The sequence below is a fragment of the Salinicola sp. MH3R3-1 genome (assembly GCF_001937155.1).
Lineage (GTDB): Bacteria > Pseudomonadota > Gammaproteobacteria > Pseudomonadales > Halomonadaceae > Salinicola > Salinicola halophyticus.
The window spans coordinates 1-47797 of the sequence record NZ_MSDP01000026.1; the positions used below are offsets into that span (position 1 = coordinate 1).

57 protein-coding genes, 1 other RNA gene and 2 pseudogenes are annotated in these 47797 nt (G+C 62.4%); 48 read left to right on the forward strand and 12 right to left on the reverse strand.

Features of this window, described 5'->3' with window-relative positions; translation table 11 throughout:
- Both BTW08_RS15120 and BTW08_RS15125 read left to right on the forward strand, forming a co-directional pair.
- Positions 1–446 (forward strand): annotated as a pseudogene (locus BTW08_RS15120) (acetate/propionate family kinase); the annotation flags it as partial.
- Positions 447–595: 149 nt separating this feature from the next.
- The gene (locus tag BTW08_RS15125) at positions 596–3031 is read left to right on the forward strand and encodes a phosphoketolase family protein (RefSeq protein ID WP_075563367.1); all 2436 of its coding nucleotides are present in this window, start codon (positions 596–598) and stop codon (positions 3029–3031) included.
- A 16-nt stretch (positions 3032–3047) separates the two neighbouring features.
- Here the strand turns inward: BTW08_RS15125 and BTW08_RS15130 are convergent, their stop codons facing one another.
- The 3 genes from BTW08_RS15130 to BTW08_RS19245 form a co-directional block, all read right to left on the reverse strand.
- Complete coding sequence (locus BTW08_RS15130; RefSeq protein WP_075563368.1) at positions 3048–3797, reverse strand: cytochrome c oxidase assembly protein; 750 nt, start codon at positions 3795–3797, stop codon at positions 3048–3050.
- Positions 3794–4273: a DUF2243 domain-containing protein gene (locus BTW08_RS15135; RefSeq protein WP_075563369.1), complete on the reverse strand. Its 480-nt coding sequence runs from the start codon at positions 4271–4273 to the stop codon at positions 3794–3796. The genes BTW08_RS15130 and BTW08_RS15135 overlap by 4 nt, the downstream gene beginning before the upstream one ends.
- A gap of 348 nt (positions 4274–4621) precedes the next feature.
- Entirely contained in the window at positions 4622–4963 is a 342-nt protein-coding gene (locus BTW08_RS19245) for a hypothetical protein (RefSeq protein ID WP_075563370.1), read from the reverse strand.
- Between the two features lie 990 nt (positions 4964–5953).
- On the opposite strand from BTW08_RS19245, the gene BTW08_RS15145 reads away from it, so the two are divergent.
- The 3 genes from BTW08_RS15145 (at position 5954) to BTW08_RS15155 (ending at position 8219) form a co-directional block, all read left to right on the forward strand.
- Positions 5954–6790, forward strand: a complete 837-nt coding sequence (locus BTW08_RS15145; protein ID WP_168170672.1) for a Crp/Fnr family transcriptional regulator — start codon at positions 5954–5956, stop codon at positions 6788–6790.
- Between the two features lie 145 nt (positions 6791–6935).
- Entirely contained in the window at positions 6936–7259 is a 324-nt protein-coding gene (locus tag BTW08_RS15150) for a hypothetical protein (protein WP_075563372.1), read from the forward strand.
- A gap of 141 nt (positions 7260–7400) precedes the next feature.
- On the forward strand, positions 7401–8219 hold the full coding sequence (locus BTW08_RS15155; protein WP_075563373.1) for an MBL fold metallo-hydrolase: 819 nt from the start codon (positions 7401–7403) through the stop codon (positions 8217–8219).
- Positions 8220–8228: 9 nt separating this feature from the next.
- Here BTW08_RS15155 and BTW08_RS15160 read toward each other — a convergent pair whose 3' ends face one another.
- From BTW08_RS15160 to BTW08_RS15190, 7 genes and pseudogenes are all read right to left on the reverse strand, one after another.
- Positions 8229–9539, reverse strand: coding sequence for an arsenic transporter (locus BTW08_RS15160; RefSeq protein WP_075563374.1), 1311 nt, complete (start codon positions 9537–9539; stop codon positions 8229–8231).
- Positions 9540–9620: 81 nt separating this feature from the next.
- The gene (gene arsH / locus BTW08_RS15165; protein WP_246837767.1) at positions 9621–10373 is read right to left on the reverse strand and encodes an arsenical resistance protein ArsH; all 753 of its coding nucleotides are present in this window, start codon (positions 10371–10373) and stop codon (positions 9621–9623) included.
- A gap of 7 nt (positions 10374–10380) precedes the next feature.
- Positions 10381–10797, reverse strand: a complete 417-nt coding sequence (arsC, locus tag BTW08_RS19250) for an arsenate reductase (glutaredoxin) (protein WP_075563417.1) — start codon at positions 10795–10797, stop codon at positions 10381–10383.
- A gap of 171 nt (positions 10798–10968) precedes the next feature.
- Positions 10969–11235 (reverse strand): annotated as a pseudogene (locus tag BTW08_RS19400) (helix-turn-helix domain-containing protein); the annotation flags it as partial.
- A gap of 207 nt (positions 11236–11442) precedes the next feature.
- Positions 11443–13398 (reverse strand): tripartite tricarboxylate transporter permease, encoded by a 1956-nt coding sequence (locus BTW08_RS15180; RefSeq protein WP_075563376.1) that lies wholly within the window; start codon positions 13396–13398, stop codon positions 11443–11445.
- A gap of 39 nt (positions 13399–13437) precedes the next feature.
- Positions 13438–14547 carry a tripartite tricarboxylate transporter substrate-binding protein gene (locus tag BTW08_RS15185; RefSeq protein WP_246837768.1) on the reverse strand — a complete coding sequence of 370 codons (1110 nt, stop codon included), beginning with the start codon at positions 14545–14547 and terminating at the stop codon, positions 13438–13440.
- A gap of 48 nt (positions 14548–14595) precedes the next feature.
- Positions 14596–15675: a 4-oxalomesaconate tautomerase gene (locus tag BTW08_RS15190; RefSeq protein WP_075563377.1), complete on the reverse strand. Its 1080-nt coding sequence runs from the start codon at positions 15673–15675 to the stop codon at positions 14596–14598.
- A 231-nt stretch (positions 15676–15906) separates the two neighbouring features.
- Between BTW08_RS15190 and BTW08_RS15195 the strand changes: the two genes are divergently transcribed.
- Positions 15907–16833, forward strand: coding sequence for a LysR family transcriptional regulator (locus BTW08_RS15195; protein ID WP_075563378.1), 927 nt, complete (start codon positions 15907–15909; stop codon positions 16831–16833).
- 270 nt (positions 16834–17103) lie between these two features.
- On the opposite strand, the gene BTW08_RS15200 is transcribed toward BTW08_RS15195, so the two are convergent.
- Together BTW08_RS15200 and BTW08_RS15205 are read right to left on the reverse strand one after the other, a co-directional pair.
- Positions 17104–17346, reverse strand: a complete 243-nt coding sequence (locus tag BTW08_RS15200) for a hypothetical protein (RefSeq protein WP_075563379.1) — start codon at positions 17344–17346, stop codon at positions 17104–17106.
- 12 nt (positions 17347–17358) lie between these two features.
- Entirely contained in the window at positions 17359–18048 is a 690-nt protein-coding gene (locus tag BTW08_RS15205; protein WP_210403260.1) for a helix-turn-helix transcriptional regulator, read from the reverse strand.
- A gap of 524 nt (positions 18049–18572) precedes the next feature.
- On the opposite strand from BTW08_RS15205, the gene BTW08_RS15215 reads away from it, so the two are divergent.
- From BTW08_RS15215 to BTW08_RS15415, 42 genes are all read left to right on the forward strand, one after another.
- Positions 18573–19010, forward strand: coding sequence for a hypothetical protein (locus BTW08_RS15215; protein ID WP_075563382.1), 438 nt, complete (start codon positions 18573–18575; stop codon positions 19008–19010).
- A gap of 56 nt (positions 19011–19066) precedes the next feature.
- Positions 19067–21094: a DNA-binding protein gene (locus BTW08_RS15220; RefSeq protein WP_075563383.1), complete on the forward strand. Its 2028-nt coding sequence runs from the start codon at positions 19067–19069 to the stop codon at positions 21092–21094.
- Between the two features lie 40 nt (positions 21095–21134).
- A complete protein-coding gene (locus BTW08_RS15225; RefSeq protein ID WP_075563384.1) occupies positions 21135–21854 on the forward strand; it encodes an ATP-binding protein in 720 nt (239 codons plus the stop codon).
- Between the two features lie 2 nt (positions 21855–21856).
- The gene (locus BTW08_RS15230) at positions 21857–22477 is read left to right on the forward strand and encodes a hypothetical protein (RefSeq protein WP_075563385.1); all 621 of its coding nucleotides are present in this window, start codon (positions 21857–21859) and stop codon (positions 22475–22477) included.
- Positions 22474–22857 (forward strand): LysR family transcriptional regulator, encoded by a 384-nt coding sequence (locus BTW08_RS15235; RefSeq protein ID WP_075563386.1) that lies wholly within the window; start codon positions 22474–22476, stop codon positions 22855–22857. Before BTW08_RS15230 ends, BTW08_RS15235 begins: the two co-directional genes overlap by 4 nt.
- Positions 22854–23348, forward strand: coding sequence for a hypothetical protein (locus tag BTW08_RS15240; protein ID WP_075563387.1), 495 nt, complete (start codon positions 22854–22856; stop codon positions 23346–23348). The genes BTW08_RS15235 and BTW08_RS15240 overlap by 4 nt, the downstream gene beginning before the upstream one ends.
- Position 23349: 1 nt before the next feature.
- Positions 23350–23607: a hypothetical protein gene (locus BTW08_RS15245; RefSeq protein WP_075563388.1), complete on the forward strand. Its 258-nt coding sequence runs from the start codon at positions 23350–23352 to the stop codon at positions 23605–23607.
- Positions 23604–24239, forward strand: a complete 636-nt coding sequence (locus BTW08_RS15250; protein WP_075563389.1) for a DUF3164 family protein — start codon at positions 23604–23606, stop codon at positions 24237–24239. Before BTW08_RS15245 ends, BTW08_RS15250 begins: the two co-directional genes overlap by 4 nt.
- 2 nt (positions 24240–24241) lie before the next feature.
- The gene (locus tag BTW08_RS15255) at positions 24242–24466 is read left to right on the forward strand and encodes a hypothetical protein (RefSeq protein WP_139313679.1); all 225 of its coding nucleotides are present in this window, start codon (positions 24242–24244) and stop codon (positions 24464–24466) included.
- A complete protein-coding gene (locus BTW08_RS15260; protein ID WP_075563391.1) occupies positions 24463–24690 on the forward strand; it encodes a hypothetical protein in 228 nt (75 codons plus the stop codon). Before BTW08_RS15255 ends, BTW08_RS15260 begins: the two co-directional genes overlap by 4 nt.
- An RNA gene (locus BTW08_RS15265) (hammerhead ribozyme type II) lies at positions 24689–24759 on the forward strand. Before BTW08_RS15260 ends, BTW08_RS15265 begins: the two co-directional genes overlap by 2 nt.
- A gap of 9 nt (positions 24760–24768) precedes the next feature.
- The gene (locus BTW08_RS15270; protein ID WP_075563392.1) at positions 24769–25467 is read left to right on the forward strand and encodes a DUF2786 domain-containing protein; all 699 of its coding nucleotides are present in this window, start codon (positions 24769–24771) and stop codon (positions 25465–25467) included.
- The gene (locus tag BTW08_RS15275) at positions 25464–25868 is read left to right on the forward strand and encodes a regulatory protein GemA (RefSeq protein ID WP_075563393.1); all 405 of its coding nucleotides are present in this window, start codon (positions 25464–25466) and stop codon (positions 25866–25868) included. Before BTW08_RS15270 ends, BTW08_RS15275 begins: the two co-directional genes overlap by 4 nt.
- The gene (locus BTW08_RS15280; protein WP_075563394.1) at positions 25865–26317 is read left to right on the forward strand and encodes a hypothetical protein; all 453 of its coding nucleotides are present in this window, start codon (positions 25865–25867) and stop codon (positions 26315–26317) included. Before BTW08_RS15275 ends, BTW08_RS15280 begins: the two co-directional genes overlap by 4 nt.
- The gene (locus BTW08_RS15285) at positions 26314–26709 is read left to right on the forward strand and encodes a hypothetical protein (protein ID WP_075563395.1); all 396 of its coding nucleotides are present in this window, start codon (positions 26314–26316) and stop codon (positions 26707–26709) included. The genes BTW08_RS15280 and BTW08_RS15285 overlap by 4 nt, the downstream gene beginning before the upstream one ends.
- Positions 26699–27100 carry a Mor transcription activator family protein gene (locus tag BTW08_RS15290; RefSeq protein ID WP_075563396.1) on the forward strand — a complete coding sequence of 134 codons (402 nt, stop codon included), beginning with the start codon at positions 26699–26701 and terminating at the stop codon, positions 27098–27100. Before BTW08_RS15285 ends, BTW08_RS15290 begins: the two co-directional genes overlap by 11 nt.
- 25 nt (positions 27101–27125) lie before the next feature.
- Positions 27126–27467, forward strand: coding sequence for a hypothetical protein (locus tag BTW08_RS15295; RefSeq protein WP_075563397.1), 342 nt, complete (start codon positions 27126–27128; stop codon positions 27465–27467).
- Positions 27468–27674: 207 nt separating this feature from the next.
- Positions 27675–27998 carry a putative holin gene (locus tag BTW08_RS15300; protein ID WP_210403261.1) on the forward strand — a complete coding sequence of 108 codons (324 nt, stop codon included), beginning with the start codon at positions 27675–27677 and terminating at the stop codon, positions 27996–27998.
- Positions 27998–28561 (forward strand): hypothetical protein, encoded by a 564-nt coding sequence (locus tag BTW08_RS15305; protein ID WP_139313680.1) that lies wholly within the window; start codon positions 27998–28000, stop codon positions 28559–28561. The genes BTW08_RS15300 and BTW08_RS15305 overlap by 1 nt, the downstream gene beginning before the upstream one ends.
- Positions 28558–29178 carry a transglycosylase SLT domain-containing protein gene (locus tag BTW08_RS15310; protein ID WP_075563399.1) on the forward strand — a complete coding sequence of 207 codons (621 nt, stop codon included), beginning with the start codon at positions 28558–28560 and terminating at the stop codon, positions 29176–29178. Before BTW08_RS15305 ends, BTW08_RS15310 begins: the two co-directional genes overlap by 4 nt.
- Positions 29163–29564: a hypothetical protein gene (locus tag BTW08_RS15315; protein ID WP_075563400.1), complete on the forward strand. Its 402-nt coding sequence runs from the start codon at positions 29163–29165 to the stop codon at positions 29562–29564. Before BTW08_RS15310 ends, BTW08_RS15315 begins: the two co-directional genes overlap by 16 nt.
- Positions 29561–29941 (forward strand): hypothetical protein, encoded by a 381-nt coding sequence (locus BTW08_RS15320; RefSeq protein ID WP_075563401.1) that lies wholly within the window; start codon positions 29561–29563, stop codon positions 29939–29941. The genes BTW08_RS15315 and BTW08_RS15320 overlap by 4 nt, the downstream gene beginning before the upstream one ends.
- A 20-nt stretch (positions 29942–29961) precedes the next feature.
- Positions 29962–30303, forward strand: a complete 342-nt coding sequence (locus tag BTW08_RS15325) for a DUF2730 family protein (protein ID WP_075563402.1) — start codon at positions 29962–29964, stop codon at positions 30301–30303.
- Complete coding sequence (locus tag BTW08_RS15330; RefSeq protein WP_075563403.1) at positions 30300–30599, forward strand: hypothetical protein; 300 nt, start codon at positions 30300–30302, stop codon at positions 30597–30599. The genes BTW08_RS15325 and BTW08_RS15330 overlap by 4 nt, the downstream gene beginning before the upstream one ends.
- 4 nt (positions 30600–30603) lie before the next feature.
- The gene (locus BTW08_RS15335) at positions 30604–31152 is read left to right on the forward strand and encodes a DUF3486 family protein (RefSeq protein WP_075563404.1); all 549 of its coding nucleotides are present in this window, start codon (positions 30604–30606) and stop codon (positions 31150–31152) included.
- Entirely contained in the window at positions 31152–32675 is a 1524-nt protein-coding gene (locus tag BTW08_RS15340; protein WP_075563405.1) for a hypothetical protein, read from the forward strand. Before BTW08_RS15335 ends, BTW08_RS15340 begins: the two co-directional genes overlap by 1 nt.
- Positions 32672–34339: a DUF935 domain-containing protein gene (locus BTW08_RS15345; protein ID WP_168170674.1), complete on the forward strand. Its 1668-nt coding sequence runs from the start codon at positions 32672–32674 to the stop codon at positions 34337–34339. The genes BTW08_RS15340 and BTW08_RS15345 overlap by 4 nt, the downstream gene beginning before the upstream one ends.
- A complete protein-coding gene (locus BTW08_RS15350; RefSeq protein WP_168170675.1) occupies positions 34326–35495 on the forward strand; it encodes a phage minor head protein in 1170 nt (389 codons plus the stop codon). Before BTW08_RS15345 ends, BTW08_RS15350 begins: the two co-directional genes overlap by 14 nt.
- A 145-nt stretch (positions 35496–35640) precedes the next feature.
- Positions 35641–36084: a phage virion morphogenesis protein gene (locus BTW08_RS15355; RefSeq protein WP_075563407.1), complete on the forward strand. Its 444-nt coding sequence runs from the start codon at positions 35641–35643 to the stop codon at positions 36082–36084.
- Between the two features lie 220 nt (positions 36085–36304).
- Positions 36305–36532 (forward strand): hypothetical protein, encoded by a 228-nt coding sequence (locus BTW08_RS15360; protein WP_075563408.1) that lies wholly within the window; start codon positions 36305–36307, stop codon positions 36530–36532.
- 30 nt (positions 36533–36562) lie between these two features.
- Positions 36563–37144 (forward strand): hypothetical protein, encoded by a 582-nt coding sequence (locus BTW08_RS19035; protein WP_139313681.1) that lies wholly within the window; start codon positions 36563–36565, stop codon positions 37142–37144.
- 56 nt (positions 37145–37200) lie between these two features.
- On the forward strand, positions 37201–38325 hold the full coding sequence (locus BTW08_RS15365; RefSeq protein ID WP_083627919.1) for a phage protease: 1125 nt from the start codon (positions 37201–37203) through the stop codon (positions 38323–38325).
- A gap of 46 nt (positions 38326–38371) precedes the next feature.
- Complete coding sequence (locus tag BTW08_RS15370; RefSeq protein ID WP_075563409.1) at positions 38372–38794, forward strand: hypothetical protein; 423 nt, start codon at positions 38372–38374, stop codon at positions 38792–38794.
- Between the two features lie 61 nt (positions 38795–38855).
- A complete protein-coding gene (locus tag BTW08_RS15375; RefSeq protein ID WP_075563410.1) occupies positions 38856–39761 on the forward strand; it encodes a Mu-like prophage major head subunit gpT family protein in 906 nt (301 codons plus the stop codon).
- 39 nt (positions 39762–39800) lie between these two features.
- Positions 39801–40373 (forward strand): hypothetical protein, encoded by a 573-nt coding sequence (locus BTW08_RS19260; RefSeq protein WP_210403262.1) that lies wholly within the window; start codon positions 39801–39803, stop codon positions 40371–40373.
- A gap of 2 nt (positions 40374–40375) precedes the next feature.
- Positions 40376–40783: a DUF1320 domain-containing protein gene (locus BTW08_RS15385; protein WP_075563411.1), complete on the forward strand. Its 408-nt coding sequence runs from the start codon at positions 40376–40378 to the stop codon at positions 40781–40783.
- Between the two features lie 12 nt (positions 40784–40795).
- The gene (locus BTW08_RS15390) at positions 40796–41080 is read left to right on the forward strand and encodes a hypothetical protein (protein ID WP_075563412.1); all 285 of its coding nucleotides are present in this window, start codon (positions 40796–40798) and stop codon (positions 41078–41080) included.
- Positions 41080–41514: a hypothetical protein gene (locus tag BTW08_RS15395; RefSeq protein ID WP_075563413.1), complete on the forward strand. Its 435-nt coding sequence runs from the start codon at positions 41080–41082 to the stop codon at positions 41512–41514. Before BTW08_RS15390 ends, BTW08_RS15395 begins: the two co-directional genes overlap by 1 nt.
- The gene (locus BTW08_RS15400; RefSeq protein ID WP_075563414.1) at positions 41511–42452 is read left to right on the forward strand and encodes a phage tail tube protein; all 942 of its coding nucleotides are present in this window, start codon (positions 41511–41513) and stop codon (positions 42450–42452) included. Before BTW08_RS15395 ends, BTW08_RS15400 begins: the two co-directional genes overlap by 4 nt.
- A 104-nt stretch (positions 42453–42556) precedes the next feature.
- A complete protein-coding gene (locus tag BTW08_RS15405; RefSeq protein ID WP_139313682.1) occupies positions 42557–42880 on the forward strand; it encodes a hypothetical protein in 324 nt (107 codons plus the stop codon).
- A 113-nt stretch (positions 42881–42993) separates the two neighbouring features.
- Positions 42994–43233 (forward strand): DUF1799 domain-containing protein, encoded by a 240-nt coding sequence (locus BTW08_RS15410; RefSeq protein WP_075563416.1) that lies wholly within the window; start codon positions 42994–42996, stop codon positions 43231–43233.
- Positions 43234–47797: tape measure protein (locus tag BTW08_RS15415; RefSeq protein WP_139313683.1), on the forward strand; the 4564-nt coding region annotated here is incomplete at its 3' end.

Here is a 47797-nt window from a genome sequence, read left to right on the forward strand (position 1 = left end):
AGCAGCTGCAGTCGCTGCTCTATCATGATTCGGGATTGCTCGGCCTTTCCGGCCTCGACAGCGACATGCAGACGCTGCTGGAGAGCGATTCCCCCCGCGCGCGGCTGGCGGTGGACTTCTTCGTCTACCGCGTCGCCCAGGAAATGGGGCGCATGGCGGTCAGCCTGGGCGGCGTCGACGGCATCGTCTTCACCGCCGGTATCGGCGAGCATGCCGCGCCAGTCCGTCAAGCGATCATCGAGCGCCTGGCACCGCTGTGGTCGGTGGCGCTGGAGGACGCCGCGAACCGCTCCGCGGAGCCGGGGTGCATCTCGACCCGGGACAGTACGGTCGCCGTTCACGTCATCCCCACCGACGAGGAGGTCATGATCGTCCGTCACACCTGGCAGCTTTCTCGGTCGAACGCCGGTGGCGGCGCCCATGTCCCGGACTCTGCCTCTGACTAGAACTGAAGCTCGAACGCGGACCCGGGGCGGTGAGCGTACCGCGCCGTTTAGGGCACTCAAGACACTCGTGGCGTCGAAACAGGAGACGCCGCCAGCCTCGGCTTGTTACGAAAGCCATTCACGCCACCCCTTTCCCAGGAGTCTGCTCCATGCCTCCCACCGTGAGCCAATCCACGACCCTGCCCCACCTGCCGGTCGACAAGGACGAGGAGCTTCTGAGGCGAATCGATCACTGGTGGCGGGCAGCCAACTACCTCGCCGTCGGCCAGATCTATCTCACCGATAACGCGCTGCTCGAGACGCCTCTGACGCTCGAACACATCAAGCCGCGCCTGCTCGGACACTGGGGCACGGTACCAGGACTCAATCTGATCTACGCCCACCTCAACGCCCAGATCCAGCGCCGCGATATCGACGTAATCTATCTGGCCGGTCCCGGACACGGCGGTCCGGCACTGCTCGCCAATCTGTGGCTGGAGAACAGTTACAGCGAGCACTTCAGCCACGTAACGCGCGACGCCCAAGGGATGCAGCGCCTGTTCCGCCAGTTCTCGACGCCCGGCGGCGTGCCCAGCCATGTCAGCGTGCCGACGCCGGGCTCGATCCACGAAGGCGGCGAGCTGGGTTACGTGTTGACTCACGCCTTCGGTGCCGTGTTCGACAACCCCGATCTGATCGCGGCCGCGGTCGTGGGAGATGGCGAAGCGGAAACCGGCCCGCTGGAAGGGTCGTGGAAAGGCGTCAACTATCTCAATCCGACCCGGGATGGTGCGGTTCTGCCGATCCTGCACCTCAACGGCTACAAGATCGGCTCGGCAACGGTGCTGGCGCGCAAGAGCGATCATGAGCTGGATCACTATTTCCGCGGCCACGGCTATGCCCCGGTGTTCGTCGCTGGCGACCACCCGGATGCCGTTCACCGCGACTTCGCGGCGGCGCTCTCCAGGGTGCTCGATCAGATTCGCGAGATTCAGCGGCGGGCGCGCCACGAAGGCATCGAAACTCGTCCGGTGTGGCCGATGATCGTGCTGCGCACGCCCAAGGGCTGGACCGGGCCGAAGTTCGTCGACGGCGTGGCCGTGGAAGGCACGTTTCGTGCGCATCAGGTGCCGATGAGTGGCTTGAAGGCGCATCCCGAGCGTCTGCAACAGCTGCAACACTGGATGCAGTCCTATCAGCCACAGGAGCTCTTCGACGAGCAGGGCACGCCACGAGAATCCATCCTCGCCCTCTGCCCCGTCGGTGAACGGCGCATGGGGTCCAACCCGCATGCCAACGGCGGCAAGCTACGCCAGCCGCTCCAATATCGGCCACTCGAGACCTACGCCGTCGAGTTCGACGAGGCACAGCGGGGTCGCGAGCTTCACGGCTCCACCGAACGCCTTGGCCAGTTCATGCGTGATATCTACGTCGACAATCCGCACAACTTCCGGCTGTTCTGCCCCGACGAGGTCAACTCCAATCGACTCGGTGCAGTGCTGGAAGTCACCGATCGCTGCTTCATGGGGCCATTCGACGACAACGACGAGAAGCTGTCCATGGATGGCCGCATGCTCGAGGTGCTGAGCGAGCATAACTGCAACGGCTGGCTCGAGGGCTACGTGCTGACCGGCCGTCATGGTCTGTTCGCCAGCTACGAAGCCTTCGTATCGATCATCGATTCCATGGCGATTCAGCATGCCAAGTGGCTGGAGCACGCCCGCGAGGTCTCCTGGCGCGTCTCGATACCCTCGATGAACTACCTGTTGACGTCCACCTGCTGGCGCAACGATCACAACGGCTTCAGCCATCAGGGGCCGGGCTTCATCGACACCTTGCTGAGCAAACAGCCGCAGGTGGTACGGATCTACCTGCCGCCGGATGCCAACACGCTGCTGGCGACCGCCCAGCACTGCTTCGACAGCGTCGATCACCTCAATGCGATCGTGATCGACAAGCACCCTCAGCTGCAGTATCTGACGATGGATGAAGCCCGCGAACACTGTCGCGGAGGTCTCGGCATCTGGGAGTGGGCCAGCAATAGCGGCAAAGCGGAGCCGGATATCGTGATGGCGTGCGCCGGCGATACCGCCACCCAGGAAACCCTGGCAGCGGTGGACATCCTGCGCACCTATCTGCCGTCGCTGAAAGTCCGCGTGGTCAATGTGGTCGATATCATGACGCTCCGCTTGGACCATCCGCACGGGATCAGCCAGGAACATTTCGTCGAGCTGTTCACGGCCGAGCGCCCGGTGGTCTTCGCCTTCCACGGCTTCCGTGGCGTGGTCCATCAACTGATTCACAATCGCCCCGATACCGAACGTTTCCACGTCCGCGGCTATCAGGAAGAGGGAACCACCACCACGCCGTTCGACATGACGGTCCTCAATCACATGAGCCGCATGCATCTGGCGCTGGATGCCCTGCGCTATCTGCCGGAGCAGTGGGAGAACGCCGTTGAACTCATCGAGGATCTGCAGGCGTTACTGCAGAAACATCACCGCTATATTCGTGAGCATCTCGACGATATCCCGGAGATTACCCAGTGGGTCTGGTCGGGCGGCAAGATCGAACTTCCACTGGATCAGAGCGATCGGGAGCGATGACGCCCTATTGGGCATTTCAGGAAGTTATCGATGCCGGTGTTTCCCGATAGCGGGAACGCAGCCATTGACGTGCCAGCAGATAGACGAGCAGCGCTTCCGGCAGCTCGCCGGCATAGAACATCAGTTCGGCGCCCTGGCGCACCTGCTCCAAAGGAACCGAGGCCGGAAAGTGGAATTGGAACATCCACTTGGAGAGCATGGCGTGGGCCGCCATCGACACAACCAGCACCGCGAAGCGCCATTCGAGGGCCGGCCGCTGCGGCGCCGGGTCCGGCCCCGCGATCGCCCAGCTGAACAGGCATCCCGCGATGATGAAATGCCAGTGAAGCCACAGGGCGAACCCGGGCGAGTGGAGCATGACGGCGTACAGATCCGTGAGGTAGAGCGCCATCATGCCACCCACGTTCAATACCGCGGCCGTGACCGGCTGACTCAATATCCGGATGGGCAGTGACGACACGAACCCGACCCAGCGTCTTCCCCAGCGGGCAGGCACGTTCTTCAACGCCAGCGTTACCGGCGCCGCCATCACCAGCCCCAGCGGGGCGATCATCCCGGCAACAAGATGCACCACCATATGGCCGCGAAAATCCCCGTGCGCCCAGTGCATCAGCGGCGGCGACAGCACGATGCCGATCGCGAGCGCGCTGCCGCAGAAGAGCACCAGGCGCCAGCGTGGCCAGGCGCGGCCACGCGTCTTCAGCCGCCACCAGCCCCAGCCGTAGAGCCCGGCCAGCAGCCCGAAGACCAGCGTGAACCCGTTCACCGCTGACTCATCGCCTCGCCGTGTCGGGCGCGACGCAGCAGCCAGTAGCCGATGGCCAACAGCAACAGGCCGGCGGCGTTCCAGCCGATATCGTAGATCAGCAGGTTATCGACGTAGCGCACCTGATGGAGCCCCAGGATCTTGTGATCGACGATGCCGTCGAACAGCTGAAACCCGCCCATGCCCAGCAGGAAGCCGGCCCCGCGGTAGCCGGCAGCATGCTGACCGGTCTCATGCAGGCGCAGCATCAGCGCCACGCCGGAGACCAGCAGTACCAGCTCCAGCGTGTGCAGCAGCCCGTCCGAAGCGAGCGCCAAGGCCGAGCTGTCGGTCTCGACGAAATGGTGCCAGGCCAACAGTTGGTGAAAGATGATCTCGTCCAGCGCCGCCATCACGCCAATCCCCAGGAGAATCGCCGCCAGCAGCGTCGCCCCGACACGAGTCCGAACCCGATTCTTTCCATTACTGCCGTTCATGCCGACCTCCCTTTTCCTGCGCCATCGGTTCCATGCACCGTCGGTAAACCCGTCGTTCCCCGCTTCGGGCAAGCGGAAGCGCCCGCCACTAGCCACGGTTTACCAGAATCACATTATCCTTCGAACCCGACGAAAAGGACCCGATGAAAAGGGCCCGATGAAAAGAACCCGACGAAAAAAACCCGACCTGTGGGCCGGGTTTAGATCGTTGCGTTTCCTTGCATACTCTTCATGGCTTCCTGCCATGCATCCCTGTGAATATCGCTTCCCGCGATTTCCTTCCTTGGCACTACGTCTTCCTGACGCTGTACAAGCACTCTACGCCTCAAAGCCGCTGATAAAGCTTATCTAAGTTAAGTATCTCCAACAGATATGTATCGAGATGTAAGTAGCGATATCGCGTTTCGCCCTGAGCCCCGTGCGGTCACTGAATTGACCCGCATCTGTCATCGAATTGCGACCCACTGCCGATAGAGCTGTACGCAGTCCTGCGCCATGCGCCTGGACGTGAAGCATTCCAGAAACGCTCCATGGACCCGGCGGCGCTCCAATTCCCGCGCGCTTCACGGCTTCGACGGACTCTGCGTGGGGGTCGACGACGAATCCGCTGACGCCCCAGATCTTGTCGGGCAGCGCGACGATGCCGATTTCCCGCTCGAATCCGTCGAACAGCGAAGGATTGGCCGTCATGACACTGACCGGCGGGAGAAAACTCCCGGATGATGGCCATGGTGCGACGCGCATGGCCATTGCCCTGATGATGCACGAAAAAGCTGATGGGTCTTTTCATGACACGTGCCTTGTGCTGAATTTCCGCCGGCGATGTTCCGGGTTACTACTCCACCGAGCCTTTGGCGACTTCCGATCACCTGCCCACTCTCTACGAGTCTTCCACGATGGGTTTCCGTAGCCATGTCTCATCAAGGCTCGGGCGGCCGAGCCGAATCACTCTACGCCCGGCTTTGACTCCCAGCACTTCAAGCAGGTTAAGAAGCAGGTGGTTTCGCACGCTCCATCACGGCCTGAAGCCGCTAAGCCGTAAATAAATATGTAAATTTATGCAATATCAACACAGATCAATTTTAGCCGAAAAGCCCTCTAGAAATCAGAGCGCTTGAAGCCCAAAGGATCTTTTCAATCATTTGCCAATATCCTGGGTTAGTTTTGCTAAAAACGCGATACTTTTTAAGAAAATCAATAATAACAGCAGCTTGAAATTAAGTATGATGAGGCTGTCGGAAGCTCAAAATAGGGCCGCAATTTACGGCTAGTTTCGACAACGTTTGGTAACACCAATCGCTAGACATTTCCCCACGAGCAACTAGCTTTAAAACAAATGGATCGCTTATCCCGTCGATCAGGAGAGTCCAAAAGTGTCATCAAAGTGAAAATTCATGTCAGCATCACACCGGATTTTCCGGCATAAACCCTTCACCCTATTTCACTCTGGCGCTACGAAATTCAGTTGATTTCAATGCCGATCCTCGACTTTTTCCTTCACTCAGCCTCTTGATTGGAGGACCGTTAAGATAAGTACACCAGAGGGAATCTGGCTAGTTATATTCAATATTTTTAATGAGATGCCTAACACTTTATCGTCTGGAAAAGATCTGGCGTCAATCAGTCGGTGCGAGCTTGCGCAAGAAATGCTCTGCCGTTTTCTCCCAAGGAAGCGAAAACATGTCTTCGTATTCAATGAGCATGGATATCAACCTGCAGAAAGGCCACTGCTTGCAGGATAAGAACCGCGTTTCACTGAACGGGCAGTCCTGGTTTGGTTACTCGATCTATTTCGACATTCTGTCACGACATGCTCCCTTAACGCGGTCGGAAAGAGAGGCGCTCCGTGGGGTGCAGCAGACTCCCACAAGAGTCAAGCGAGGCGGCGTCATCAAGGGCGAGAATTGCCATCAAGGTTCGCTTCTTGCGATACAGGATGGTTGGGCATACTCGTCTCGTTTGACGCGGGAAGGCGATCGAAAAATCATCGATCTCTATCTGCCCGGTGACATCATCGGCATGAGAGATTATTACCAGGGTGGCGGCGTCGAACAGATCGTCATGTTGACCGAAGGTTTGATCATTCCCGCCGCTAAAACCAAGATCGACGAGGCCATGGAGGGCAGTTCGAATCTGGCTCGTGCTTTTCTGTCACTCGCCATGTACCAGAGCCATCTCATGGCGGATCGTCTCAACAATCTTATCAACCACGATGCCACGACGCGGATCGCCTATTTTATTCTCGAGTTGCACACCAGGCTGAATAGGACAGATCAGGACGCACGCGAAGTCTTTCTCCCTCTCTCTCAGCAGGTCATCGGCGATCTACTGGGCATGACCAATGTTCACGTCTGCCGCTGCCTGAATCAGCTGGAGCTTATGGGTCTGCTCAGTCGACACAGGGAGAGCCGAATTCTCGAGATATTGGACTACGAAAAATTGGTCGATATCGCGCGTTTCAACACGGCCTATACGCATCACCTGCCGAGACTCTCCCAAGTCGCGGCGCCTCATTGAGCGTTAGTGGCCAGCTTCATCGATGAACGTGCGCATGACAGGCGCATGACGATATGCATGCCAAGTCTGACGATGTATGACACGTAAACTAACTTCCGTATTTGACGCATTTCAATCTCAATTCAGTCCCAGCTCGAGAGACGACATGATGAGTGATATTTCAAAAAGCGCCAGGAAGCCGAACCAGGAGAGTGACAAGGCCAGACAGGCCATGCAGAAAGACACGCCCTCCAGCGGAGCCGGTAGTCAGCCAAACCCCGGTCAATCAAGCCACGAAGAGCCGAAGCCTTATCGTCCCGACGAAAACGTGGACAACCAGAAATCAAAGCATTCGCGGAAAGAGCCTGGCCACAACAACGCCATGGACAAGACGCCCGTTCCCGGGGCGCAGCTGACCAGAGAGAAAAAGGCTCACAAGGATAATATCGATAAGGAATCCGACAATTCGAACCCCAAGGCCAGCGGCTGACTCGCCGAGAACTGTCGGTATAAACGGCTATTCACTGGACGATGTTGACGCTGTCGTGTGCGACGTCCTCGCGAATCACCTTGGCAGCCCCGCCCTGGCAAATCAGTCTTTGCTCACCAGTCCGACGGCACAGGAGAAATCATGAGAGAGGAAACGCGGCAGTCTCTGGCTTCGGGACTGACATCGGTCAGACACAATCAAACCCTGCCGGTAGCGCCTGATGTCACCCAGCTGACGCTGAAGTTCGTCAACGTCTGCTTCATCGCCGAACCCAGCCGGCAACGCTGGGTGCTGATCGATACCGCCCTTCCCCGGCAGGAAAGCCAGATCGTTGCCTGGGCCGAGAGGATCTTCGGCAACCTGCCCCCGGCGGCCATCATCCTGACCCATGGCCACTTCGATCACGTCGGCTCGGCAATGGCATTGAGCCGGCATTGGCAGGTGCCGTTGTACGCCCACACGCTGGAATTCCCTTATCTGACGGGCGCGAAGCCGTACCCGCCCGCCGATGCGTCAGCCGGAGGCGGTGCCATTTCGCAACTCTCCCCGATATTTCCGCGCGGCCCGTTTCATCTCGAAGATGTATTGTCACCGCTCCCCGAGGATGGGTCGGTACCCGGACTGGATTCGTGGCGCTGGATATCTACGCCGGGCCACACGCCCGGCCATGTTTCGCTATTCAGGGAAGAGGACCGAACGTTGGTCGCAGGAGATGCCTTCGTGACCGTCCAGCAGGAATCGCTTCACCAGGTCGTCCTTCAGCGCGCCAGACTCAGCGGCCCGCCGCGATACTTCACCCAGGACTGGGAGCAGGCTTTCGAATCGATCCGTCGTCTCGCTGCGCTGAAGCCCTCGGTAGTAACGGCAGGCCACGGCCCACCGATCGGTGGCGCTCTGCTGACCAATGGATTGGCGCATATGATCGATCACTTCCACGTTGACCACATGCCCAAGCGCTAATCGTGGCAATTAAGATCGTGGCAGCACCGGCAGCCACAGCGCCAGCGCAACCAGGGTCGCCAGCAGTACCGGCGGGGTGATCAAAAGGCCGATCTTCATGTACTGCCCCCAGCCGATCTTGTAGCCCTTGCCAGCCAGCACGTGCAGCCACAGAAGCGTCGCCAGGCTGCCAATGGGGGTAAACTTCGGCCCCAGGTCGTTGCCGATCACGTTGGCGTAGACCATCAGCTCCTGGGTCACCGCCGGCACTTGGGCCCGGTCGATCGCCAGTGCCCCCACCAGCGTCGACGGCAAGTTATTCATGATCGAGGCGACGATGGCGGAGAGAAACCCGGTGCCGATGGTGGCGACGAAGTCGCCCTGCCCGGCCAGCCACTGCAGTGCCCGGGCGCCGTAATCGGTCAGGCCGGCGTTGCCCAGCCCGTAGACCACCAGATACATGCCGATGGAGAACAGTACGATCTGCCAAGGCGCGCCCTTGAGCGCCGCGGTGACCGACACAGCGGCGCCCTTGCCGCCCCGCCACCAGCGACCGGCGATCGCCATCAGTACGATCGCCGCGGCACCGGTGACGAAGGCGATGGGAATGCCCAGCGGCGCAGTGACGAAATAGGCGACGAGCAGCACGCTCAGCAGCGGAAAGGCGGCGCGGAAAATCAGCGAATCCTTGATCGCCGAGCGGGGGGCATCGAGCTCCGCCACCGAATAGCGCTTGGGAATCCGCCGGCCGAAGGCGATCCAGAGCACGATCAGCGTCGCCGCCAGCGACACCAGATTGACCGGCACCATGACCGCCGCATAGCGGTCGAAGGCGATATCGAAGTAGTTGGCGCTGACGATGTTGACCAGGTTGGAGATGATCAGCGGCAGGCTGGTGGTATCGGCGACGAAGCCGGTGGCGATAATGAACGCCAGCGCCGCCGGCGGCGAGAAGTCCAGCCGCAGCAGGATCGCGATCACGATCGGCGTCAGCAGCAGCGCCGCACCGTCATTGGCGAAGAACGCCGCGATCACCGCGCCCAGCACCACCACCAGAGGGAACAGCAGATGCCCGCGGCCATTGCCCCAGCGGGCGACATGCAGCGCCGCCCAGGCGAAGAACCCGGCCTCGTCGAGAATCAGCGAGATGACGATCAGGGCGACGAAGGTGAACGTCGCATCCCACACGATATCCCACACCACGCCGACATCGGACAGCCGCACCACGCCCGCCAGCAGTGCCACCAGTGCCCCGCCGAGAGCGCTCCAACCGATTCCCAGCCCCTTGGGCTGCCAGATCACCAGGACCAGGGTGGCGACGAAAATAGCCAGTGCCAGCATCGTATGACCGTGCCTCAGTGAGTGCTTTTAATGAGTGCTTTGTTAGCGCGTGCTTCTCGCACGTACTTCTAATGAGTGCTTCTAGTGAGTGCCTTGATTGACGCGACGCGAAAGTTCTTCCGCGCTCTCGACCCGTTCGGAGTAACGATCGGTGAGATAGGCCGAGCGCCCCCGGGTCAGCCAGGTGAACTTAACGAGCTCCTCGCAGACATCGACGATGCGCATGTAGAGCGGCGAAGGTTTCATGCGTCCGGCGTCGTCGAACTCGTTGAACGCCTTGGGCACGGAGGACTGGTTGGGGATCGTGATCATCCGCATCCAGCGCCCCAGAATTCGGAGCTGGTTGACGGCATTGAAGCTCTGGCTGCCGCCGGAGACTTCCATCACTGCCAGCGTCTTGCCCTGAGTGGGGCGAACGCCGCCCAGCGACAGCGGGATCCAGTCGATCTGCGCCTTCATGACGCCGGTCATGGCGCCATGGCGCTCCGGGCTGACCCACAGCATGCCGTCGGACCATTCGGCCAAGTCGCGCAGCTCCTGCACCTTGGTATGCTCGGCCTCGGCGTCGTCCGGCAGTGGCAGTCCCGACGGGTTGAAGGTGCGAACCTCGCAGCCGTACCAGCGCAGCAGTCGGCCCGCTTCCTCGGAGGCCAGCCGCGAAAAGGAGCGCTCCCGCAGGGAACCGTAGAGCACCAGGATTTTCGGCGGATGGCGCGGTTCATCGGCACCGATCAGCGCCTCGACATCGATCGGCTGCAGCTTGTCGAGATCGATATTGGGCAGATCGCCGGCATCGACCGAACTCTTCGTTTCACGCGTGCTCATGTCACTCATGTCCCTTTCACTCACGCCCCGACACCTCGGCATGTACGACTTCACCGTCTTCCTTGGTGAAGGTCGCCACCGGGTTGGCCAGCAGCGCCAGCACGCGCTCCGAAGGTCGGCACAGCCGGGCCCCCTTGTCGGTGACCACGATCGGCCGATTGATCAGGATCGGATGCGCCAGCATCGCGTCGATCAACTGCTCATCGCTCAGGGCCGGGTCGTCGAGGCCGAGCTCGTCGAACGGCGTGCCCTTGCGGCGCAGCAGTTCGCGCGGGGTGAGACCGATCATCGAGATCAATTCGAGCAGACGCTCGCGAGTGGGCGGTGTCTCGAGATACTCGATCACCTCCGGCGTCTCGCCGGAGGCCTCGATCATCGCCAGCGTATTGCGCGACGTGCCGCATGCGGGATTGTGATAGATCAGGGGATTCATGGTGCCCTCACGGTTTGTTTCGATAGCGGAACATTCACCCAGCGCCGTCAAAAACGGCTCGCAGACTTCGGGATGGCCGGCGCAGCAGTCGCGTACCAGAAACTGGATCGTCTCTTTCATGTGCGAGAGATCCGCGCGATAGATGATCGACCGACTCTGCCGACGCGACACCACCCAACCGGCCCGTGCCAGCACCGAAAGATGCGCCGACATCGTGTTGTGGGGCACGGATAGCTGACGCGCGATTTCGCCCGCCGGAAGCCCCTCGGGCTCGTGACGCACCAGCAGCCGATAGGCCTCGAGACGAGTCTCCTGAGACAACGCGGCAAAGCTCTGGGTAACGGTAGATATGTCCATGTGTCCGACATTATAGACATATCGTTGGCAATGGAAGACCTCGCGAACTAATTCACGTCCGTGTGCCGTGAATTCACGCATCCCGGAACGATCACGGTCGGGGCCGCCAGCCAGACTCGGACCAATACGCTATCGCTGTTACACCGCTTGCCGAGGCCATCGTGGCTTCAGGAACGTGAGGGCGTAGGCCTTTATTAACCCGTAACTCATCATCAACTAAAAACGGCACCTGCCCCGAGGCAGATGCCGAATCCATTCTTCCAATCCGTTTACCAAGCACGCGAGAAGCTAGAACAACATCGCGTCCAGCCAACCCGTGGGATAGTGCAGGTTCAACAGCGCCTGCATACCCAGCAGGAAGGCCGCGATACCGATGGCTATCAGCGCCGCCGTCGACCAGCGTGCCTTGGCGACAAACCGGATGAAACCCAGCGTCATGAGGAACGCGGTGCTGATGAACCCGAGTAGCGATGCCACAACGACCAGGGCCAGCAGTCCGCCGAGCCAGATCAGCGGCTGGCCGATAGGCTGGCTGACCCAGGTCGCCTGCCCCTTCCACGCCTGGGCGCCAGCCAGCAATGCGCCGACGGCCATGATCGCGATGGCCAGCATCGGGAAGATACCGCCGATCATCGACATGCCGCTGACGTCGTACCAGGCACCAGCCGCCAGCGCGAGCATGCCCACGACCAGTACCAGATCGATCTTGCCGAAGGTCGGCGCCGGCGTGTCGGCTGCCTGGCGGTTGACGTCGGCACCCACCGCCAGCGGCCGCCGCCGTCGCTGAAACAACCGCTTGATCAGCGGAAAGGCAAACGCCAGCGCGATCAATGCCAGGATGATGATGACACCGGGGCGAAGAAAAGCCGACATGCCATGGAACTGCACGCTCTGATAGAAGTAGGTCTCTGCACCCGGCGCGAGCACGAAGCCAATCAGGAAAGCGGGACGGGACCAGCCGGCCTGCTTGAACAGTAGCCCGATCGCGCCGACGGCGACCAGCGTGTACCAGTCTCCCAGCGAACGAGTGGCCTGAAAGGCGGCGAACAGAATCAGCGTGGTGATCACCGGCGCCAGTAGCACGAACGGAATGCGCGTGATCTGGGAGACCGGACGCGCCAGCATCAGGCACAGCGCGGCACCGAGGATATTGGCCAGCGCCAGCGACCAGATGATGGTGTAAGTCAGATCCAGATGAGTGGTGATCATGCTCACCCCGGGCTCGAGTCCCAGCAGCAGCAGCCCGCCCAGAAAAATCGCCGCCGTGCCTGAACCCGGCACGCCGAACAGCAGCGTCGGCACCATGGCCCCGCAGGCACAGGCGTTGTTGGCCGACTCCGGGGCGATGACGCCGCGAATGTCGCCCTGACCGAAATGTTTCTCGCCCTTGGTCGTCTTCGATGCGAACGCATAGGTGAGCCAGTCGACGACCGAGCCGGCGAGCCCGGGGATGGTGCCGATAAGGCTCCCCATGCCGGCACACTTGACGACCAGGCCGCGATTGTCGACGACGTCGCGAATGCCCTGACGCCATCCGTGCCCCAGCGAAGTTTGCTCCCGGGCAATGCTGCCGCGTCGGATGAGCAGATCGACGATCTCCGGCAACGCGAAGATCGCCAGGCCTACGACGATCAGCGGGATACCGTCGAACAGATACTCGACACCCAGGTTCAGACGAAACTCGCCGGTCGCCGGCGCCGTACCGATCGCCCCGGCCAGCAACCCCAGACCGCAGGCGGCCATGCCCTTGAACAGGCTATCGCCGGAGAGCACAGCGACCATGGCGAGACCCAACAGAGTCAGCACGAACAGCTCCGCCGACGAGAACGCCAGCACCAACGGCCGCGCGACCAGAATGAATCCGGTCAGCACGATGGCGCCGATGACGCCGCCACACAGCGATGACAGGAAGGCGCTGGCCAGCGCCCGCGCCGCCTGACCTTTCTTGGCCAGCGGGAAGCCATCCATCACAGTGGCCTGGGAGGCGCTCGAACCTGGAATCCCCATGAGTACCGACGTGAACGTGTCCCCCGTGGGGATTACCGCGACCATGCCCATCAGCATGCCCAGCGCCAACCCCGGCTCCATGCCGTAGAGAAACGGCAACAGCAGCGCCATGCCGGCAATTCCGCCCAATCCGGGAATGATGCCGACCAGCAAGCCGATCATCACCCCCAGACCCATGTACATCAGATGCGAGGCACTGAAGACCCCGCCCAGACTTGCGACCAAGGCATCTATCATTGTGTTCTCTCCTCTACCGTCTCGGCGACGACGATCCAGTTAACGCGTCACGACCCGCACGCCGTAACGATCCTTGAGCCAATCGACGACCCATTGACGGCGGGCATCGCTGAGTTCCATCGCGGACGCCAGCTGCTTGGCGGCGACCTCTCCCACGACCGGTTCATACGGCCCGACCTGCTGACGCGCTGCGGCAAGAAAGTCCTCGTTCGTCGTAAGGGCCTTGGCACTGGCGCGATAGCGCGCCAGCAGCTCGGCATCGACCTGCTTGGGAACCAGCAGCAACTTTTGCAGGGCGTAGCCGGAGGCGAAGAACTTGTGGAAGACCTCGTAGGCCACGTCGTCTCGGCTGGCGCCGGGCCGTGCCAGATAGAGTTCCGAGAACGTGGGCAGATCGGGGAAGGCGGGGTCACGCACGATCACGCCCTCTTCGTTCATCACGCCCAGCGAAAAAAGCGGTACGGCTTGTCCGGCTTCGACCAAAGGGGTGACGCTGCTGAAGTAGGCCGAGGTAGTCTGGAAATCGACCCCGGCCTCTCCGCGCTCGAACGCCAGGCGCCCCTCACCACGACTGCGCATGCCGAAGACCGGCTCGACCGCCAGGCCCAACATGTCGAATGCCAGCATCACCGGCATCTCGAGCCCGGTCGGCGTCTGCATCGCGAACTTCGTCGGCTCCTCGCGCAGATTGTCGAGGATCTCGCCGGTCTCCTTGCCGAAACGCGGCTGGACGTAGACCACGCCGCCGGTGGGGGCGGCAATGATCGGCGTCCACTTGGCGTAATCGAAGCGGACTCGCGGATCCTGCAGCATGGCCGGGAACTGCGTGGAGGCCGAAGTGACCAGCATCTCCTCGCCACTGGGCTGAGCGCGGGTATAGAAAAGATTGGTACCGGTGATCGAACCGCCCCCGGGAACGTTGTCGATGACGATGGCAGGATGCTGGGGCAGAGACTGCGCCATCCAGTGCGACATGAAGCGTGCCCAGACATCGGTGCCCCCGCCAACGCCGAACGGCACGGTCCAGGTCAGCGTGTCGGGCATGGGCTGGCTATCGTCGGCTTCGGCAAATAACGGTAACAGCGCCAGCGCACAGGCGATCCACCAGCGCCGGCAAGGCATTCGCGAGAGTTTCGGCTTGGCGTGCATATCCTCTCCTTCTCTTGGTTTTATGTTGGATGGGCGTTTTTGACGCCTTCAGCCGGCGGCGTCCAGCTCGAGCGTTTCCGGGACGAACACCGAACCGCTGAACAGTCGACGCGCGGTGCGCACCAACGAGCAGCGCGGCCATTGCTGCCCAGCGGGCCAATGGCTGACGACGCCCAACCGGCCGCTCGGATGCTCGAGCTCCAGCAGCCCGCTGTCGTCCGACACGCCAGCGAGACCGTCGGTAATCCCGCGAGCGTCGGCGCATGCCACGGCGAGACCCACGGCGCCGGTGATGGCGAGCGCGCGATGACCACGATGCGGCATGAAATAGCGCACCTGCAGATTCCCCCCTGCTTGCGGTGCACTGATCAGGACAGGTTTGGGAATCACCTTGTCGGCGACATCGCCCAGACCCATGGCGGCCCCGGCCTGTCGCCGGATCGACTCCAGCCTGGCCATCAGCTCGCGATCTCCATCGAGTTCGGCCGGCGACTCATCCCCCCGTTTGCCGAGATCCGTCGCCCGCATCAGAACCATGGGCATGGCGGCGTCGATACAGGTCACCTCGACGCCGTCGATGACGTCTCGTGGATGGCCGGTGGGATAGAGTTCGCCGGTCTTCGCTCCCACGGCGTTGCGAAATTCCAGCAACACCGGCGCAGCCGTGCCGGGGACGCCGTCAATACGCGTCTCGCCGACGTAAGTGACCCGCCCGTCCGGCGTCTGGATATCGGCGTCGATGATGCTCTGGGTGTTGACGTTATGGATCGTGACCCGCGTGACGTTACCCTGCGCCGCCACCAGCCCCTGCTCGATGGCGAAGGGGCCGACAGCGCTCAGCATGTTGCCGCAATTAGGAGAGGTATCCACGCGCCGCTCTTCGACCATGACCTGGACGAACAGATAATCCACGTCGATACCGGGTTCGGACGAGGGCGATACGATGGCGACCTTGCTGGTCTGCGGATAACCGCCGCCAATGCCGTCCACCTCCAGCTCATTGCCCGATCCCATCAGCGCCAGCAACATCTCGTCGCGCTGCGCCGGATCCCGGGGCAGGTCGCTACCCAGAAATACCGGACCCTTCGAAGTACCGCCGCGCATCAATACACAGGGGATGGCTTGCATAGATCGTTCCTTCCACGTTTCGGCCAACCCGCGGCCACTGGTGGAGGGCAAACTCGCATGCTTGTATCGAGCGATCCAATGCAATTATCGTGACGATTAATGCACCAAACACATCAATAGGCTAAGAGAAGTTAAACCATTGATAGTAATGAAAAAACGGAGTCTACCGATGAGCTTTCCCGAGGCGCGCATCAAGGTGGCATTAGACCAATGAACTATAAGTTTTGAGCCATGAACTATGAGCTGCAGCAGATTCAGGCGTTCCTCAAGGTAGCGGAACTGGAGAGTTTTCAGGCGGCAGCGCAGTCGCTCAATCTCTCCCAGCCGGCCCTGAGTCGCCGCATCAAGAAGCTGGAATCCATTCTGGGAACGCCGCTGCTGGCACGCACGACCCGCAGCGTTTCGCTCACCACCGTCGGACGCGACTTCTTCCCTCAGGCCAAACGCCTGGTGGATGAATTCGACCACGCGCTTTTCAACATCCGCGCGCTGGCCGAAAACAGGATTGGCCAAATTACGCTAGCCTGTATCCCCACCGCCGCGTTCTATTTCCTGCCGGCTGTCATCCGGGAGTACAACGCCCGCTATCCCAATATTCGCATTCGCCTTCTCGACCTGAGCGCGAACGACGGGCTCGGTGCCGTGCTCAGTGGCGAGGCCGAATTCGGCATCAACATGCTCAGCGGGCACCATCCCGATATCATCTTCACGCCGTTGGTGGTGGAACCCTTTGTGCTGGTGTGCCGGCACGACCATCCCCTGGCGGCGCATGACAGCGTCACCTGGAGCGAGCTGAGCACGCATAAGCTGATCGGGGTGGGAAAGATGAGCGGCAACCGGATGCTGCTGGACCATGAACTCTCGTCGCTGACCCAGCGACCGACCTGGTTCTACGAGGTTCAGCATCTGTCGACCTCGCTGGGGATGGTCGAAGCCGGACTGGGCGTTGCGGCGGTCCCCAGATTATCGATGCCCGATCAGGAACACCCGCTGCTGGTACAGCGCCCCCTAGTCGAGCCGCTGGTAAAACGAACTCTGGGCATGGTGAGACGCCGCGATAGCGCCCTCTCACCGGCCGCGGAACGCTTCGTCGAAACGCTGCTGAAACATTGGGACAAGAGCGGCGCTGAAGGCGGCGCCGGGCCAATCAATTTGTAGCGATCCAGGCATCGGCACGACTTGGTCCGCTTGGAAGCGGTGACCGCCGCCAAGCGATAATATGGCGACGGCGTCTATCTGTGAGTTAGCAGGAGATATGGCACAGCAGGAGTAAAGTGGGATTTGGTGGGCGCAAGTGGGATGAAGTGGGACGTGGTGCGGCTGTCAGCGAGGCGCGATGTCTAAAAGAGTGCCAAAGATGCACAAAGGCGAAAAAGGGCCGATCCCTCCAGGATCAGCCCTTTTTGCTTTCTACTTGGCACCAGTCTGTCACGGTTTGTCGTACCCCAGATAGCTGTTAGCTCTCTCAAGGGCATTTTGGAGCTCCATGGCTTGCTCTTGGGTCAAAATCACCTCAGAGACATTGCCATTGTTATCCGTGGCCTTGAGATACAGCTCGTGCTTACCAGAATAGTTGCTGACGAAAAGGTCCAAGGCCAGCTCCCCCTTGCTGGGTTCGTCGACTTCATCAGATTCGCTTAGAACACCTTCAAAATAAGAATTCGTTGCCATGTTAATACTCCTCTATAGCCAACCTGCCGACCAAACGGCCCTACCAACAATTTCCAGTTCGTCCATACGGTCTCGCGGGACGAAGATCTTCTCGTATTCCTTGTTCGCGCTGATGATGGCGATGCCATCGAATTGTCGCTGCAGCCGCTTAGCGTAAAGATGCCCGTCCAGGCGAAGCACGTAGATACCCTCGCCCTCAACACTCGTGCGTGTGTGATCGATCAGCACGGTATCGCCGCTGTGTAGGATCGGCTCCATCGACTCCCCATCCACGCGGATCGCCGAGAGGTGGTCAGGCGTTAGCCCTTGCTTGCGCAGGCTGTAGCGCGTGAACGAGATGTGCGTGAGGACTCGGCAGCCTTCGTTCCATGCACCGCCGCCCGCGCTGCACTGTGCGTCGTAGAGCGGAACCAGCGCGTAGTCGTCCATTTGCGGCGCGGGCGTGAGCTCCTCCTTCCCGAACGCCAACCACTGCGCATCGGAGCCAAGTGCTTGGGCCAGATGAACCAACCGATCCAGCCCAGGGAATGTATCCCCACTCAGGTAACTGCGCACGGCACCCTCTGAAACCCCTGCGCGCTTAGCAAAAGCGCGCGGTTTTTCGCTTCCCATCGCCTGTAAGAGCCGATCTCGGAAGCATTCGATTCCCGATGCGGGAAAAGAATGCTCGCCCGGAGACTTCCTGTCTTCATTCTTTTCCATGTAACCCATTGATATTAAAGGAGCGGTTCAATATTCCGCACCACCTCGCGCTGAATAATGAAAAGAACGCTCGGAATATCGCTTGAAGGGTGCGGAATTCCGAGATATGTTTACTCACAACGCAGGGTTAGACACCCAGAAAAAACGCCACGGAGTGACGCTGTGAAACTGGACATCCCCACCAATCCTTCAGCCCGCTGGGAGTGGATCAAGTATCAGATCCGATCTCGCGGTCTGTCCTTCGCCGAGCTCTCTCGCCGTCTGGGCGTGGAGCTGGGCACGCTAACTTCGGTCAAGCGCTCACCTTATCCCCGTATGGAGCGAGCGCTCGCGAGTGCCATCGGCCTCTCGCCCGCGACGATCTGGCCAGAGCGTTGGAACGCAGACGGCACTCCCCATCGCCAACGGCCCAATCGCTCGGAGACGCGGATTAGTGAGCAAAACCGCGTTTCTACCAACTATTGCGCGGATTCTAACGCACCGTCTAGCGGCGCGCACCGGCAAGTTGTTACGGAGGCGTGAACGTGAGACGTGTCAGAGATCCCCACACTTTAGACATCTTCGCCGTGCCGATGCCGGTGATCCCCACCCCAGGTAGCGGCAACTACGCCGCCCAAGTGAGCGAGTTAGTCGGCGCCGTGCTCAAGGACTGCCCGATCGATCGTTGGGAGGTCGCCTCGCAGATGAGTCGACTCTCTGGAGATGATGTTTCCAAGAACATGCTGGATGCCTGGTCGAGCCCGGCCCGTGCCGACCACAACATTCCTTTCTATCGCGTACCGCTGATCGAAGAAGTGTGCTCGAGCCACTCCTTTACCGATTGGCTAGTTCATCAACGCGGCGGTCGCGTCGCCTATGGTCGCGAAGCACTGCACGCTGAGTACGGTCGCCGCCAGCAGATGATGGATCAGCTCAAGGCCGACATGCGCAAGCTGAAACAGCTGATGGGGGAAGAGGAATGAACTGCCTAGCCTCTCCACTGACTCGCGGTTGGTTCACAGCTAACGAGCTGGCAGGCATGCCGGGGCTTCCAGGTACGCCGCAAAACGTTCGCGAGTTTGCCAAGCGTCACGCCTGGGAAGGCCAGCGTCGGCTCGGCACCAAAGCGCTCGAATATGCCTTCGGCGTGTTGCCCACGGAGACCCAGAACGCACTGCTACTACAGACCGTGGGTGATCCCGAGCCGGAGATCGCCGAGCCAGCCATTGAGGCGCTCGACGAAGAGCGCCCCGAGCAGCGCAAGCTGACCGAGGCCCAACGTCGGGTGATGTCGGCCCGCGTGGCATTCGTCCGAGACATCGAGCGGATGACGCAGAACGTCAGCCAGCAGCGCGCTATCGACACGCTGGTGGCGACGGCCCAGGCCGGCGAGCTTTCACCGTACCTGGCCGATCGCGTCGTGCTGGCCAACGATCGCAAAACCGACACCCGCACCCTTTCCGAGCGCACCCTCAAACGCTGGCTGGCTGACTATCGCAAGCATGGCGAGCGCGGCCTGGCGCCTAAGCGCCGCAAGGTCGACATGAGCATGCCGTATTGGGCCGGCGATTTCCTCAAGCGCTACCAGCGTCCGCAGAAGCCGAGCGTCGAGGCTGCCTATCAGTTGCTGGTCGAGCAGACCCAACCGCCATACCCGAGCATCCACCAGGTGCGCCGATGGTTGGCGAAACTGTCGCCAGAAGCGCGCGAGCGCGGCCGCCTGGGCGCGCATGAGCTCAAGACGCTGCAGCCATTCAAGCGGCGTAAGGCTGACACGCTGTGGCCGAATGATGTGTGGGTTGCGGATGGCCACACGTTCGACGCCGAAGTGATCAATCCGCTGACCGGCCAGGCATTCCGCCCCGAAATCACCATGGTCATCGACTGGGCGACACGCCGTATCACCGGCTTCGCGCTCAACCTGGCCGAGTCGACACTGGCCACGCTAGACGCGCTGCGCGATGCAGTCAGCCGCACCGGTATGTTCAACGTCTTCTATGTCGATAACGGCTCCGGCTTTGACAACGCCACTGTCTATGAAGTCGTCGACCGTCTGGGCGGCACCATCACCCATTCGCTGCCGTACAACTCGCAGGCTCGCGGCGTCATCGAACGTGCTCACCGATCGATCCTGGTCAATCTCGCCAAGACCATGCCGAGCTACATCGGTGCGGATATGGATAAAGAGGCCGGCACCCGCGCGCACCGGCTGTCACGCCGTGACATCGCCAACGGCCTGAAGCCGGCCCAGATCCCGAGCTTCCAGGAGTTCTACGACCAGCTCTGCCAGGCAATCGACGTCTACAACCATCGCCCCCATCGCGGCCTGCCGAAGATCCGCGACCTGGACACCGGCAACCTGCGCCATCGCTCACCGATGGAAGCGTGGAAGTCAGCGGAAGCCGAAGGCTTCGAGGCGCTGACTGCGCCGGCCGATGTCATCGCTTCCCTGATGCGCCCGCAGGAGATCCGCAAGACGCATCGCGGCGAAGTGAAGATCAATTCCGGCATCTACTTCCTGGATGCGCTGCGCGACTTCCACGGCGAAGAGATCCGCGTTGCCTGGGATTACCGCGACGTGGGGGCCGTCGGCATCTACACGCTCGAGGGCGAGTGGATCGGCGAAGCGATTTTGGACGGCAACGCCACCCCGGCCATGCCGCAATCAATGATGGAGCGCGCCGGCGAGAAGCGCGAAAAGGGCCAGATTGCCCGGATCGTGAAGAAGGCCAAGACGCTAACCGGTGGCGAGTTCGAATTGCGCCGGGTCGAGTCCGAGCGGTCCTCCGTGCGTAACGATCGCCAAGTCGAAGAAGCCCGCGCGCATGCCAAACAGCTCGCGAATGAAGCGCCGAAGTTCGAGATACCCCAAGGAAAGGTCGAGCGCTATCGCTTTTGGAACCAGCTCGATTCGCAGTTACAGGCTGGGGATGAATTGTCCGATGCGGCCCTGCGCTGGCACGACCATTACCGAAATAACAGCGACTTCAAAGCCATCGCCAAGGTGATGGATACCGAGATGGATGCGAGTGGGCAGCAACCCACCCGCACCCGGCGGGCCGTGTAAGCGCACGGCCCATGACACCCGCAGCAATTGAGGAACTGATATGAGCGTCAACACCATTGTACCACTCACCAACGTCGCCCTTCTCGCCGCCGCGATCGAGCGTGCCGCGAGCCGACCGACGGGCCTGCCGGGCCTCGTGGTGATGTACGGCCCCAGCGGTTACGGCAAGTCATTGGCTGCGTCCTACTCAGCGAATCAGCACCGCGCTTATTACGTCGAGTGCCGCGAGAGCTGGACCAAAAAGGCCTTCCTGCTCGCGATCCTGCGTGAGATCGGCGTCATTCCGGCGAAGACGATTTCCGAGATGGTCGACCAGATCGCCGAGCAGCTCTCTCGCTCCGGGCGGCCGCTGATCGTCGATGACGTCCAGTACGTCATCGACAAGGCCGCTGCCAACGTGCTGACCGACCTCTACAACGCCTCTGAGGGCACCATCATTTTGATCGGCGAGGAGCGCGTGCCGGCGTCAATGGGTCGACTCGAGCGCCTGCATAACCGCGTACTGGAATGGGTACCGGCGGAAGCCGCCAGCCTGGATGACGTGCGAGCGCTCGCCAAGCGCAGCTACTCGGATGTCAAGATCGAAGACGACCTGTTGACCGTCGTCAACGACCGAGTGCGCGGCTGCCTGCGGCGGGTCGCGGTCAATCTCTACCAGATCCACCAAGAGGCACTGGCCAACGGCTGGGAACGCGTCGACGCCGCTACCTGGGGCGACCGTGAAATCCACACCGGTCAGCCGCCGGCACGGAGGGCGTGAGGATGACCAAGCGCAAGCCAACAACGCTAGCCGGCGACGTGCCCAGCCGGCAGCAGATCTGGGAAGCGATTCGAACGCTTCACGCGAACCAGCGCACCATCACCATGGCGCGGCTCGACCTGCTGCTGCCAAAGATGCCGGCATCAAGAATCACCGATTACCTGCGCGGGCTAACGGCCGCCGGCTACGTCGAGCGCGCTGATCCGCAAAAGAGGTCCGGAAAAGTAACGGAATACCGGTTGGCGCGTGATATCGGCTTCGAAGCGCCCCGCGTCCGCCGCGATGGCACCGAGCCGCCGGTCCCGGGCCGCGAGCAACTGTGGCGCACCATGAAGATCATCGGTGAATTCACCGCCGCCGACCTTGCCAGCGCCGCCGCCACGCCCACGTGCACCATTGCCGAAGCCACAGCCCACGAGTACTGCAAGTTTCTGGCTCGGGCCGGCTATCTCGCTATCACTCGGGAATCCGGCCCAGCGCTACCGACCCGTTATCGCCTCGCCGCGGGTCGCTGGACCGGCCCGATGGCGCCGCAGATCCGCCGAACCAAAGAGCTCTACGACCCGAACACGCGAGCAGTCGTCTATGCCCGCGTGACTCGGGTCGAGGGAGGTGAGCCATGAGCGCCGTTCGCAAGCCGCGCCCGGTCGATCTCTCCGCCTGGGGCGAAGAGCCGCCGCGCTGGATCGTGCTGCTCGCCGCCGAAGTCGAAGCGTCGAACATGACCCGCGCCGGAGAGCGCATCGGCATGTCGCGCTCGGCGGTCTCTTTGGCACTCGCCAACCGCTACCCGAGCCCCAACACAACCGGCGTCGAACAGCGCGTGATCGAGGCGTTGGACGGCATGAACTGCCCGGCGCAGGAAGCGGTGATCTCCACCGACCAGTGTCGCGCTTATCGCGAGCGTCCGGCCCCGACGCACAACCCGATGACGATGCGCTCCTGGCGCGCCTGCCAGAACTGCCCGCACAACCCCTATAACACGCAGGGAGACGAGTCATGATCCGCATCTCCGACGAGCAGCTCGATCATTACGCCGACCGCTTCCAGTTGCTGGGCATCGCCCGCGCCGGTATTGCGCTGGATCGTTACATCGCCAACCCCGAACGCTGCGAGCTGATGGCGCGCTTCGTCCGGCTTCGTCTCGATCGGCTCCGTGTCAGTTTCGCGCAGTTCTGCAGCGACCCGGAGCTGTATGAAGAACGCGCCGCTGTCGAGTGCGAGCCGCCGCTGGCCAGTCAGCAAGCCGCGATTCTTCGCTGCTGGCAGCAACAGGACACCGGCGTCATGCCAAGGCAACACGCCGATCCGACGCACGGCCCGTGGCTTGCCGAAGACGACCTGACCGACATCGCCGAGCTGCTCGCCGGCTGGCGCGACGAGTGCGAGGCGCTGCCACACCGCAACGGCACCGCGATCGAACCGATGCGGCATCACCGCAAGCACCGTAGCCACCGCAACGCCAGCGCCAACTTCAAGATACGAGGAGCCTGAGATGACGACCCGCAACCCCATTCTGCGCCTGATCGATACCGACGAGATCGGCGAAGCGAGCGTCAGCCAGTTGCTGCGCGACATGGGCGCCGAGCAGTCACCCAACGTCGCGGTGGCAATCACTCGTCGCCACCAGTTCCAGCCATTCGCCGCGCTGGTCTGCCTGTATGGGCCGCATACCGCTCGTTATATGGCCGCTATCGAAGCGGTTAGCCAAGACATCCAACACGAACAGCAAGCCGAAAGGAGCCAGTCATGAACGCCCCGAACCTGAAACAAGAGCAACAGATCCCCGCCGGATTCCGCAAAGACGCCAAGGGCCGGCTGATCCCGGAATCTCAGATCAAACCCATCGATCAGATACGCGACGAGCTGGTGCTCTCAATGGTCGATCGCGCCAATCAGCTCCGAGACGAGCTACGCGACTACAAGGGCGACGCCTTCAGCGAGATTGAGCAGTTCGTCGAAACCTCGGCTTCGGAATACGACGTCCAGATCGGCGGCAAGAAAGGCAACGTCTCGCTCGTGTCGTTCGATGGCCGCTACAAGGTGGTTCGCGCCATTCAGGAGCGGATCTCATTCGACGAGCGCCTACAGGCTGCTAAGGGATTGATCGATGAATGCCTACGCGAGTGGACCCAGGATGCTCGCCCGGAAATCGCGACGATCGTGCAGGACGCCTTCCGCGTCGACCAGGCCGGCAACATCCGCACCGGCCAGGTGCTGGGCTTGCGCCGCCTGGACATCAACGACAAGCGTTGGCTCAAGGCGATGGACGCCATCTCCGATGCCGTTCAGGTGACTGGCTCGAAGAGCTACATCCGCCTCTACGAGCGTGTCGGCGACAGCGAGCAGTACGCCCCCATCTCACTCGATATCGCGGGGGTGTGAGCATGGAGACAGCCACCATCCGTGTTCGGCCAGCCATGGGCGGCTTCGTTGCCACGCTGCGCGGCCAACGTTGCACCGCCGCCGACCACCGCAATGCGGCACTGGATCTCGCGCGCCGCGTTTACGGCGAGCGGGTCAACGTTCGCGCCGATTACCTACGTCCCAGTGATGTCACCGCTGGCGTCCGCCACCGCTACCACGTTACGCATCAAGGGAGTCGAGCATGAGTCAGCAACGCAAAGACAGCCCCGGCAAGCCATGCACGATCAGTCTCTTCGAGAACGAGCATGGCGGCGTCTCGGTCGATGCCGGATTCGAAGTCGGCGACCCGCGCAATCTGACCACCATTCAGGCACTCACCCTGGTCGGCGTTACCGCCATCCACGAAGCCATGATCGAGTACAGCGAAAAGGCCATGGAGGGGAGGCGAAAGAACGAAACGACCCACTAAGCGAAACGCCTCGGCTCGATCCGAGGCGTCTGCCGGGCGTGGTGGCCCAGCACTGATGAGCAGCCGCAGGAGACTCCAATGGATCCGAAGATCCTCGACAAGATCAAGAAGTGCCTTCGCCTGGCGAAGTCGAGCAACGCCAATGAGGCGGCGGCTGCGATGCGTCAGGCTCAGAAACTGATGGCAGCGCACGGCGTCACCTCGGACGACGTGGCGGTGAGCGATGTCGATAGCCATATCGCCAAGGTCGCCGCCGGTGAACGGCCCCCGACTCATATCGTCATGCTTGCCAACATGGTGGCCGGCGCGTTCGGCGCTGAGCTGATCTTCTGCCCAGTTCACGATGGTGAGCGTTGGCGCGGACGATTCGAGTTCTACGGCGTAAACGGCGCCGGAGAAGTGAGTGGCTATGCCTTCGAGGTGCTGCTGCGCCAGCTCACCCGCGACCGGAACGCCTACCTCAAGACCCAGAGCAAACGTCTCAAGCGGACAACGAAAACCCGTCGCGGCGATCTCTATGCGCAGAGCTGGATTCACACCGTCGCCCAGCACGTGATCAAACACGAACGCAGTGACGCCGAGCGTGCCGTCATTCAGCGCTACCAGGAACGCCGCTGGCAGCAGCCGCTGGAAACGATGACCGGGCGCGACAACACCAAAGGCATTCGCAACCACGACGCTTCTGCCCTGATCCAAGGTCGCGTCGATGGCAAACGCGTGGAGTTCTATCAGGGCGTGAACGGTCAGCGCCAAACAGCGCTTGGGAAATCATCATGATCCACCGCAGCAAGCTCGCCCAGATCCATATCGCCAAGGCGCAACTCGGCCTGAGCGAAGACGACTACCGCGCGCTGCTCGGCCGGGTCGCTGGTGTCAGCAGTGCCAAAGAGCTCACGAACCGCAATGTCGGCGCGGTGATCAATGAGTTCCAACGCCTGGGCTGGAAGCCGGCGCCTGCAAAACGCGCCGGCCGCAAAGCGCCACGCCCGCCGCGCACTCGCGCCTCGGTCATGAGTAAGGTCGAAGCATTGCTGGCCGACTCCGGTCGCCCTTGGGCCTATGCCGATGGTATGGCGCAGCGCATGTTCAGCGTGGAGCGTGTCGACTGGCTCGACGACGACCAGTTGATCCGGCTGATGCAGGGCTTGGTGATCGACGCAAAGCGGAGAGCCAAATGACCGACGTTCGCTGTCCGGCCTGCCACACCCAGTTCACGCTCGAGCAGATGGTCGAGGACGAGTCACTGCGCGAGTTGATGGGCATCCTCGCCGACCTGCCGCGTGATGTGTCGCGGCCGCTGGTTGCCTATCTCGGGCTCTTCCGGGGCAAGAGTCGCAGTACGGCCTACGAGCGCCAGCTCAGATTGGCCCGTGAAGCGCTTGCCCTGGCGCCGGATACCGGACTCGTCGGCGCGGCACTGTCGGATACGGTCGAAGCTCTCCGCGCGAAGCGCGACACCGGAGAAGACACCCGGCCGCTCAAGAACCACAACTACCTGAAGCGCGTCGTCGAGTCGATGGGCGCACGAGTCGATGCCCGCGCCGCGCTCCCGGAAGATAGCAACCGTCGGCCGACCAAGGGCGTCGCCCGTGCCCTGGCCGCACTGGATGCCGGGAGGCAGTCATGACCAAGCCCGGCATGAGCCAGCCCGCGCAGTGGTTCCGCGATGAGATCGCCCAGGGGCTCGCCAGGCTAGTCGTGCTTCGCCTGCAGAACGCGCCGTGGGAAGACGACATCGCCTACACCCAGCAGGCATGGGTCGACACACTCTGGGCCAAGCCGATCGGCTGGGACGCCGAACTGGATACACGCCGCGTACGCACTGCATTTCAGCGTCTCGCCGGTAACGCCACGCGGTGGCCAGCGCCTCGGATGCTGATCGAAGCAATGCCAGATCGTCCCCAACGCCCACGACTCGGTAGACCCCAGATGAGCGAATCACAGCGGCGAGAAAACAGAGATCGCTTACAACGATTGATGGCAGAAACCGGTATTGGAGGGATGCGCGATGGCCGATAACCTCGATATGTTCCCGGACGTGCCGGATGACCTCCTGGAGCGGATGACCGACCCGGAGATTCTCGCCAAATGGCCGCAGGGGCTAACGGATATCCTGCTGGTTATCGAGGCGGTCTACCGCCGCCATGGTGACGACCAGGAAACCGCGCGACAGCGCTCTTTCCGAGCGGTACGGGCGCTGGCACACTTCCATGGCGGGCATTCATTCTATCTGCCCAAGGGTGAAAGGCTGGAGATCGCGCTGCGGGATCGCGAGATATTCGAGTGCCATAATGGCGCCAACGTGACACAGCTCGCGCGGGAGCATCGACTGACCGAAGTTCAGGTTTACTCTATCCTGGCGGAGCAACGAAAGCTGGCCCGCGACCGGCTGCAGCCAGGGTTATTCTAAAAATGAAGACGCAAGGGAACCCAGCATGAAGACAGCTCTAACGATGGTCGCCATTGCCGCCTTGAGCTCCGCACTAGCGGGGTGCGGCGGCAATGAGCCCCTTGGCATGAAAGAGTCGCTCGACATCGCGGGACTCTCTCAGGACGCACCGACCTACAAAAACGAGTTCGCGTTGGCGATCAGAGATCTTAGTGCGAAGGATCAGTGCCAACCGGAAGCCATGCGTGAACAAGGTGGGTTTTCGAAAGTGACCGGCAGTGATTTCTACTTCATCTACTGTAGCGAGCAAGCCAACACATCGAGCCGATGGTATTACGACCCGGCGAACGGCAAGCTCAGTCAGGACAAGAGCGAGGTTCGGGGGTAGCTTTACACCGTCCACACACCAGCGATAATGCTCCCAGAGCGCCGGAGCGACCCAGTCGCAGGAGCACCATACAGATAGGCCAACGCCCACCACCCGGTGGGCGTTTTTCGTAAACCGCTTGAATCCCGCCTCGACCGCCCCCGCCGGTAACGTCAGAACTCACGCATCGCGCATCGATTCTGACCTATCACCGACGGAGACGGCACCGTGTTCCAGACCCTGCTCGACACTTTCATCACCAAGCTCAAAGGCGCCACGCGGCTGTGGCCGTGCTTGCTGCTGGCCATCGTCACCACCACTGCCGTCGGCCTCGCTTACCCGCAGCAGGTCGGCCTGCTGCTGTGGTCGCTGACCAAGGTGTTCTGGGCGATCTACCTCGCTTATTGGCTGGATCGCTGGGTGTTCTGGTACGCCCGCCCTGGTGACTGGACGGATACCCACACGCCTGGTAACGGCTTGCTGCCGATGCTGATGCTGCGCCGGGTCATCCTGATGGCCGCCGTGGCCATCGCTGTCGGGCTGGGCGTGTAATGAATAGCCAGCATCGGCGCATCCTCGCCGCAGTCCGGGCCGAGTCGATTTCGCGGCGTGGGCCATGCCCAACGGGGCTGGTGGCAGTCGCGCTCAACATCGCCTCGACAGCCGGGCGTGAGCGGCTCGATCGGCATATCGCCGAGCTGCTACGCACCGGTTGCCTGGAAGACAAGCGAGACCCGATGCGCGGTAACGGGCTGCTCGTGACCGGTACCGGTCAGCGTGAACTGGACGCACCGGCCGACACCGCGTTACAGCCATCGGCCGAAGCGCCGACGGAACCTGCTGGCTCACTTTCCACTGGCGCCGATGAAACCAGGCCGTTACTCGCGCAACCCGTTGAATCCTCAGCCGCACCGACTGGCTCAATCGGCGATGCGGACCTCGCCGCCGAGGGTTGGGTGCTAATGACCGAGCTGGCCACCGTGGCATTCGAACGCTTGCGCGGACTCCACAATATCGACCACGACTTGCCCGAGCGGGTGCGCCTTCACGCGTTGCTGCGCCGCTACCAGCAGCATACCGGCGCGCTGCTGACCCGTTATGGAGACGAGTCTTGATCCGCCTCATCGTCATCGCCGCGCTGGCATCGCTGGTCGGCTGCCAGCCGGCGGTTGCTTGGCAGCCGCCGGCCAACGCCGAGCGGTATCAGCGAGAGTTGACACGCATCGTCCAGCAGACCTGGGGGCTGGATGGTTCCGTCGCCGTTCACGCGGCGCAGATCCAGCAGGAAAGCGCCTGGCGCCCGGAGGTCGATAGCCCCGTCGGTGCCCAGGGGCTCGCACAGTTCATGCCCAGCACCTCCGCCTGGATCGCGGATATCTATCCCGACTCACTCGGCCCGGCCGCGCCGTACTCACCCGGCTGGGCAATGCGGGCCATGGCCCGTTATGACCGCTGGATCTGGCAGCGCGTCGATGCCGCTAACAGCTGCGAACGCTGGGCGATGACGCTCTCCGGTTACAACGGCGGCCTGGGCTGGGTATGGCGCGACCAGAAGCTGGCTCGCGCCGCTGGCGATAACCCAGGAATTTGGTTTGGTTCGGTAGCGAACTACACCGCCCGCGCCGGCTGGGCAAAGGAGGAGAACCGCGACTACGTCGATCGCATTCTGCTGCGCTACACGCCGGCCTATGTCAGCGCCTGGGGCGGGAGGTCGCCGTGCTATCGATTCTGATGCGCGCCGGCGGGCTGCTAAAAGCGGTGCCGTTCAAAGCCTGGCTGGCCTTGGCCATCGTCGCGGCGTTATCCGGCGGCGTCTGTTGGCATCTGCACAAGGTCGACGCACTCCGCGACGAGCTGACCGGTGCCAAAGAGGCTACGAAAACCGCCAAACGCGACCGCGACGCTTGGCTGAACGTGGCCTTCCAGCGTACTCGCGAACTGAACATGGAGCGTGAGGAGCGCGCCGCTGGCGAGACCGCGACCCGCGAGCTGAACAGTGATCTCGACACACTGGATCAACGCTATCGGCCCTTGGTCGATCGCATCCAGCAGGCACCGGCGAGCGAAGACGCCCCAGTGGCGCCGGTGCTGCGCCAGGCGATCGAGGATCTACCATGAGACTGGCCATCGCGCTGATCGGTATTGCGCTCGTCTATGCGTGCGACCTGCTCGAGGAGCGACGAGCGGAGATCGTCCGAGTGATCGTGGCCATCATCACCGTGGCACTACTCACTGCCTGCGAGAGCGTCCCTACATCGACGCCACCGCCGGTGATCGATAACGAACCGCCGGTGGTGATCTGCGCAATCCCGGCCGGGATGACCGAATCCAAAGCCGAGCCGTCCAAGCCGATCGGCAACTATTCCCAGCGCGATGTGGGCCTGTATTTGCAGGCGCTGCACCGCTGGGGCTCACGAGGCTGGCTGAGACTGGCCCGAGTCGATGAACGGAGCCGCGAGTGTCAGGCGCGGGCACTGGCTCCCAACGAACCATAACGCGTGACGCAGAGGAAACGATGGGACCACTGAACTGGGACGCCATCCGTGTCGCCTGGGATTTTATGCAGGCGATCTCGGTATTGCTCTTCTCCGCCGGCATCTGGTGGATCAACCGGACGCGGGCGAGCGAGGCGGCAATTCGTCGGGTGGATTCCCGAATCGATGAGGTCGAGAAACACATGACCACGCTCGAACACCAGGTTCACTCGCTACCCAGCCGCGATGACATCGACCACCTACGTGCCGAACAGGCCAAGACCAACAGGCTACTGGCCGAGATATCCGCGACACAGCGCGCCCAGGGCCAACTGACCGACCGGATCCACACCTACCTGTTCAACGAGCGGAGCAACCGATGAACTACCCGGACTTTGAAACCACCGGCCGGCGGCTAGCGATCCTGCGCATCCTCGCGCGGCGTAACCAGTACACCACCAACGAGTACTCGCTCAACGATGAGCTGGTCGGTGCCTACGCCCATCGCGTCAGCCGGGATCGGCTGCATGGCGACCTGGCCTGGCTCGAAGAGCAGCAGCTCGTAATCACCCAATCCCCCCGTGCCGGCATGATCCTGACGCTGACGGCCCGTGGTCACGATGCCGCGACTGGCCTCGCCAATGTGCCCGGCGTCGCCAAGCCGCTGCCGGAGGCCTGATCAGATGCCACCGCGCTCCAAGGTCTATGAGCTGCCGCCGGAGATCCGCGACGAGCTGAACCAGAAACTCGTTAGCTCGGGTTTTGCCGACTACACCGGGCTGGCCGAATGGCTGGAGTCGAACGGCTACAAACTGAGTCGATCCAGCGTCGCGCGCTATGGCTCCGATCTCCAACAAGAGTTCGAGGAAGCGATGGGCGACGTTCGCAAGACGACCGAGCTTGCCCGCGCCATGACCGCCGAGAACGATGACGAATCCGGCGCGTTGATCGATGCCACCGCGCGCATCCTCCAGGACCAGCTGCTGCGGATCTCCATTGCGATGCGCAAGGCGGAGCACGAACCGGAGAAAGCCGCCAAGCATCTCTCGAACGTCACCAAGGCGCTGGCCGATATTGGCCGCGTTTCGCTCTCTCAGAAGAAGTGGGCACGAGATCTACGCGTCGAGGTGGCCGCCGAGGCCGCGGCTGCCGCCGAGGGCGCGATGGCGAGCCAGGGCATGAGCCAGGAACGCATCGACGCTATCAAGCGCGACATTCTGGGGATCGTCTGATGGTAGAGACACTCTCCACCACCATGCCCAAGTCGGTACTGCTGCCCTATCAGCAGTCGTGGATCGAAGACGACTCCGACCTCAAGATCGCGGAGAAATCGCGCCGAACCGGTATCACCTGGGGCGAAGCGGCGGATGCCGTGTTGAGCGCCAGCGCTGCCAAAGCCGCCGGCGGTACCAACCACTTCTATGTCGGCTCGAACCGCGAGATGGCGATCGAGTTCATCGACGCCGCCGCCATGTGGGCCAAGGCCTTCAACAAGACGGCCAGCGCGATCGAGGAAGAGATCATCAAGGATGAGGATAAGGACATCCTCACCTTCAACATTCGCTTTTCGAGTGGCTTCAAGATCCAGGCACTCAGCTCGCGGCCCTCCAACCTGCGCGGCCGCCAGGGCAATGTGACCATCGACGAGGCCGCGTTTCACGAGCAGCTCGCCGAAGTGCTCAAGGCGGCGCTGGCCCTCACCATGTGGGGCGCCAAGGTGCGGCTGATCTCGACCCATAACGGCGTCGAGAACCTGTTCAACGAGTTGATCCAGGACAGCCGCGCCGGCAAGAAGCGCTATTCGGTCCACCGGATCACACTCGACGACGCCTGCGAACAGGGGCTTTACCAGCGTATCTGCCAAGTGCGTGGCAAGCCGTGGAGCCAAGCCGCTGAGGACCAGTGGAAAGCCAACCTGCTCGCCGATACCGCGACAAGAGAGGACGCGCTCGAGGAGTACTATTGCGTGCCCAAATCCGGTGGCGGCGCTTACCTTTCCCGCGCCCTGATCGAAGCCCGCATGATCGACGCCCCGGTAATCCGCTTCGAAGGCTCAGCGACGTTCAATGCGTTACCGGAAGCGCTGCGCGCGGTGGAGATGGCGCAATGGTGCCAGGAGGCACTGCTACCGCTACTAATGCAGCTCGACCCGACCCATACCCATTGCTTCGGCGAAGACTTCGCGCGCTCCGGCGACTTGACCGTGATCGCGCCGATGGCGATCGATCAACGTCTCAAACGCCTGGTGCCGTTCCTGGTCGAGCTGCGCAACGTGCCGTTCAAGCAGCAGGAGCAGGTGCTGTTCTACATCGTCGATCGATTGCCGCGCCTTCAGGCCGGCGCGTTGGATGCACGCGGCAACGGCCAGTACCTCGCCGAGCAGGCCGTGGACCAATACGGCAGTGGCCGGATCGAGGCGGTGATGCTCTCCCAGGGCTGGTACCTGGACGCCATGCCCAAGTTCAAGGCGGCGTTCGAGGATGACGAGATCGCGATTCCGCGCGACCGCGACGTGGCCGATGACCTGCGCGCACTCCAAGTCATCAAGGGAATCCCCAAGCTGCCGGATGGCAAGACCGGCGATGCCAAAGCCCGCCATGGCGACGCCGCGATCGCGCTGGCATTGGCCTATTACGCCAGCTTGATGGACGCCAGCGAGATCGACTTTATCGCCGTGCCCAAGGCAGGCAGCTCGAGTTGGGCTGACGATGATGAAATCGGCGACTTACACGACGGATTAGGAGGCGGCTGGTGAGCCTGACACAACGATTACGCGCACTCTTTGGCACCGGCCGTGACGAACAGTCGCGCGCCCTGGATGGGCAACAGACCGACGATGACGAGCGATCGACGGTTGGCAACCTCAAACGCGAGTTCGCCGAGCACCCCTCGCGCGGGCTGACGCCGGCGAAGCTCCACCAGATCCTCGAAGCCGCCGAACAAGGCGATCTCAAAAGCCAGTCCGAGCTGTTCGACGACATGGAGGAGAAGGACAGCCAGATCGGCGCGGACCTGGGCAAGCGCCGGCAGCTCGCCGCCGAGTTGGAATGGCAGATCGTTCCGCCTGATAACGCCACCGCCGCCGAGAAACGCGCGGCAGACTTTTGCGCCGAGGTGTTCGACGGCCTCGAGGTCGAGGATTTGATACTCGACATGGGTACCGGCATCGGCCACGGCTGGGCCAACCTCGAGCTGACCTGGTCTCGAGACGGCGCCCAACGCTTCATCGAGCAGCCGCAGTTGCGCCCGCATTCGTGGTTCCGCCTGCACGGCGACGATCAGAACCGGATAACGCTGCGCGACAGCTCCAACAACGGCGCCGACCTGTGGGCGCTGGGCTGGGTCCAGCACCGCCACCGCGCCAAGCCGGGCTACGTCGCGCGGATGGGCCTCGGCCGTATGCTGGTCTGGCCCTACCTGTTCCAGAACTACGCCCTGGGTGATCTCGCACAGCTTCTCGAGATCTACGGCATGCCGGCGCGGCTCGGCAAGTACCCCAAGAACGCCACGGCCAAGGAGAAGGCGACACTGCTGCGAGCGGTCGTCTCCATGGGAAAGGATGCCGCCGGCATTATTCCCGAAGGCATGGCGGTGGAGTTCATGGAAGCCGCCGGCGGCCGCGCGGATATGTTCCTGGCAATGATGAACTGGTGCGAGGCCGCGAAGGCCAAGGCGATCCTCGGCGGCACGCTGACCTCCGGCACAGGCGAAGGCACCAATACCAACGCCCTGGGCAACGTCCACGAACGTGGCCAGGCCAGCCTGATCCGCTCGGACACACGACAGTACGGCGGCACCATCCAGCGCGACATGCTGTGGCCTCTGGCCGCGCTGAACTTCGGCATCGATAACCGCCGCCGAGCGCCCAAGTTCGTGCTCGACATGGGCGAGACAGAGGACTATCAGACGCTGGCCACCACGCTGCCGACATTGGTAGACATGGGCGCCAGGATCCCGCTGTGGTGGCTCCACGAGAAGACCGGCATTCCCGAAGCCACTGGCGATGACGAGATCCTCACGCCACGGGTTCAGCCTCAGGCGTTCAGCCAATCATCAGGTCAAGCCATGCTGAAGACGCAACGCCCACCTGGGCTCGCCGCGCTGCGCGAGGCACCGGCGGCGCCGACGCCCGCGCAGCCCGAGCACTACCGCGAGCCGGCCGCCACCGTGCTCGAGGGTGAGGCGCAGCCGATCGTTGAGGGCTGGGTCGATCAGCTCCAGCGAATCGTTGACGAGGCCGAGTCCTTCGAGCAGCTCCAGTCTAGTCTCCTAGACTCGTTCAGCGATCTGGATGAGGAACAGCTCGCCGAGGTAATGGGCCAGGCGTTCCTGGCCGCCAACCTCGCCGGACGTTCGACCGCCAACGATGAAGTCGAAGCTGCCGATGAAGTCGAGAGAGCCGACGATGCCAACGGTTAGCGCCATGTTCCGGCGGCCGTTCAAGGAACAGGTCAGCTACTTCCGCCAGAAGCAGAATGTGCCCAGCAACCGCTGGGACGATCTGCGGCGGGACGAGCACGACAAGGCGTTCGTGGTCGCTGGCGCGACCAAGGCGGATCTGCTCGCCGACCTGCGGGCGGCTGTCGATGACTCGATCGCCAACGGCCAGAGCATTGGCGAGTTCCGAAAGCAGTTCCGAGAGATCGTCAGCAAGCGCGGTTGGACGGGCTGGACCGGCGAAGGCTCGAAAGCCGGCACCGCCTGGCGCACGCGCGTCATCTACAAGACCAACATGGACACCAGCTACATGGCCGGGCGTTGGCAGCAGATGACCGATCCGGACATCGTCCGCGCCCGGCCCTACTGGCGCTACGTTCACAACACGATCGAGAACCCGCGCATCCAGCATCAGCGCTGGGACAACCTGGTGCTGCCCGCAGGCGATCCGTGGTTTGAACGCCACTGGCCACCCAATGGCTGGGGCTGCAACTGCGGCGTCGAGACCATGAGCCGGCGCCAGCTCGAGCGGAGCGGCCGCACCGGGCCGGACAGCGCACCCAACGACGGCACCGTCGAGCACGTCAACGATCGCACCGGTGAAGTGAGCGAAGTGCCAAAGGGCGTGCAACCGGGCTGGGATTACGCTCCTGGCAAAAGCGCTGCAGAGACAGCCGTCGCCGCTCGGCTCAATCGGCTGGATACGCTCGAGGCCAACGTGGCCAGAGTCAACGTCAAAGACCTGGTGGATAGCGACCTGTTCGGCCGTTTCTTCGCCGGCGAGATCCAGGGCGAGTTCCCCATCGCCGTGGTGCCACCCGTCGAGCGCGAGATCCTCGGTGCCGAATCGCCCACGGTACTGCTCTCTCAGGCGAGCCTGGCGACGCATATCGAGCGTCACCCAGAGATCGGCCTGGCGGATTATCGCCGCGTCCAGGCGCTGCTGGACCGGGGCGAGGTCTACCGGCGCGCCAGCGACGACGGCCGGCTGATCTATCTGACCGTCGATGGCGTGACCTACCGCGCCGCGCTCAAGCGAACGCAGGACGGCAAGCGCAACTACTTCCTGACGCTGTTCAAGGTCAAGGAGTCGGCAGCGGAGCGCAACGTGAGAAACAAGATGGAACGGCTGAGATAGGACTGCGGTAAGAAGAGAGCGAGGCTGGTTCGTCATCCCCAGATACCTCATCAGCGCGATGCGCTGGGTATGCCAGACGAATGTTGGCCTCTCGCACTCGTAGGTCCAGTTTGAGCCGATCCGGGGACGTTATCAAGGAGCCAGCATGTCCATCACCATCGATGACGACCAGGTACTGCAGGCGCTCAACGAGATGCAGCAGCGGTCGATTCGCCTGCAGCCCGCGTTCAAGGCGATCGGCGAAGCGATGGTGTCGTCGACGCACGAACGCTTCCAGGCAAAGGAAGCACCGGACGGCACGCCCTGGGCGCCGCTTTCCGAAGCCACCGTCGAGCGCAAGGGCCATGACCGCATCCTGGAAGGCGAGACCCATCAGCTCGCGCGGCAGATCCACTACGAGGCGAGCGACGACGCCCTGGAATGGGGTAGCTCGATGATCTACGCCGCCATGCAGCACTACGGTGGCGAGCAAGCCGAGTTCCCGCGTCTATGGGGTAACATCCCCGGCCGTGAGTTCCTGGGCGTCTCGGGCGACGACCGCGACGAGGTGCTGGATACCCTTTCGCTCTACCTCGAAGGCGGATTGTGATCGAATGCCTGTGAGGCGCTGTGAGGCTTTCGGAGCGGCTGGGCGCTACGCTGACCCGAGAAAATGCGGCGAGAGGCGTTAGAGGGGCGTTAGATTGGGCGCACGATGCGGGTGAGGCATCCCTTGACGCATCAGTTGTAGGAAATTGGCTAATTGATCCTGCCGCTTTTGATACATACAGTTACCACCACAATGAAGGTTCACGACATGGGGTAGCCTGGTGGCAGATAATAACGAGATCGTCATCCGATACGAGCAGGACGCTTACGACACCTTACAGCTCGCCACTGCTGGCGGATTGGCCGATAACGTTGAGATCCGCTTCGATGGTTGGCCCCAACTCGAGATAGTAGTCAAGGGTGACCGCTACCAAGGGACCATCAGCCCTAGCATCATGAAGGGCTTCATCGAGTTTCAATCGGCCATCTATCGTACGTACGCATTCTGAGCGTGCAGCTCAATAGCCTTGGAGTGATCCGTGCTAGAAAAAACCATCAACCTACTGTCGTCCATGGACTGGCTGCCCCTTGGCATCGGAGTTTTTCTGGGAGCTATACCATCGTATTTTATAGGGCTCCACTTTCACCGGCGCTCATCTTCAGAAGCCCCGGCATGGAGTAGCGCTATCTTGGAGTCGGTGGAGAGGTCACAGCTGAGCATTCATGACATCGCTGACTTGCTTCAAAGCGCGGTACCGTCTGAACTGCTAGAGATTCATGAATCAAATGATAATGGTACTTTTTTTCGCTTCAGTACTGGCCATCAGATCTGTATCGGCGAATTCGAGTTGTCTCAAGATATGCCGTCTAAGCAAGTTGTTTTCCCCGCAGCTTTTTTTGAATCACCCGACATCAATTTCACAGGGCTAAAAGGTCATACTGTATCGACTTTTGTGAATGCACATTTTTTTGGAATTGATTTCGAGGGTGAAGTTGGCCCGATACCAATCAAGATACGCTACGAAGCCAGTGGTATAACAGACTCTTTTCCAGTCACGAAAGAATTTCGAATTCAGAAAACCAAGGGTAAACCAGAGACAATTCATTCGTCGGATAGCTGAAAATTCCCAAAACGCTTTAATCCCCCGCCTCACCCTGCGCCCACCACTATGGGCGCATGGATACGACACTCGCACCACGCCACCCCATCGCCGCTTGCTCGGCACCGACCGCCAACCCTGTGGCGGTCTGCTCGCTGCGCGTCTCTGCCAGCGATGACCTGACCCGGCTGATTCCCGCCGGCACCTTCACGGCGCCGCGCGGATCGCTCGAGGGCCAGGGGCCGTGGCATCTGGACGAGGCGCATGCCCGCTCGATCATCGATCTTGCTGCCGCCCGCTCCACCGATATAGTCATCGACTACGAGCACCAGACGCTGCTCGCCGAGCGCAACGGCCAGCCGGCGCCTGCCGCTGGCTGGGTCGACCCGCGTTCGCTCGAATGGCGCTCCGATGGCCTCTATGGCCGTGTGAAGTGGACGGCCGCTGCCAAGGCGGCGATCGGCGATGACTCCTATCGCTATCTCTCCCCTGTTTTCCCCTACGACGCGCAGTCGGGCGATGTGCTCGACCTGCTGCACGTCGCGTTGACCAACACGCCGGCGATCGATACCGGCGCTATCACTGAACTGGCCGCCGCGCGCATGTCGTCAGGCCGCAATCCCCATGACCAGGAGGTCACCACCGTGGACCGCGAAAAGCTGATTGCCGCGCTCGGTTTGGCATCGAACGCCACCGACGAACAGATCGACCAGAAACTCGCCGCACTGAAAGCGGGCAACGAGGACGCCACGGCACTGCGCCAGGCACTCGGTGCCGAAGCCGATGCAAAACCCGCCGAGGCCGTGGCCGCGCTGAAAGCCGGCGTAACGCCATCCCAGCCGGACATGACCCAGTACGTTCCCAAGGCCGTGTTCGACGAGCAGCAGACGGCCCTCGCCGCACTGCGCACCGGCAGCAATGACACCGAACTGAAGGGGCTGATCGAAGACGGCTTGAAAGATGGTCGCATCCCCGGCCAGGCGACGGCGGATTGGCTCAAGGGCCAGGGGCTCGCCGCGTGCAAGGCGTATCTCGACGGCGCTCCCGCGATCGCCGCACTGCGCGGTGCCTCGCAGACCCAAGGCAAGCCGCCGAAGGACGAGAAGCCGGACGCACTTTCCGAGACCGAGCTGGCTGTCTGCCGCGCGTCGGGTATCTCTCCCGAGGATTACCGCAAGGCCAACCCGGCGCCGGCGCAGTAACCAGCGCACCGGATCTCGCTGAATTCGCAACCGAGGATCACCACCGATGAATCGCAATACCGCATCTCGCGCCGGGCTACGTCGCGCCCACCTCGTCCTTGCCGGGGCCGTCTGCTACGCCGGCACGCTTGCGATGATCGATGCCGATGGCTACGTCCAGCCTGGCAAGGAAGCCACCGGTCTGACCGCCGTTGGCGTGTTCGACAAGCTCGTCGACAACTCGGGCGGCCTCTCCGGTGATGCTCACGCCGAGGTGTCGCGGGGGTTCTTCAAGTTCCTCGGCGCAAGCGGCGCTGACGAGATCGCCGCCGGTGATATCGGCAAGCCGTGCTACGCCATCGATGCCGAGACCGTGGCGCTCACTGACGGCGGCGGCACACGTTCCCCGGCCGGGATCGTCGACGGCGTCGATGGTGATGGCGGCGTGTGGGTCTACGTCGACCCGACCAACGGCGTGGCGCTGGGCTAACCGGCACTCCCTACAGCTCGCGCCCCGCGCAGCGATCACCAGTTAACGAGGACGACCGACGATGGATCTCACATCCCCGAATCTCCAGGCCCTGTTCAAGGGCTACAACACCAACTTCCAGGCAGGCTTCAACTCCCTGGGCGACAACGGCTCGCAGTATGAGCAGATCTGCACCGTGGTGCCTTCGACCACCGCCGTCGAGGTCTATCCCTGGCTCAAGACCTTGCCGCGCATGCGCGAATGGCTGGGCGATCGCGTCATTCATGGCCTTGAGGGCGCGCAGTTCGCGATCCGTAACCGCAAGTTCGAGCTGACCGCCGGCGTCTCCCGCGATGCGATCGAGGACGACACCTACGGCCTCTACGGCCCCACGTTCCAGGAGTTCGGCCGTTCCAGTCGCGAACACCCCAACGAGCTGGCCGTGGAAGTGCTGACTGCCAATCCGGTTTGCTACGACGGCCAGCAGCTGTTCGACGCCGACCACCCGGTGCTGGACAAGGACGGTAAGGAGACCTCCGTCTCCAACGACATGGGCGGTAGCGGCGCGGCCTGGTACGTGGCGGATTTCTCCCGCGCCATCAAGCCACTGATTTTCCAGCGTCGCCGAGACTACTCGTTCCGGGCGCTTACCGATCTGAACAGCGACCGCGTCTTCATGACGGACGATTTCGTGTTCGGCGTCGATGCCCGCGTCAACGCCGGGCCGGGCCTGTGGCAGTTGATCGTGCGCTCCAACCAGCCGTTCACCCCGGAGACCTACGAGGCCGCCCGTAAGCGCCTGCAGGATCTCAAGGGCGACCACGGCCGCCCGCTGGCGCTGCGCCATACCCACACCATGGTGTCGGGCTCCATGGAAGGCGCTGCGCGGCGTGTGCTGAACAACAGCCAGGCGGCCAACGGCGCTACCAACGAGTGGGCGGGTACGTCGCAACTGATCCTCAACCCCTGGTTGCCGAGCGCCGCGTAAGCGGCGCCAAGCCTCCACTCACCGAGGAGAGAACGCGACATGGCCACCACCAGTAACAAGCGATCCAGCCGTGCCAAAAGCACCGCAAAACCTGCCGAGGCCAAGACCGAGCAGCCGTCCGTCGAGGAACCGAAGGCAGCGCCCCAGTCGGCAGCAGAATCGGAAACCGGGCAATCGGAGGCAACGCCGGCGGCAACCGTCGAATCCGCCGCCGAGCCGACCGACACGCCGGACTCTGGCCCGCTCGAGCAGATCACCGGCGATCAGGCCGCTGGCGACACGCCTGTGAATGAATCTGTCACCGGCGACGGCTCGGGCGAAGCGCTGCCGCCGATCGATCCCGAAGCCGGCGAACGCATCGCCGAGGGCGTGAAGGCTGGCGATCTGGACGACGAGACTACTGTCAGCAATCAGACCGAGATCCCGGCGCTGTTCATTCGCACCCGGAAGGCGATTCTGCGCCGCCGTCGTTGCGGACAGGTGTTCACGCCGGAGGGTCACGGCATCGCACTCTCCGGCCTGACCGCCGAGCAGATCTCCGCGTTCGAGAGCGACCCGACGTTGATCGTCGAAGAGTGCTCGTTCCCGGCTGACCCGGACGAGGACGAATAGCCATGAGCTACGTCGACCAGGCGGCGCTGGTCACTCGCTTCGGCGATGACGAGATCCGCGCGCTCGCGCCGGACGGCAACGGTGGCATTGACGCCGGTACCGTTCAGCGCGCCTGCGATGACGCGGCCGGCGAGATCGATGGTCGTCTTTCCGCTGCCGGCATCGAGACGCCGATGATGCCGGTACCGGGGGCGGTCGCCGCGATCGCTGCCGACATCGCCCGCTATCGGCTCTACGACGACCAGGTCAGCGATGCGGTGAAAGGCCGTTACGACGATGCCATGCGGTTCCTGCTCGGCGTTTCTCGTGGCGACATCAAGCTCGGCCAGGCCGCCACCGAGTCGCCCAGTTCCGCCGGCGACGTTCAGTTCAACACCGGCCGCCGGGTATTCCCCGGCGGCGGATTCTGAGGAGAGCCGACGATGGCCACGAAAACCCAGCCCCAGGAAAAACAGGACGCCCCCAAGACGACCGAGGAGAAATCCACGGCGCCGGTCGAGCAGAAAGCGCCCTACAAGCCGACATCGGTTCGCTTGCGAGTGCGAACGAAGCAGACCGGCGCCAAGCGAACCGCGATCGGCCTGGTCTTCACCGGCAGCTGGCAAACCGTCGAGATCGCCAGGAACCATAGTGCGCATAAGGAGCTGTTGGCCAATGCCGGTCTCGTCGTCGAAGAGTTGCCGGCGTCGGGTAGCAAGGCCAACTGATGCTGAGCCTGGAGCCGTGGCTCGAGCGGCTGAACGCGGCCGAGCTTGGCGTGCAAGCCAGCCTGGCGGCGGACATCAAGGCCGCCCAACAGGTCCGGGCCAACCCGAGTCTTTCTCTGGTCAACGGTCGCGATCGCGTCACGCACCAGGAGCGTCACCCACACACGCGCCACAAGGTCACTACTGAGGTAATGGTCGTGACAGGCGTTGCCCGCTACGGCAGTGCCCGCTTTGGCAACGCCGCGGATCAACTGGCTGCCATGCGCCAACCGGTGCTCTCGCAACTCATCTACTGGCAACCGCCTAGCGCGGATCTGCCGATTCGCTGGAACGGCGGGCAACTGCTCGCTCTGACCGACAGCGCCCTGTTCTGGGTCGATGTCGTCTCGACTGACTACTGGTGGGCCGATCAATCTCAGGAGACAAACCCGTGAGTAACCAACGTACCAATCGCCGCGTGCTGCGCTTCGGCATTGAAGGGAGCTACAACGCGGACACCGTGCCGGACATGGCGGCGATCCTGCCGACCTCCATCGACGTGACGCCGCTGGCCGGTAACGACATCGACCGCAGCTATATCCGGCCCTACTACGGCAACGCGCCGCAAGCGCCGGGCGAGAAGCACGTCCAGGTGCAGGTGGGCGTCGAACTGACGACGTCAGCTGAGCCGGGCACACCGCCGCCCTGGGGCGCACTGCTGCGCGCCTGCGGCTGGGCGGAGACCATCGTACCGGAGGACGGCGAGACACCTGCCCAGGTTGTCTATGCGCCGGTCTCCGACAACGAAGATAGCGGCCGTTTCTACTGCCACGTCGACAAGAACCTGCACGAAGGGCGCGGCGCGCGGGGCACGCCGCAGTTCACGCTGAATGCCGAGTCGATCCCGGCGCTCCAGGTCACGCTGATGGCGCTGATTCAGCCGGTGACGAACGTCGCGCTGCCGGAGGTGGATCTCACTCACTGGCCCAAGGCGCTACCGATCAACACGATCAACACCAAGCCTCTGAAGGTGTTTGGCGTCGCATCGCCGTTCCAGTCTTTCTCGCTCGATATGAGCGCGCAGACACGCCAGCGCACCGTGGTCGGGGCCAACGACATCGCCATCACCGGGCGTCAGCCGAGCGGCTCGCTGACGATCGATGACCCTGGCGTCGCCGCAGTGAACTATTTCGAGCGCTCGCTGAATGTCGAGACCGGCGAGATCTCGCTGATTCACGGCACCAAGGCGGGCTCGATCATCGAGATCGTCATGCCGTCCTGCTCGTTGGCAAGCCCCACCTACGCCGACGACGACGGCGTGCAGATGCTCTCGATGAACTACCGGCCGGAGCCGGTCGAGGGCAACGACGAAGTTCGCATCATCTGCCGCTGAGGGCGGCGCTCTTTCTAACCAGCCCCAAGCCACTGGGACGTTTCATCCAGCCCGAAGCCGCTGGGAAGGCCAGCGGCGATTCAGACATCTCAGGAGCCATGCCCGTGTTCAAGGTCAACACCAGCCGCAATTATCCGTATCCCGTCACCGCCACTGTCTTCGATGAACAGGGCAAAGAGCAGACCGGCCGCTTCAAGGCGCACTTCAAAGTGCTACCGCATAACGAAGCCAAGTCGATGCCGGAGGACACCAGCCTGCTCGACGCCGTGTTGAAAGGCGTCAGCGAGATCGAGATCCCCGGCGAGGACGGCCAACCGCTGAGCGGCGACGAGCTGCTCGATGCCGTCAAGAACGACCCCGCGCTCTCCGCTGCCACGGTCGGTGCCTACCACGAGTCGATCGCAAAAAAGAACCGGCCCAGAACCTGATCGACGCCGGCCGTTTCTGGGCCGGTGGTGGCCGGGCTTCACGATCGGAGGCCGAGTTTCGCGCGGAAGCGGCGGAACTCGGCGTTCGGCTACCGGATGAGCCGGACGAATCAATGGCCGACGAGTTCGAGGTGCTGCCGGAAAACTGGGACGCCCTGGAGCTTTTCCTCGACTGCGCCACCCAGTGGAAACACGCCCCGATGGGCGGCCTGACCGGATTGGATTATGCGGCGGTGCGCGTGGTGATGGAGATCCACACCGTGCCGCCTGCCGAGTTTCGGGACCGCTTCCAACAGATCCGACTGCTCGAGCGCGGCGCGCTCAAAGCCATGCGAGAACAGGCGAAACGCTAAATGGCCAACGATCTTCAACTCAAAGTCACGCTCCGGGGAGATGGTCGCCATCTCTCTGGAACGCTGCGTGATGCCTCTGGAGAGGTGCGTGAGTTCGGGTCGACATCTGATCGCTCAGGTCGTCAGTCTTCGGCCGCTTTCGATCGGACTGGCCGCAGCGTGCGAGGTGTCAACCGGGAGGTCACGGAACTCAACCGGATCAGCGATCTCGCCCGCAACTCGCTGCTCGCCCTAGGTGGGGCGATTTCGGTTCGTGAGGTAATCAGCTACTCGGACGCTTGGACGAATACTTCCAACCAGATTCGTACCGTCACTGATAGCAATGATCAGTTGATCGCCAGCCAGCAGCGCTTATTGGCGATCGCAAATGAGAGCCGCACGTCTTACGAATCCACCGCCAACCTCTATGCCCGCCTGACTCGAGCGACAACCAAGCTCAATCTCGGCCAGGAGCGCACGTATCGCTTGGTCGATACGATCAACAAATCCTTCGCGGTTAGCGGCGCCACAGCGGAGGAAGCATCGGCCGCTATCGTACAGTTGTCGCAGGGGCTTGCCGCCGGCGCCCTCCGTGGGGATGAATTCAACTCCGTATCGGAGCAAGCTCCGGCGATCATGTACGCGATCGCTGACTCGCTGAATATGACGCTCGGCGAATTGCGTGAGTTCGCTGCTTCCGGTGGCATCACCGCAGAGATCGTTGTCAACGCGTTGGAAAAGGCCAGCGCGTCTATCGATGAGACGTTCGGTGGTTCGATCGCTTCCTTCGGCCAGAAAATGGCTGTCGCCCGTAACCAGATGGTTGAGTGGGTGGGAACCAGCGATCAAGTCAGCGGCGCTGTAGATCAAGCGGGTGACGCGATACTCGGACTCGTCGGGCACATGGACGAGCTCGTGGCCGTCGGCACAGTGTTGGCCACGATCTATGGCGGCCGAGTCGCGGGAGCACTGGCCAGCTCAGCGGCGGGATATACCGCCCGCACCGTCGCTACGATTCGAGACACCCAGGCCCAGCGAGAGGCAAGCGCCGCCGAGGCGGGCCGGCAATTGGCATTGGCGCGCACCGCTGCAGCCGAGAAGACAGCCCTTGCCAACAATGCTGCGCTGGCGGCACGACGCGCGTTAACAGCCCGCCAGGATGCCGCCAACAACGCCGCGAACATTTCCCAGGCTCGCGCATCCCTGGTCGCCGAGCGGGAACTGGAAGCACAACGTCTCAAGGCGCAGATCTCGGCGACAGGACGTCAACGCTCGGTCGCCAGGCTGGCCGAACTTCGCACGGCCGAAACGACCATTACGCGTCAGCTCTCGGCCGCCAACGCAACCCTCGCGGAATCGGAAGCGGCCGTCACCTCTGCCAGTCGCGCGGCTACCGTCGCGTCTGCTCAGCAAACCGCCGCAACGCGTGCGGCCACCACGGCCCAAGGTGCATACACAGGCGCGATGCGCGCCTCCACTGCCGCAGCCGGCGCTATGGCAACGGCTGCTCGTGGAGCATCCGCCGCCTTGGCTCTTATCGGTGGCCCGGTGGGTGCTGCTCTTATCGCCGTCGGGGCTCTGTACGCCTTCCGCGAAGAGCTGGGGCTGGTCAGCGTCAAGGCAAACGAGACGAAGGCCAGGGTCGACCAGCTGACCGGCAGCCTCGACGGTCTGACCCAAGCGCAGATCCGGAACAAGCGGGCATCTCTGGTTCAGGATCTCGTCGAAGCACGGATCGAAGCGGAGAAGTTGCAGAAACAGTTTGCCGCCCTGGAAAAGCAAAACCGTGAGCAGATGATCACCAACCAAGGCCGCGCGGGTTCGGCCTGGTTTCAGAGTCAAAAGCTGAGCCCGCAACTCTCGGAAGCGAAATCCGTTGTCGCTACCCTAGAGCAAGGCCTTGATGACTTCGACACGCAAGTCGCGCGGCTAAAGCAGTCGGCGACTTCTGGTGTCAGCATCTTCAGAACGATGGACCAGTGGCTGTTCGACGTCGGCGAAACGACTGACGATACCGCCAGCTCGGTAGCGACGCTGACCAAATCGACTGACTCTTTCGGCAACTCACTTCAGACCCTGCGCGATCGCCTCGATCCCGTGGCCAAGTCTCAGCGGGAATACCTGTCTGATCAGATCCTGCTCCAGACCGCCTGGGCCGGCGGCAAGCTGACGCTAGATCAATACTTGGTAGCCGTTGGCCAGCTCGATCAGCTCTACCGCAACGCTGGCGATGCGGCTCAGGAATACGGGTTCGATGGGCAGCAAGCCGCCCGTGACGTGAAGCGCGAGACAACGGCGCTCGAAACCGCCCTGACGCGTAGCGTCGAGCGCATGGACGATGCCTTCGTCGACTTCTGGGAAAACACGCTCAGCGGTGCCAAGAACACGTTCCAATCATTCAAGGATCTGGCGATCAGCACGCTCGCCGAGATCATCCATGCCTACACCACGCGCAAAATTACCGCGTCGCTGGGTACGTCTCTCGCCGGTACCGGCACGGCGTCCGCCAATGGCGCTAGCGGTGGTTTTGGCACCGGTGGCATGGATCTCGGAAGCCTGGGCAAGACGATCTACCAGGGCATTACAGACGGCTTCGGGGCGATCAACTGGACCGGCGCGCCCACAGGTGCGACGTCGTACTCGAGCGGCTTTGGCTCTCAAGTCGCAACTGGCGGCGGCCAGTTCGGAGGCTCCCTCTCTAACTTCAGTGGTATGAACGGCGTCGCATCCCTCGGCGCCGGCTACGTCGGCAGCCAGGTCGGCACGAAGCTCGGCTCGAGCGTCTTCGGGAAAGACGCGAATTCGGCTTGGGGCTCGACGATCGGCGCCGGTATCGGGACGTACTTCGGCGGGCCGCTGGGCGCGCTCGCGGGCGGTGCTCTGGGTGGTGTGCTGGATTCCGCGTTCGGCAGCTCCCGCACGGTCGGCGCGGGCCTAGTGCAAGACAACGATCGCGCGGCCGACGATTTTTACGGCACGACGGTCGACGGAGAATCCTGGAGCCAGCGAGATTCGAAGTTCGGTCAATTCGGGCTGTCGTTCAAAACGAAGATGGACCCGGACGACTTGGCAACCTGGTTGGATGGCCTCAAGGACATCGACAACGAGCTCGCGCGAGCGGCCAACGATAGCCAGGTCAGCGCCGTGCGTGACGCTCTGGACGGTCAATCCTTCAGTGAGGACGGCTCGAATTCGATCTCGGAAATCACCGAAGAGCGCGTCGGGGTCATCATCGACGGGCTCAAGAGCGCGTCATCTGATGCCGTGGTGCGCCTCATCGATAACGTCGGCGACGTCACCGCGAAGAATCTCGAGGAGAAGATCCCCGAGATCGCCGCCGCCCTGCAACTGGGGAACTTCGTCGACGGGCTGACAGGCAACGTGCGCGACTACGCCGAGCGTGTCGTCGCCGAGACCACCGACAGCATCGACCAGACGCTCGAGCAGCTCGTCTCGAGCATCCAGAACTTCGGCGTCGTCTCGGACGCGGCCAATAGCCTGAACCTGCGTTTCAACACGCTCGCCAACAATGCGATCGATGCAGCCGACTCGCTCGTCAAAGCCGCCGGCGGCATCGAGGCATTCCAGGCCCAGACCGAGACCTACTACCAGGCGTTCTACACCGAGCAGGAGCGCGTTACGCGCCAGACGGAGAGCCTGAACGAGGCGCTCAAAGGCACTAGCCTCTCCGCCTCTTCCTCGCGTGACGAGTTCCGCGCCGTTGTCGAGAGCCTAAACCTCAACAGCAGCGCGGGCCGGGAGACCTACTCAACCCTCATGAGTGTGGCCGGCTCGTTCGCCGACCTGGTACCTGCCGCGAGCGATGCGGCATCTGCCAATGACGACCTGGCGCAGTCCGACGCTGACCGTGCGCGTGCCGCTGCCGAACTCGCGCAGCAGCGCAACGATCTCGAGATCCAGCTACTCGAAGCCCAGGGCCGTACAGCCGAAGCGACCAAGCGTCGGCGCCAGGACGAGCTCGAATCCCTCGACGGCTCGCTCACCGCGCTGCAGAAGCAGATCTACGCCCAGGAGGACGCCAACGAGGCGGCCGAAGCAGCCGCCGACATCCAGGAGCGTTACGCCAGCGCGCTCTCGAACGCTCGCGACTACCTGGCTGGCGCGATCACCAACATCGATAGCTATCTGGATCAGCTCAAGAGCACGAGTGCCGGCGCGGCTTCGCCAGCCGACCAGCTCGCCGCTGCCGGCGGTGCATTCCGCGAGCAGCTCGAAGCTGCTCGCGGCGGCGACCGCGAAGCGTTGAATTCGATCACCCAGTACGCCGATCGATACATGTCAGCCCAGCGCAACTGGAGCGGAAGCGGCGGCGAGACCGCGACGGTCATCGACAGAATCGAGACCGCGCTCTCCCAGCTACCCGAACAGCTCTCCCCTGAGCAGTTCTTGAGCGACGAATTCGCGAAGCAGATCGCAGGCCAGACCGACTCGCTGGCGACCGCCATCGACTTGAACGGTGATGGCACGAAGACCGCGCTCAAAGCGGCCATTACGAAGAACCTGGACACCACGTCTCGTCTCTCGGCATCCCTCGTCGAGACGATGCGTGCAGCCGGTGATAAGG

Excerpts from the sequence above, each read along its gene's own strand:
- BTW08_RS15275 (WP_075563393.1), top strand. The coding sequence starts at position 25,464 with ATGATCCACCGCAGCAAGCTCGCCCAGATCCATATCGCCAAGGCGCAA.
- BTW08_RS15225 (WP_075563384.1), top strand. The coding sequence starts at position 21,135 with ATGAGCGTCAACACCATTGTACCACTCACCAACGTCGCCCTTCTCGCC.
- BTW08_RS15255 (WP_139313679.1), top strand. The coding sequence starts at position 24,242 with ATGGAGACAGCCACCATCCGTGTTCGGCCAGCCATGGGCGGCTTCGTT.
- BTW08_RS15325 (WP_075563402.1), top strand. The coding sequence starts at position 29,962 with ATGGGACCACTGAACTGGGACGCCATCCGTGTCGCCTGGGATTTTATG.
- BTW08_RS15295 (WP_075563397.1), top strand. The coding sequence starts at position 27,126 with ATGAAGACAGCTCTAACGATGGTCGCCATTGCCGCCTTGAGCTCCGCA.
- BTW08_RS15335 (WP_075563404.1), top strand. The coding sequence starts at position 30,604 with ATGCCACCGCGCTCCAAGGTCTATGAGCTGCCGCCGGAGATCCGCGAC.
- BTW08_RS15250 (WP_075563389.1), top strand. The coding sequence starts at position 23,604 with ATGAACGCCCCGAACCTGAAACAAGAGCAACAGATCCCCGCCGGATTC.
- BTW08_RS15370 (WP_075563409.1), top strand. The coding sequence starts at position 38,372 with ATGAATCGCAATACCGCATCTCGCGCCGGGCTACGTCGCGCCCACCTC.
- BTW08_RS15285 (WP_075563395.1), top strand. The coding sequence starts at position 26,314 with ATGACCAAGCCCGGCATGAGCCAGCCCGCGCAGTGGTTCCGCGATGAG.
- BTW08_RS15395 (WP_075563413.1), top strand. The coding sequence starts at position 41,080 with ATGCTGAGCCTGGAGCCGTGGCTCGAGCGGCTGAACGCGGCCGAGCTT.
- BTW08_RS15150 (WP_075563372.1), top strand. The coding sequence starts at position 6,936 with ATGATGAGTGATATTTCAAAAAGCGCCAGGAAGCCGAACCAGGAGAGT.
- BTW08_RS15280 (WP_075563394.1), top strand. The coding sequence starts at position 25,865 with ATGACCGACGTTCGCTGTCCGGCCTGCCACACCCAGTTCACGCTCGAG.
- BTW08_RS15195 (WP_075563378.1), top strand. The coding sequence starts at position 15,907 with ATGAACTATGAGCTGCAGCAGATTCAGGCGTTCCTCAAGGTAGCGGAA.
- BTW08_RS15155 (WP_075563373.1), top strand. The coding sequence starts at position 7,401 with ATGAGAGAGGAAACGCGGCAGTCTCTGGCTTCGGGACTGACATCGGTC.
- BTW08_RS15385 (WP_075563411.1), top strand. The coding sequence starts at position 40,376 with ATGAGCTACGTCGACCAGGCGGCGCTGGTCACTCGCTTCGGCGATGAC.
- BTW08_RS19260 (WP_210403262.1), top strand. The coding sequence starts at position 39,801 with ATGGCCACCACCAGTAACAAGCGATCCAGCCGTGCCAAAAGCACCGCA.
- BTW08_RS15340 (WP_075563405.1), top strand. The coding sequence starts at position 31,152 with ATGGTAGAGACACTCTCCACCACCATGCCCAAGTCGGTACTGCTGCCC.
- BTW08_RS15230 (WP_075563385.1), top strand. The coding sequence starts at position 21,857 with ATGACCAAGCGCAAGCCAACAACGCTAGCCGGCGACGTGCCCAGCCGG.
- BTW08_RS15390 (WP_075563412.1), top strand. The coding sequence starts at position 40,796 with ATGGCCACGAAAACCCAGCCCCAGGAAAAACAGGACGCCCCCAAGACG.
- BTW08_RS15410 (WP_075563416.1), top strand. The coding sequence starts at position 42,994 with ATGGCCGACGAGTTCGAGGTGCTGCCGGAAAACTGGGACGCCCTGGAG.
- BTW08_RS15240 (WP_075563387.1), top strand. The coding sequence starts at position 22,854 with ATGATCCGCATCTCCGACGAGCAGCTCGATCATTACGCCGACCGCTTC.
- BTW08_RS15270 (WP_075563392.1), top strand. The coding sequence starts at position 24,769 with ATGGATCCGAAGATCCTCGACAAGATCAAGAAGTGCCTTCGCCTGGCG.
- arsH (WP_246837767.1), bottom strand. The coding sequence starts at position 10,373 with ATGAGTGACATGAGCACGCGTGAAACGAAGAGTTCGGTCGATGCCGGC.
- BTW08_RS15205 (WP_210403260.1), bottom strand. The coding sequence starts at position 18,048 with ATGGAAAAGAATGAAGACAGGAAGTCTCCGGGCGAGCATTCTTTTCCC.
- BTW08_RS15355 (WP_075563407.1), top strand. The coding sequence starts at position 35,641 with ATGTCCATCACCATCGATGACGACCAGGTACTGCAGGCGCTCAACGAG.
- BTW08_RS19245 (WP_075563370.1), bottom strand. The coding sequence starts at position 4,963 with ATGACGGCCAATCCTTCGCTGTTCGACGGATTCGAGCGGGAAATCGGC.
- BTW08_RS15185 (WP_246837768.1), bottom strand. The coding sequence starts at position 14,547 with ATGCACGCCAAGCCGAAACTCTCGCGAATGCCTTGCCGGCGCTGGTGG.
- BTW08_RS15365 (WP_083627919.1), top strand. The coding sequence starts at position 37,201 with ATGGATACGACACTCGCACCACGCCACCCCATCGCCGCTTGCTCGGCA.
- BTW08_RS15245 (WP_075563388.1), top strand. The coding sequence starts at position 23,350 with ATGACGACCCGCAACCCCATTCTGCGCCTGATCGATACCGACGAGATC.
- BTW08_RS15135 (WP_075563369.1), bottom strand. The coding sequence starts at position 4,273 with ATGAACGGCAGTAATGGAAAGAATCGGGTTCGGACTCGTGTCGGGGCG.
- BTW08_RS15220 (WP_075563383.1), top strand. The coding sequence starts at position 19,067 with ATGCCGGGGCTTCCAGGTACGCCGCAAAACGTTCGCGAGTTTGCCAAG.
- BTW08_RS15290 (WP_075563396.1), top strand. The coding sequence starts at position 26,699 with ATGGCCGATAACCTCGATATGTTCCCGGACGTGCCGGATGACCTCCTG.
- BTW08_RS15235 (WP_075563386.1), top strand. The coding sequence starts at position 22,474 with ATGAGCGCCGTTCGCAAGCCGCGCCCGGTCGATCTCTCCGCCTGGGGC.
- BTW08_RS15350 (WP_168170675.1), top strand. The coding sequence starts at position 34,326 with ATGCCAACGGTTAGCGCCATGTTCCGGCGGCCGTTCAAGGAACAGGTC.
- arsC (WP_075563417.1), bottom strand. The coding sequence starts at position 10,797 with ATGAATCCCCTGATCTATCACAATCCCGCATGCGGCACGTCGCGCAAT.
- BTW08_RS15330 (WP_075563403.1), top strand. The coding sequence starts at position 30,300 with ATGAACTACCCGGACTTTGAAACCACCGGCCGGCGGCTAGCGATCCTG.
- BTW08_RS15160 (WP_075563374.1), bottom strand. The coding sequence starts at position 9,539 with ATGCTGGCACTGGCTATTTTCGTCGCCACCCTGGTCCTGGTGATCTGG.
- BTW08_RS15180 (WP_075563376.1), bottom strand. The coding sequence starts at position 13,398 with ATGATAGATGCCTTGGTCGCAAGTCTGGGCGGGGTCTTCAGTGCCTCG.
- BTW08_RS15375 (WP_075563410.1), top strand. The coding sequence starts at position 38,856 with ATGGATCTCACATCCCCGAATCTCCAGGCCCTGTTCAAGGGCTACAAC.
- BTW08_RS15145 (WP_168170672.1), top strand. The coding sequence starts at position 5,954 with ATGTCTTCGTATTCAATGAGCATGGATATCAACCTGCAGAAAGGCCAC.
- BTW08_RS15305 (WP_139313680.1), top strand. The coding sequence starts at position 27,998 with ATGAATAGCCAGCATCGGCGCATCCTCGCCGCAGTCCGGGCCGAGTCG.
- BTW08_RS15320 (WP_075563401.1), top strand. The coding sequence starts at position 29,561 with ATGAGACTGGCCATCGCGCTGATCGGTATTGCGCTCGTCTATGCGTGC.
- BTW08_RS15260 (WP_075563391.1), top strand. The coding sequence starts at position 24,463 with ATGAGTCAGCAACGCAAAGACAGCCCCGGCAAGCCATGCACGATCAGT.
- BTW08_RS15190 (WP_075563377.1), bottom strand. The coding sequence starts at position 15,675 with ATGCAAGCCATCCCCTGTGTATTGATGCGCGGCGGTACTTCGAAGGGT.
- BTW08_RS15200 (WP_075563379.1), bottom strand. The coding sequence starts at position 17,346 with ATGGCAACGAATTCTTATTTTGAAGGTGTTCTAAGCGAATCTGATGAA.
- BTW08_RS15125 (WP_075563367.1), top strand. The coding sequence starts at position 596 with ATGCCTCCCACCGTGAGCCAATCCACGACCCTGCCCCACCTGCCGGTC.